Here is a 54,389-nt window from a genome sequence, read left to right as displayed (position 1 = left end):
TGACCGCGCGCCAGCGGGCTACCATTGGCGCCATGCGAAAACTCATAGTCCAGCAGTGGGTTACCGTCGACAACATTGCCGCGGAGGAGGACAGCGGGCTCAGCTTCGTGTCAGGGGGCCCTTTTCCGAGACGGACACCAGTGCGTTCAAGGCAAGCGTGATGGGGTTCATCGACTCGGTCGACACGATGATTCTCGGCGCGAATACCTACGCCCAGGCCAAGGACTACTGGCCGCACGCCGACGAACAGGGCGAGTACGGCGAGAAGCTCAACAGCCTCACCAAGTTCGTCGCGTCGTCGAAGCTGGATGACGGACCTTGGGGCGACTTTCCCGCCGCCACCGTGACGCGCGACCCGGTCGCCATCATCCGGGAGCTCAAGGAGCAGGGCGGCAAGGACATCTGGCTGTGGGGGAGCTTGAAACTCATGCACTCCCTGCTGGACGCCGGCGTGGTCGACGAAGTCCGGATGCTGGTTTGCCCGGTTTCACGCGGCAAGGGAACGCGCATTTTCGAGGATTGGCAGGACCTGTTGCTGCTCGAGGCCACCTCGTTCGAAAACGGCGTGGCAATTCTGCGCTACGAGATCAATAGATAGGCGGAGGGCCCGCACTTTCGAAGAATCGAACGACGGCGATGCTGCTCATTCCAGGGATTCGCACATCGCACCAACCGCCACCCCGAACCGTCCGGGCAGCATTCAGCTCTGGGTGAGGCACTTGCGGTAGATGGATGTGGTTTCCGTGGCGTATTGCGTTTCGCCGTGGGCGCCGATGTAGTTGTAGTTGGTAGTTTCGACGTCGCCATTGGGGATGTAGCCAAGGCTCTCATAGAGGCCGACCGCTGCACGGTTGTCGGGGTCGACCCCCAGTCGAATCGCGCGATGCCCGGCTTGCCGGGCTTGACCTTCGATCCACTCGCACAGGGCTCGTCCGACGCCCTGCCCGCGATAGGCCGGGTAGACGAAGAGATGTTTCAGCTCCGGGTCTGGATCTGTCTGGAAATCCAAGACGGCACCGCCTCTCGGTTCGTCTCCGATCCAAGCGGTGGCATAGATGATGTCGCCGGCATCTTGCCGGTTGAGGAAGACCAGAGCAATATTGGCGTTCGGAGGCTCATGAGTCTGTAGTCTGCGCAAATCGCTGGCCAGGCATACCCGGATCTTGATGTTCTCCGCCATGTCGCCCATGCCAGGGACCTCGCCCGGCTCCGGGCCAGCTCGGTTTCGGTGACCGATGATCCCGGATCGGCGGAAGCAAGCTGGTTGCTGATGTCTTCTGGCATGCTGGTTCGGCTCATCTTTCTGCTCCCTCTGATGCGGTTTGCGTCTCTAATAGTTGACTCAGTTGTTTGCGGGCCCGATGCAGACGCATCCTTACGGCCGTGGCGCTGGTATTGAGCAGATCGGAAACTTCCGCGGAACTGAAGCCATCCCAATACGTCAGGAGCAACACTTCGCGATCGTCGGGGCGGAGCTGACTCAGCGCCTCTTGGACCGGGGACTCAGCCGGGTGGCGCCCCTCTGAACGTTCGCGGTGCAGCGCACCGAAGAGGCTCGCGGACCGGACAGCGGACCGGCCATGATTTCGGAGCACATTCTTCGCTATCCCGAAAAGAATCATGACCGAAAGAGCGCACTCTTCTCCGGACTTTTCCCAGGCAATCCTGAAAACCTCGGCACACAGATCTTCAGCGGTTGCGGCGTTATCTGTGCGACGGCGGAAATAGCGATAAATACGGTCATGGCCGGCCGCATGCGCGGCCAAAAACCGCCTCTCACGCTCCAATTCCCCACGTTCCTTCCGGACTGTTTGCAAGCTCATACCCCGTTAATGTCCGGCAACTCCGAAAGTGTAACCGCGTTGCAAAAAATAATCCGCCTGACTGTTTACCGCTGAGAAATTGTGACCGGCATCCAATTCGGCCCGATTCACGACTGAGCGATGACGGATCTGGCCGCTGGATACGAATCATGCATAGCACCCGCCCAATTGCAGGCCATCCCAGTGGGGGGACGTCCGGGCCCGACCTACGATGCTGGGCGTGCCGCAGCATCGCGGGCGACAATGGGGACCCATCGGAGTCCCAGCGTTACGGTTGGGCATGATTGATAAGAGAAAGACCTGGCACGAAACCCACAAGGAATCCTAAACGGCGGGCCAACGGGCTGCCGACGTCATGCGGAATGGGATGGGCAGCTGGCCGTTCGTCGGCGGTTTCATCGGCTTCATGATTGTGTGGGCGATAATCAACAGCTGGGCACTGGCGAACAATGCCTGGGATCCGTATCCGTATATTCTGTTGAATCTCTTCCTCTCGATGCTGGCGGGGCTGCAGGGGGCGATTCTTCTGATCGCGGCCAAGCGGCAGGACGCGATTGCCGCAGCGATGGCCCAGCACGATCACGACACCAACCTGAAGTCCAAGGAGGAGATCGACCTGCTCATGGCAATCAACAGTCAACAGCTGGAGATCCTTCGGGAGCTGCAGATCTTTGCGGCCGCCGCGAACGTCAGGATTGATGCCGGCGCCGGCGCCTAGGATTCGCAGAGACGCCCGCGCTGAGGGCTCGTCGATCCGTGGTCATGACTTTTGGGACGCCGCCGCGGACGGTTCAAGATCGGAGAGGCTGAGCGGATGCGCAGGGGAGTCCGGGAGGGGGAAGGTGGCGGTCACCCCCAATATTGGGCCAACGTACACCAGTTCTTCGGAGGCCATGGCCGCCAGCCAGGGTTGTGATCCATCGGTTCGGTAGCGAAGAGGACGTGCTGGGAACGGGCAAGATCCCTGCTGTGGGCGACTCGGATCGGTCAGTGGCGGCGCAGCAGGTAATCAGCCACGCCATCGGGGTTTGCTAGGGCGAGGAGATGGCCGCCGGGCACGACGTCGGGCTCCACACCGAGGCGTTCGCGGGCGACCCGCCGCTGGAAATCCAGTGGAAAGAACCGGTCTGCCCCTCCGGTAATCACGCGGGTTGGGATCCTGGGCCAGTCCGTGAAGTTGCATACCGACTCGAAGACCGCGTTTGCTTCAGGGCGCTGATGCGGTTCCCCTTCCGCCGCTACTTCCGATGGAACGTCGTGCAGGAAGTAGGTGTCGGTGTCGAACTCGCTACTGTACCCGTGGGCCTTCGCCGCGCTTTGCTGCGCTGCGGCCCAGCCGGTGTTGTCCCACCATGCGCCGGGAGTTTCGCCCGGTACCGGGATCATCGCATTCACCAGGACAAGCTCTCGGACGGTAGCCCGTTCACAAACGAGCGGGGCGGTGAAGCCACCCAGCGACTGCGCAACGAGCACGACGTCGTGGCGCCCACCGATAGCTTCGAGAACCAGACCCGCGTACTCGGGCAGCCCGGCATTTTCGTCGTCGCCGGGCAACTCGACCGCCATGGCGTCGTGGCCGGCCCCCTGAAGCAAAGGAACGACTCGGCTCCAGTACCAGGCTGCGCCGCCCGCTCCCGGTATCAGCACGAACGTACTCACCGAAGCACCAGCCCAACGCCGACGGCGGGACCCCGGTTCCGTACCAGCAAGTGGTCGCCGTTGGCCCGATCTTGTTTCAACGCGGATCTCATCTCCCCATTTTCACCCCGTCCGCAAGGAAAACGGCACCCCGGCAACCGCTAACGGACCATTCGTATCTCGGGCAGTCCGTCCCAGTCAGGTGGAAGCAGTTTACGTTCCCCATCGGGATGAAACCCTTGCTTGGCATAAAAAGCTCGAGCTCGGGGGTTGGCCTCAATCACCCAAAGGTAGGCGGATGAGGCTCCGATGGCGGCCTTCAGCAGGGCGGCGCCGAGCCCCGTGCCATAGGTGCGGTTCAGCGTGTAGATGGAGTACAGCTCCAATTCCTGGGGAGGATACTCGTCACGCCCCGGACCCGCGTCGGCGAATCCCACGATTTCGTTGCTTGCGTCCAAGGCGATGATTCGCGGTTGAGTACTGTCCAGATATGGTCCGCGTCTTTCCACCCGCGCGGGGATGCTGGCGCGACGGGCAGCGAAGAACCCTGAGGGCAAGAGCGGCCCATAGCACTCCTCATGGGCCAGGGTGTGCATTCGAACCACGGCATCAGCATCGTCGGCAGAGGCCTGGCGGATCTGGTACTCCATAAGTCCAGCCTAACTTCGTGAGATGCGCCTAGGCTGACTTTCAGCGTCCGTAGTGCGGCGAACGGTATGGCGGAAGCGCCAATTTGGGTTTGACTCCGCGGCCATTTTTCGCCCTTTCCGGCGGGGGAGTGGGCGGAGAGTATAAGACGCGCCGCTAGATCCACGCCTGCGCCACCACGGCCACTGGCGTGGCATAAGCTTCCAGTATGGGACTAATAATCACACTACTTATCATTTGGCTTGTTCTTTCGATCCTTGGCTTCGCCGTGAAGGGCCTGCTTTGGTTGGCCATCATCGGCCTGGTGCTGCTGGTGGCTACGGCTGTTTGGGGCTGGATGAAGCGAAAGGCCAAGGCCTAACGCTCAACCTGAACTTCCTTAGGCGGCGGCCGGTCCCACCCAGGACCGGCCGCCGCTTTCGTGCGCCGAAGTTTTTCAGAATACGCATCCTGCCCCGTATTTACGGGTTCGCGCCGCGGTTGCCACCCGGATCTCTTCGAAGTGGTAGCTGAGTCGATCGGCGCGGACCCCTTGAATTTTCCGGTGACATTTTCGCTTGTATGACTCTTGGCCTCGTGTTTAGGTGGAATAACCGCCGCGGCACCAGCGGCCATTCAATGGGGGATGAAAGTGGATAATTCGGAGATACCGTCGATGTACAGGCGAACGCTGCGGGCCGGTTTGATATTGGGGATGATCGGAGTTGTCACGATTATCTCCGCGAACCAGCTGCAGTTGATCGCCATGGATTCAGGGGCGAGTCAGGTGCTTTTGCCCATCTTTTCGGCCATTTATCAACTCGCGGGAGTCGGTTGTCTGCCTTTTTCAGCGGCCCTAGTTTCAGCCTCGCTGGTAATGCGCCACGTGGACGCCACGAGGGCAAGCTGCCCGGGGTCCAACGAACAGCAGCCGATCAACGGCGCCGGCAGTTAGGGGGTCCCAAGCTAGTCGGCCGTGGACGCTTGTTGTCCGGGGTTAGCGTCCGCGGTCAGGTGCCGATTGCGTGTTTCGATGAGCGTCTGGAGATAGCGGGCCAGGACCAGTCTCTCGACCACTCGCCCGACCGGGCCGAATGGGGCCGCGAACTCGATCCGGTCAACCATGGTGGTTCCATGGGAATCTTCGCTGAACTCGTGAACGTGCCGGAACCGCCGGAACGGGCCCGTGACCTGCTCATCCACGAAATAGTCCGGTGCCTCCATCTGGGTGATCCGGCTCGTCATCCGGATCGGGACCCCGAAGTGCCAGGCGCGCCAGGTAACCTGTTCTCCCAATGAGATCAGGCCGGACCTGACGCCGGCGACGGCATCCTCCCGTGACCGCGTCATCGAGTCTTTGTGGGCGTCGATACTGCGTGCAAGATCAAATAACTCGGGCTTGGGCATGCTTGTCCGCGTTGTGCATTCGAAGTAGACGGCCATAGTCAGAGTATGACAGCCCGCCGATCGTGTTCCATCAACGCCATGACACCTGGGTGTGCGGTGCGATCAGATGGCGTCTGAACCCATCCCTCTGACGGGCCCGTCCCAGGACCACCGCTGGATGGGCAGGCCGTCTGGAACATCATCTGCGGAGCGGTAGTACCGGGACAGCGTGGTGGTGGTCGCCCAAGCGAAGTAGTCGTGCAGCACCTTGCGGAGACGGTTGTCGTCGGCGAGTCCGACGTCGGCCAGCGCCTGATCGAAGCAGCCGATCGCTCTACGGTCCATATCCTCGTGCGGCCCGTTGCCGCTGTGCATTCGCACCACTGATGTCTCGTCGCCGTAGGAGTCTGAGTAGGTCGGCGGACCACCTAAAGCCTCCGCCTCTACGCGGCGAGCCGCCGAGTATAGTCGGGCTGGAACCCGGGGTCACACGACCGGCTAAACGACCGCCGCCGCCCGGCTCACACTGATGCGGCCTCCCACGCGAACCCGTCCGGGTCGGTGAACGGGCCGGCGTCGCTGCCGATCGTGAGCCGGTGCGAGCCCGTGCCGTCGGGAGAGACGCCGGCGTCCTTGGCGAGGGCGCGGCGCCCGTAGAGCCCCAGCTTGACGGGACTGGACGGCATGGCGAACTCGACGTACTTGCCGAAACTCTTCCCTACGGTGAGGCCGTGGTCGACGTAGAACCGTTTGGTCGCAGCCACGTCGGTGGCCGCCACCAGGAGCACGATCTGGTCGATCTGCCGGGTGGCCGGACCGGTGTCCTTCCTCGCCGACGTCGCCACCTTCCAGATCGCTCCATCCGGAGCCTGTACGACGCCGCCGTAGCCCCACAGTGACTTTTGGACCGGCTTCAGTGTTGAGGCGCCAGCCGCCAGAGCGGTGTCGATCAGGCTGCTGACGGTGGAGGGCTGCGACACTATGAGCGACATCGTGAACCCACGGAACCCGGCCGTCGGAGCCTCCGAGGCTCGCACGCGGACTTGCGCGCCCAATCCGAAGGCGGCGGCGTAGAAGGCAGTGGCGGCTGTCGGGTCGGCTACTTCGAGGGTGACTGATTCGATGGAGGTCATGGCAGGTCCTTCCGTGAGGTGGGCAGGTCGTGTTGTTGACTTTATGCTGTGGCCCAGCGGATCGCTTCTCCGATCCTGATCGATCCGTTCCGCATGCGCCTAAACATCCGCCTCGGCCGGCGGCTACCTTCGGCCTGGATGGCCGGCGCGGGCTACGAGTTCGTGCTGGATGCCAGCACGCCCAGGCCGAGTGCAGCGATGATGCCGCTGCTGCCGCGTTCGAGCCAGCTGCTCACTCGCGGCCGCTGCAGCCAGGCCATTGCCTTCGCTGCGGCGATGGATACGGCCGCCAGATAAAGGAAACCGATAGCGCTTTCGATGGCACCAAGCACCATGGCGGTGTCCAGCGTGTTGCCGCCATGCGGAATGAATTGCGGCACGACGGCGAGGTAAAACAGGCCGACTTTGGGGTTGAGCAGTGTGGAGAGCGCACCGGCGCCGAAGCCGGTCCTTCGGCTGTAGCTCCGGCGGGGAGAGTGTCCGGTTGTTGCGGATGTAGTTGTTGTGCGGCGGGCCCGGATCAGCGACGAGATTCCCAAATACAGCAGGTACAACCCGCCTGCGATCTTTAGCCAGCGGAACACTTCGGCGGAGTCCTCCAGTACTGCGGCGAGTCCGACACCCACCAGCGCTGCCCAGACCAGGGATGCCAGCGCCGAGCCGAGTGCCGCTGCAAGGCCGGCCACTGCATTCTGCAGGGAGATCCGCAGCACCAGGAACGTATCCGGGCCCGGGGTGACGGAGAGCAGCAGGCACAGGCCCGCAAAAGCCATCAGGGTTACAGCGGTCATGCGCACCATTGTCCGGGTGCTGGCTGCCTCGTTGCAATTGCAGCGATACGCGGCCCGGTTGGCCACCGAGGCATCAGCAGGTCTCGTCACGCCTACCGAGTCGACTGATTTCGAGAGCGTCAGCGCCAGAATTCGCTGAGCTGCTCGGCAAGGGCACTGCCTTGGTTGTAACCAGCCCGAGCGGCGGGCGGACGCAGCGACAGATCCATCGCATTGGCGCCGAACATGTGGTCGGAGTTGCTATCCGGGAAGATCGTTTCGACTCTGCTGCCCCGAGCGCGTAGCTCGTCGACCTGTGCTGCAAGATGCATGCCCCATTCCAACGGCGTCCGTGTTCTGCCGCCGAATGGCGAAAGCACCAGCACCCGCCTGTATCCGGCTGCCAGATCGGCATTCTCGTTGCGTCGGTAGCCGCCGTCGATATATCGGTTGTCCCCGATCCTGTAGGCGAAGCCACTGGCACAGCTGGCGGCGACGGCATCCACGAGGTCGACTCCGCTATGGCGGTCGAAAACGACCGGTTCACCGGTATGGGCATCGACCGCCGTGACGAGCACCGTTCGTTGCGGCCAACGCTGACTGAGCAGCCGCGCGGCGACGGTCGCGCGCCACCGCGCTTGCCCGGAACCGTCCGACGCCGCATCCAAGTCGAGTGCCGCCGCGCCCATTCTGCGGCGCATGTCAGCCGCATCCTCAGCGGCGGCGATGATCTTGCTCGTTCTCTCCATGTGGTCCGCCACCGGCGTGACCGCAACGCGTCCACCGTCGGATCCGACCGGACCGGTCCGTTGCTGGGGCGCCGCGGCAAGGATGGCGGCAAGCAGTTCGGTCGGGGTCGCGCCAGCTATCTGGGCCGCGGCCGTCGATCCGGCCGACGTCCCGATGACCAGATCAGCCTCGGTCACATCCAGCCCGGCATCGAACAGGCCGGCGATGACGCCTATCAGCCACGCGTTGCCTGTCGATCCGCCGCCACCGAGGACCAACGCTCGCTCGCCCGTGGCGCGCACCCGCTTTGTGGCGTCGACCTGCGGCTGATCCTGGTCGGACCTCGGCCGGTCGGAGGCCGTCGTCGAGGTGACGTGCAGAGCTGAAGAAGGTGTTGTGTTCATGGGAGTCGCCTTTCGCGAATTGCCTGGCGGGCGCTCCCGGTTGCGACTACTTCAGTCGCGCGATCGTGGACTGCAGGGGAGCACCCATTGCGGATACTGCGTTCATGGGTCTCACCTCCTGCCGATGGATCACGATCACGGGTATGATCGCACAGTAGCGACACGGTGCGCAATCGGCATCAAGCCGGTTGCCGTGCGCCTGTCGAACGCGCCGCCGACCGCTACGCCCTCAGGGCCCCGGTGTCGTTGGTGGCCGGTGGTCAGTGGTGGGCGGATCCAACGAAGTTCAGGGCCTCACGGGCCAGGGCCAGCCAGGACTCCTCATCGTCGCCCGTGACGGTGAGCCACTCCTTCATCGGGCGGCCCTTTCCGGGATCGAAGGGCGTGCCGGCTCCGGCCCTGATCAGCGTTTCGACCCGGTCGCGTGGCAGCTTCAGGACCAGCTTGCCGCCGGAGATCATTGCGAAAATCGAGTCGTTGACCTTCAGTGCGGAAGACCCGAACCCGCGCCGTCCCGGTTCCCCCGGTATGCTCACGCCCGGGCTGGCGGCGAGTTCCTCCACCAGCGCTTTGAAACGCTCCTCGGGCAGCATGGGATCATCCTCCCTCCCCGGGGGTGACGGAACAACCCCTCAATGCAGAGGGGGCAGCCGCACCAGGCCAGGCTGTCAAATGTCCGTCCGGGCGAGCTTCAGTCAAGCAGACATCCAATATCCACCAGCTATACGTTCGTTTAGGTGACAAAAGACCGTCAAGCCTTTGGGGCGGACATCTGTGAATCGCAACGATATATGGGGCTTTTTTGGCAGTGCTATCTGTCGGTTTATGGACGAGAACGACGAAATAGGCCGGAATTGTCAAGAAACGCCGACTCGATGTCAGACGCAGCGGTATTGGTAGGCTGAGGCCAATATTGTCTTCGGCGCAAACACGGCCACGTCCTGGAGCGGGGGAGTGCCTGCTCGAAGAATTTCGTTGACTGGCCGACAGGGACTATTGATGTTTGGGTTGCGTCGGTGACGGGCTTGGTCCGGTGGGGTCGAGCCTATTTCGCCATGCAGGCGATTGCCGGCTTCTGCTGGTGGGCTGCGGTTTTCGTGTCGCCCGCGGTGTGCGAAGCGACCCTCGGCAATCTCGACCCGGTCGCGGTCGCTGGCTTCGACATTCCACTGTTCGTCATGGCCTCGGCCGTGGCGGCATTTGGTGTTAGAGCTGCCGCGGTAGTGAGTGCCGGCTGGACCGGCGTCGTCGCCGTCGCACTGGCGGTGTACGCCACGATCACAACCGAAGCGGGCTGGGGCGTGCTCAGCATGGGTGCTGCTACAGCCGGTTCGTTGATTGCGCTCTGCTTCGTCTTGCTAGGGCGCGTTCCGACGGCGTGGATCACCCGCGGTCCGTTCGCATTCCGTCCGGCCATCAACCGCCCGACCCCTGCAACTCACGTGGCTTCAACATTCGGGCAAATTGTCTTCTTCTGGGGGTTCTTCCTGGTGGTAATTCCTTTTGCCATAACAGTTGTCGAACAGCGCTGGGCGGTAGCGCTCCCGTTTCCATCGTGTGCAGGTCCTGTCGGAGTCGTGGTTCTCGTACTCGCCAGCGGTCTTGGCATCTGGTCGGCAGTGGTGATGTCGACTCTGGGAGACGGCACGCCGTTACCAGCGGCGATGCCCAACCGCCTGGTCATCGCAGGTCCGTATCGCTGGATTCGTAATCCGATGGCCCTCGCGGGCATTGTCCAGGGCGCCGCGGTCGGCCTCATCGTGCAGTCATGGCTTGTGATCGCTTACGCGGTTGTGGGCTCGCTGGTGTGGAACTACGCCGTCAGGCCGCACGAGGAATCTGACCTCGAGGTGCCGTTCGGTGAAAAGTTTCAGCAATATCGCGACACAGTGCGCTGCTGGATCCCTCAAATAGCGAAGCCGCAGCGCTCTCGGAGATGATGACTGTTTCGTTTTCAGGAGACCGCGGTTCAAGCTCGCCCGGACTCTCGTCATTGGGAGAGTCACCCGCAGAATCTTCGACTAACGAAATTGCGCAAAGACGCGGATGGGTTCCGGGCTGAAGTTGGACCCCTCGGTGAAACCCATCGCTTCATAGAAAGCGCGTTGCCCTGGTTCATCGTCAGTTATGAGCACGGTCTGTCGGACATGCTGGTATCTCTCAAGGACATGTGTCAGTAGAGCCCGGCCTACTCCTTCTTTCTGGAATGCCGGCTTCACCAGAATGTCCTGCAAGAAGCAGATAGTCGCATCGTCGGAGACTACCCGTGCGATACCAATAAGCTCGCCATCGTTCCGAGCCGTGACGACGAACGAGGAGCTTCGGATCGCTCTGATGAGCAGCTCCGGGTCACGGGTATAGGCGGACCAGCTCACAGACTCGTACAAGGACAGAACTTCGGCATCGGAAAACTCGCTGGAAGTGAAGATGCTGAACCCGGACATCGGTCTAGTGTCGCATGGCTGCACATCAATACCGCGCACACTGCGCCTGCCGGGACGATCGATGCTCCGGGCGGCCTCGATAGGCGGCCATGGGCGCGCCTTTCGCCAAGTCGCAGGAGGCAAGATCAGTACGACGACTAGGCTTGGAGGCTGGGTTCCCCGCCCCGATAGCGGTGGCGCAACCGGAACGCGACCGCGAAAATCCAGGCCATGACCGTGACCAGGATGACGCGTTGCACCAGGCCCTTCCACTCGAAGAGCCCGCTCCCGGGCTGCTGGCTGAGCTTGAGCAGGCCAACCCCGAGAGTCAGGACAACGCCGGCGGCCAGTGTCCAGCCCGCCATCGGGCGCCAGGCCCGGTCGCTGCGGAAGCGCCGGTAGAAAACGAAACAACTGACGGGCGCTAGCGTGAAGAAGAGCGCCCCGAAGATTCCATGCACGAGACCATGCGCACTGGCCTGGTCGAACATCGCCGACGGGTCGGTGGCGAACACCCCGGACACCATCAGGCTGACCCCCATGCACTGCACAAGCACCGGCCCGGCCCGGGAAGCCGCCCCGGTGCTGAAGTGAGCCGCGAGGCCGCGACCGAACACCAGCACCAAGGCACCGGTCAGCACGAAGTTCAGCATCTGTACCCAACCGTAGGGGCCAAGGGACAGCTCGCTGACGAACATGCGCGTCGGGGAGTAACCAGGGCACAGCCACCCGTAAACGGTGAAAACGGAGACAAAAAGGACCGACCCCACCATCCCCGCCACAGCGGCCAGTCCGACGCGCCGACGTACGGCCGCTGCGTGGCCGGGGACAGAACTCGAGATCACAAGCTGAAGCTTAGTGCGTCAACGCCTCATTGCCCTGCCGGCCATGACGGTCCGTCTAGTCGCCGGCGGCGTCGCGGCCGCGACGCACGATCAGCCGGTCGGGGCCGTGGACCACTGACGTGTCCTTGTCCTCGTAGTCGAACTGATTGAGGAAGTAGCGCATGGCGTTGATCCGTCCCCGCTTCTTGTCGTTAAATTTGATGGTGATCCACGGCGCATGGTCCGTGTCCGTCCGCAGGAACGTCTCCTCCTTGGCTGCTGTGTACTCCTCCCACCGGTCCAGGGAGGCGAGATCTATGGGTGAGAGCTTCCAGCGCCGCACCGGGTCTATCTGCCGGATCGCAAAGCGGGTTCGCTGCTCGTGGCGCGTCACCGAGAACCAGAACTTGGTCAGGTGGATCCCGGAGTCCACCAGCATCCTCTCGAAGAGCGGCGCCTGAACCATGAACGTGTCGAACTCCTGTTCCGTGCAGAAGCCCATGACCCGCTCCACATTCGCCCGGTTATACCAGGAGCGGTCGAACATCACGATCTCCCCGGCCGTGGGCAGATGCTGGATGTAGCGCTGGAAATACCACTGGCCAAGTTCACGGTCGGAGGGTTTGCTCAATGCCACGGCCCGGGCCGAGCGCGGATTCAGGTGCTCAGTGAACCGCTTGATCGTCCCGCCCTTGCCAGCCGCGTCCCGGCCCTCGAACACGATCACGTGCCTCAGCTCCTGGTCCTGGCCCCAGTACTGGAACTTCAGCAGTTCAACTTGCAGCTGGTATTTCTCCAGCTCGTACTCCTCACGGGACATCCGCTCGTCGTAGGGGTAGCCTTCCCGCCACGTCTGCACGGCCGAACCGCCGGGGTGGATCAGTTCCGGATCCTCGCCTTGCCCCCCGCGCACCGTGTACCCCATCTCCACCAGATGGTCGATGGCCTCCCGGAGGTTTTCCCGGAGCCACCCCTGATCCTCGGGTGTCCACGTTCTGTCAGCCTGCGTCATCCCCGGCCTCCTTCGGGCCACGCTGAACCGTCGCCGGCCTTCCATAGCGCTGGCCGCGTTCGATGCTCAACTGAGTTCATAGAATGCGACCAGCCTAAGCCGACAGGTGGAACTCACGATAGGGATTGGCTGAGGATCCGGTCAGAGTGATCCTCCTGCAGCTTCCGGCGTGCCGGAGTCGTGGTTCCCTCCGGCCTGACCGGTGTGATGCCCGCCGGGTCCGCGGTGCCCGCCGACACCTCCTTGTTCTCCGACGCGCTCACGGGCCAGGAAGTTTTCGATGTCGAAGAGGTTGTCCGCCCGCCGGGCAATGTTCACCAGGGTAGTCATCGAAGCGACCTCTTCGACCTGCTCCTTGAGGAACCACAGCATGAATTGCTCGCCCAGAGCGTCGTTTTCAGCCCTGGCTGCGGCGAAGATTGCCTTGATGTTCTCGGTGACTTCCTGTTCCTGCGCGAGGGCAAGGGCGAGGGGTTCCTCGACGTTCGCGAAGTCGTTGCGGACCGGATCAATGCCGGGGATGGTGATCTTGAGTCCGCGGTCCAGGATGTAGCGGACCATCATCATGGCGTGGTTGCGTTCTTCCAGTGACTGGCGGTAGAAGTGTTTGGCCAGTTGGGGAAGGTCCTGCCCGTCGAACCACGCGGCCACGGCGACATATTGGTGGGAGGCGGCGAATTCGTTGCCAACCTGGCGGGTCAGCAGCTCGGTAAATTTCGCGGATTCCATCGGGATCTCCTTACGTGGTTTGGTGTGGGCAACTGCGGGCAGGGCCGGCCAGGGAGGGCCGGTTCTCGATTAGCAGGCTCTTGCTTCGAGCGTCCCCGATGCGTGCTGGCCGGTCAATACCCGGCCATTCCTGTTCGCGGCGGCTAGTCCACAAACAAGAACGACGGCGCCCGCCACCTCTTGCTAGGTGGCGGGCGCCGTCGTCTGGAAGCCGAGGCAAGTCCTAGCTTCGTTCGTGGATCCAAGCGAGAATAACTGTCCGGAGAGCCGATTTTTTGGCCTCAAAATCGGCGCCGTCGACGAACCGGGCGACACGGGACACTTCGCCGTCGCCTTCCAGAAGCCCGTCCTCATCCTGGATGGACGCCCCTTGGTGGAACATCAAGGTGACGTTTTTCTTGGCCTTGGGGAAGAAGGACGCGATGTTCCCCTTGTACATGAAGGTTGGCGCTTGCCATTTGATGGCTTCCTTCACTGCCGGGTCACAGTCAAGAATGAACGCCCTGATTTTCGCGACCAGCTCGCGTTGCGGGTTGTCATAGTTCTCTAGCCACAGATCCACATCGGGATTCCGGTTTTCCATAGCTGCCAACCTACGCGGCCGCCTTCCCTATGCGGATTCGAGGACGTTTTTGAGCTTGGTCAGTTGCGCGACTTCGGCATTCATGGTGCGGACAATCACCGGACCCACGAGTTTCATGAGCCCCTTGGGCTGCAGATCCAAGGTGAACAGAACAGTCGTTCCGCCCGGGGCTTCACTGAGCCGGTAGGCACCGGCCGGGCGGGCAGGGCCGGCCACGACCTGGAAGCCCAGATGCTTTCCGGGGTCCGCGGCCGTGATTTCGTAGTCCCCGACGATGGGCCGGCCGCCGGGACCCGTGAGAGTCTGGCTGTACACGGCACCGAGGTCACCGGGCTTTCCACTTTTCAGTGTGATGTCCTGAACGCCCGAGCGCCATGCCGGGTTGTTCAGCCCATCGGCGAGGAACGCGTAGACGTCCTCCGGTGAACGGTTAATCGTGGTCTCGTTCTCGGCGTGAGCCATGTATACCCCTACTGGTTCTTCGTCAGGCGGATTCCCGGCCGGTCGATCGATGTTGTCCATACTGTACGTCGTGCGGTCCGCCGTGCCGGCACCTAGCGGATTGCCTCTTCCCGTTCCTCAGGCATGGGGCTCAGGGTCAAACTGGTGGTGTGGAGGAGGGTGCCGAGTAGAGATCGGGCGGCCGCGAGCAGAACGCTCACCTCAGGGCTGGCCAGTTCATAGAACAGCCGCCCTTCGCGTCGTGAGGGGACAATCAGGCGCTGGCGGCGGAGCAGGCTCAAATGCTGGGAGAGGTTCGAAGGCTCCAGGCCGGTGATGTCGCGCAGTCTGCTCACGGCAACTGGCCCGTCTGCGAGCATTTCCAGCAGTTGGATTCGCGCAGGGTGGCCCATGGACTTGAAAAGTTCGGCCTTCACGTCGGTCAGGACCAGGCTTGCGGGAAGATCATCCGGCATCGGGACCTCCCTCCTTCACATTCAAATATTCTGAGCCGCGCGTCTGTGCAGAACCCGCCGACAGGAAAACTAACACGTGCGAGACAGAAAAGTCTGTCTCGCAGTTTCCCGCGATTGGTCAGCGTGCACATACATCGTAGCCCCGGACCGCTGCCGTGTCCCGCCGCCGAAAGACAAAGTGGTACCTCTTGTGCAGATGACAGCCGTAGTTCAGACTTTCATGAATTCATCAATTCGATCCGGTCCTTTATGAGTTGGCTGGCATCGCTCGGGTGGATTCAGACTGTTCCCGGTGACAACGGCGTCACCGGGAACAATTGGGTCCCGGCTTCCAGGAGGGTTCTATGACAGGCATGTTCGAACTGTTTACCGATTCCGACGCTTCCTACCGATTTCGACTGACTGCCCCCGACGGGACTGTCATTGCCCTCTCGAGGCACTTCCCGGACCTGCCATCGGCGGTGGAGGGGATCGCCGCAGTACGGGAGTACGCCGGCATGGGGTTGGTGACCGAAATTGAGGCACCGCAGGGTGACGCCCTGCTGCGCCAGTCAAGGGCAGAGAACATTCCGGTGGGGGCCAGCACGCAGAACCGTCGAGCCCACGAGGCGCACGCTCATGAGACGCACCCACAGGCGAGATCTGGCCGTGACGGAGCGTCCGGATCCCGGGTCCGGCCGCCGCGCCTCCGCATCCCGTCCGCCGCGCGCTTCCTGGGCGGAAGGGCCGTCGCCCGGAACCGACAGTTGATCGTACGGTGGCGGCAGACGCTGGAACCGCGAACCGCTCAGGCCGGGCTCAGCTCGTGCTGACCGTCGTCGGGTGCCATGTTAGCCGCCCGGCGCGCTTTCGGGCCGGGCGTGGCGGGGCGCCTGCCGGCAAGCCGGGCAGGCAGGCGTGGCCATGACGCAGTTGAAGGCGTTGCAGGCCTACTCCAGTGCACTGATCGCCGAGGACTGTCTCGCTGGAACCTTTCGCTACGATGTGATCTCCGGGGATCTGGAGTGGTCAGAGCAGATCTACCAGATCCACGGCTATCACCGGGGCGAGGTGGTGCCCACCGTGGGCGTCCTGATGTCGCACCTGCATCCTGAGGACCGGAGGCGGTGCAGGGAAATCTTTGAGGGCGTGTGCCATGGCGGAGGTTTTTTTGCTAACTATCACCGTCTCTTCGACGCGCGCCGGCGGGAACGCCGCGTCCTGACAGCGGGGGAGGGCGTGCCGGATGGTGACGGGAAACTGCTGTTCATCGACGGCTTCATGCTCGATCTCACCAGGACAGTGCAGTTGGAAGGCGACCGGTCCGCCCGCGAGGCCATTGCCGGGGCCATCGGCACACGAGGCCTCATTGAACAGGCCAAGGGCATCCTGATGGGAATTCTTCACATCGGGTCCGACGCCGCCTTCGAACGGCTTTCCGTCTACAGTCAGCACCACAACATCAAGCTAGCCCACACGGCCTCGGCAATCGTCCGGCTGGCCAATAACACGCACGAATCCGCCACCCTCCGCAGCTTCGTCCATGCACTGGACAGCCGCTTCTCTGCGCGCTGTGGTGAGGACCGGGCTCTTCATCCCTAGGGGACCTAAGGCGCCGAGCGGGTCCTTGGCCGGCCGGCCTGCATAGAGCCTGCCGAGTGCCCACGGCGGAATCCAGCGGAGACTACTAGCACACTCCGAGGCAGACCGGTCTGTACGCCCCGGCCCGGTGTAAAGTTTTTTTATCATGACTGTCGACGATGCCGCGGGCCCTACGCTGTTGCCCCCCACAGCCATGGCTGGACGCGATGAGCCGGTGGATCGTATTCTCGCCACCTCCTACGAGTTGTTCTCCAGCCGCGGCATCCGCGGAGTTGGGATCAATGAGCTGATCAGCAGTTCAGGGGTCTCCAAAGCAACCTTCTACCGGCACTTTCCGTCGAAGGACGCCTTGGTGCTGGCCTTTCTGGAACTCCGCGACCAAGTGTGGACCGTAGAGCTCATCGTGGCCGAGGCCAGGCGGAGGGGCAACACCCCCGAGGAACAGCTGCTCGCCGTTTTCGACGTCTTCGGGGACTGGTTCCAGCGTGACGATTTCGAGGCGTGCTCGTTCATCAACGTCCTGCTGGAGATGGGGCCCGGGCACCCGCTGGGGAAGGCAAGCATCGATTACCTCAGCCGCATCCGGGGCCACATCCAGGCCCTGGCCGAGGAAGCCGGGCTGGACCGCCCCGAGGAATTTGCGCGGTCCTGGCACATCCTGATGAAGGGCTCCATCATCTCGGCCACCGAAGGGGACACGCTGGCGTCCAAGCGCGCCCAGCAGATGGCGCGCTGGCTCATCGAACACCACCGGGGCTTATAGCCGCTTTACCGGGTGAGTGTTCCGCGTTCGGTCGCGGCTCCTCCCTGACCCTGCGCAACGCCGCAGCTTCCTAAACGCAAACCGATACCTCTAACGGCCCGGGCGCGCCGTCGTTGCCATAGCGCCGTGCCCCCGGCGCCGGCGCCGACCCACAGACCTACCGCACTCCCATCACCTGACCCTCTGACCGCTTTGCACTTGCAGAATACGTTAGTGGCCACTAACGTATTCTTTGTGTTGGATGCCTTGGAGATTGCTGCGGAGCCGAACCGGCGACGCCTGCTGCATCTTCTCGCGAGCCGCGAGCAGGCGGTCGGGGAACTGGCCGCCCACTTCACGGTGAGCCGCTCCGCAGTATCCCAGCACCTGCTGCTACTGGAGCAGGCCGGCCTGGTGTCTGCCCGCAAAGACGGGCGGAACAGGTATTACCGGCTCGACCCGAGGGGAATGGGCCGGCTCCGTGAACTTGTTGAGCAGTTCTGGACCTACGAACTGGATCTGCTGGCATCAGATGCGGCCGCACTTGCCGCACAGCGTCACGGGCCTCCGCAACATCACACGACCAATTCAGATACTTCGCCTCAAGACAAAGGACCACTCTCATGACGTTCGATAAGACCATTCACCTGCCCGTCGGCGCCGACGAGGCCTTTGCACTCATCACCGAGCCGGAACGTCTGCGCCGCTGGCAGACGGTGGCGGCCCGGGTTGACCTTCGGATTGGCGGCGAATACCGCTGGACCGTCACTCCGGGCCACCACGCCGCCGGCACTTTCCAGGAGATCGAGCCGGGCAAGCGCATCGTCTTCACCTGGGGCTGGGAATCTGGAATGGACCTGGCGCCGGGCGCTTCCACCGTGTCGATCACGCTGGAGCCCGACTCCGAAGGCACCACGCTCCGTTTGGTCCACGATGGCCTCACCACCGAACAGGCCGCAGCACATGCCGAGGGCTGGAACCACTACCTGGACCGCCTCATCGCCGAAACTTCCTCCCCGGCCGGCGCCGGTCCTGACGAGTGGTCAGCAGCCCCGGACTCGATCGATCACATCAGCTCTGCCGAGGCATCGCTTGCCGTACTCCTTGGCGTGCTGCGAAAGCTCACTCCGGAAGACCGGGAGAAGGCCACCCCCTGCGAAGACTTCACGGCACACGAGCTGCTGGAGCACCTGGCCGGTTCGCTGAAGCATGTCGGCGGCGCCCTCGGCGCTGACGTGACAGACGACGCCGGGGCAGGCCCGGAGGTGCGCATCGCCGGACTCGCGCAGGCCACCCTGGAGGCATTCAGCCGCCGCGGTGTCGAAGGCACCATCGACATGGGCTTCGCCGAACTGCCCGCCACCGTCGTCGCCGGAATCATCAACCTCGAGCTGCTCGTCCACGCCTGGGACTTCGCGAAGGCCACAGGCCAGGAACTTGTCGTCTCCGACGTCGTCACGGATCACGTCGAGGCCCTGGCCCTGGTGACCATCTCGGACCAGGTCCGCGCCAGCGGCAGCTTTGCCGCGGCCCAGCCGGTCGCGGAGACCGCGAGCAGCCTGGAGCGCCTGATCGCGTTCACCGGCAGGACCGTCACCGTCTGAAATTTTTCCAACCCGATATCCGTCAAAGACACCCCAGGAAAGCAGGAACAATATGTCCAAGTTCGTCTTTATCTACCACGCCCCCATGACCCCCGCCGAGGCCGCGCCGCCCGCACCGGAGGACATGGCAGCCGTCATGGAACAGTGGAACGCGTGGGCCGGTAAGGTCGGCAGCGGCCTGATCGACTTCGGAACGCCCCTGACCAACGGGGTCCGCGTCTCCGCCGGCGGAGCCACGGCACCGAGCCAGCGCGAGGTCGCCGGATACAGCATCATCGAGGCCGAAAACCTTGAGGCAGCCGTGGAACTCGCCAAGCAGCACCCGCACCTGAACATGCCGGGCGGCTGCGAAATCGAGGTTCACGAGGCCCAGCAGATCCCCGGAATGTAGCAGCGGCTCGACCCGATGCTCAAGGCGTGTTCGCCGCTGCTCCAAGGCAGCGGCGAACACGCTTTTGTGCGTCCTGGCTGTTCCGTCCGGCCGGCCTGGGGCCGAACCGGCAGCACCGCGCCGGGAACGCAACATTCGGCCATATCCTTGAGGATTCTTTCGTCCCGTGCCGTGCCGTGCACGGCGGCGGCGCGGCGCCGGCCCCGTCACGCGCGAGGCGGCCCCGCGACTCCGCTCGGCCTGAAGGACTTCGTTCACATGACGCAGGGAAGCGTGCAATGGTGTACGTTGGCTTCCCGTCAGAACTAAACATAGGAATGAGAGTTACCCCCGTGGCAACCGATTACGACGAAGTCCGATCCGACGTCAAGGAGTCGCAGGATATTTCCCTGCAGGCGCTGCAATCCGCGAACGCCCCGGATGCCCGCAGCGTTGTCCGTGAGCTGGATGAGACGGACGCTTTCGATGATGCGATCAGCCCGGGCGGGGAATTCGTCGCCGAGGAGCTCGTCGTACAGGTCATCCCGCAGGCGCAGGACGAATTCACCTGCTACTCCTGTTTCCTGGTCCGGCACCGGTCCCAAATGGCACGCGAAAAGAACGGCCACGCCTACTGCGTCGACTGTGAAGGGTAGGACGATGGCCCCTTGTGGGTGCGGCACCGGGGCGATTCTCCGGGCCGTTCCGGATCAGCGGATCGGCATCGGCCACGGCAGGTCCAGCTAGTCCATGCTCCGACTGAAACGCCTGGCAGTCCTCGGCCTGTTCGCATTTTGCGTCATCACCGGATTTTTGTTTTGGGCACTCCGGTTCTCCGGCGCGGAGACCCGCGCGGCTTTGCCCCCACCGCCCCGGGCGGCGGCGAAACTCGAAACGCTGTCCTCCGGCATCACCTCCGCCGTTAACATTACCCGGAGCGCGGACGCCCAGTGGCTCATGCATGCCGCCGCGCAAACGGACATTCCTGCACGCGCGCTCCGGGCCTATGTGGCTGCGGCCGGTGCGGCCAACGAATCCGCTCCGGCGTGCGGGATCGGCTGGAATACGGTGGCGGCGGTCGGCTTCGTCGAATCCGGCCATGGAACCTACGGCGGCGGAAGCCTGACCAATGCCGGGCAGGCGGGCAGGCCAATTGTCGGTCCGAGCCTCGACGGCGACGGCTTCGCCGCGATCCATGATACGGACGCCGGCGCCCTGGACGGCGACGCCCGGTGGGACCACGCCGTCGGACCCATGCAGTTCATTCCCTCGACCTGGCAGTTGGCAGGGCGGGACGGGAACGGTGACGGGAAAGCGGACCCGTTCAATATCGACGACGCCGCGCTAAGTGCCGCCTCGTACCTGTGCGCCCACGGCGGTGACCTTACGACCGCCACGGGCTGGACGGACGCCATCTACTCCTACAACCAGTCTGATTCCTACGTGGACCACGTTCGCGACCGGGCCGCCGCCTACGCCGCGCAGTCGGGCACTGCCGGATAGCACCACGGTGCGGTCAGGAAATCTGCAGTCCTCCGTTGATGTCATACGTCGCGGCCGTGATGAAGCCGGCGTCCTCGCCCATCAGGAACACCAGCAGCGCGGCGATGTCGCGCACGGTTCCCACCCGGCCCACCAGGATGTCAGCTGACATTGCGGCCTTGCGCTCTTCCGTCAGTGTTCCGCCCATGATGTCAGTGTCCACGGGACCTGGAGCCACACAGTTGACCGTGATTCCGTGCTGGCCCATTTCCCGGGCCAGAGCCCTGGTGAAGCCGATGATGGCTGCCTTCGAAGCACTGTAGGCCACCTTGGAGTAGGTGCCGCCTCCACGCTGGGCGGAGATGGACGAGACGCTCACGATCCTGCCCAGCTTCCGCTCGATCATTCCCCTAAGCACCCGCTGCGTAACTAAGAACGTGCCAGTCATGTTGATCCTGAACACCCGCTCCCAGGCCTCGAGGGTCTCGTCCATGAACTCCGTGGGTGAGCTGATGCCGGCCAGGTTGGCCAGGCCAATGATCGGCGGCAGCGTTGATTCGACCTCGTCGATGGCAGCGTTGACGGCTGCCGGATCGGACACGTCCGCGCCCACCCCGACCGCCTGAACGCCATAGATGTCGGTGATTTCCGCCGCCGCCTTCCGCGCCGCGTCGCCGTCGATATCCAGAATCGCAACCGCCCAGCCTCCGCTGGCGAGCAATTCCGCCGTCGCCCGTCCGATGCCGCGGGGAGAGGCGGCGCCAGTAAGCACCGCCGACCGCCCGGACGGAAACGCTCCTTGCTGAGTCATGTCCCTCAGCCCCTCGTCGCCTGATGGTCAATTCTTGGTGTCGAAGTCGTCGGAAGCTACAGCTTCCTCAGCGACCGTGGACGGCGTACCCGGCCTCACATGTCCCTCCGGGCGCTTGCGTGCGTAGAGATAGGTGGCGACGGCCGTGATGCCGAGGCAGGCCGACAGGAACACAAGGCCGGAACGGTTGTCTCCCGTGGCGTCATTGAACAGCCCCACGGCGTAGGGAGCCACGAACCCGCCCAGATTACCGAGCGAATTCACCATAGCCAGCCCGGCTGCTGCCGCAGCGCCGACCAGGGCCGTCGAGGGCATGGCCAGGAACGGAGCAATAGCGGAGTAAATACCCATGGCCGCGAGCGTCAGGGCCACCAGAGCCAGGATCGCGTTCACCTCGACCAGGTAGCCGGCAGCCAAGAGGCCAATAGCCGCCATGACCATGCTGACGGTCGCATGAAGGACCCGGTTACCTGTACGGTCCGAGCGCTTGCCCCAGAAGTACACGAAAACCGCCGCAATCGTGTAGGGAATGGCAACGATGAAACCGACCTGCGAGGTGCTGAAGTCGCCCAGTGCGGCAACGATCGTCGGCATCCACAGCCCGAGGCCGTAGATACCGCAGACCAGCCCGAAGTACAGCGCTGAGTAGGCAATGGTCCGCGGGTCCTTGAGGCCGGCCAGGAAGTGATGCGACCGGCCCTTCTGGTGCCGGGCAAGCTCGTCGTCCATGGTCCTAGTCAGCCATTCGCGCTCGTCGTCAGCCAGCCAATGCGCCTGGCTGGGGCGGTCGGTCATCAGGAACGGGGTCAGAATGCCGAGAATAATAGCGGGGACGCCCTCAATGATGTAAAGCCACTGCCAGCCCTGCAGGCCCCAGATGCCGTCCATCTGCAGCAGCAGGCCCGACACCGGTGCGCCGAGGGCGTTGGAGACGGGCTGCGCCAGGATGAAGATGCCCAGCACCGTGACGCGCTGGGCAGACGGGAACCAGAGCGTCAAGTAGAACAAGATGGCCGGGAAAAACCCTGCCTCGGCCGCACCCAGCAGGAACCGGACGATGTAAAAGCTGGTCGCGCCGTTCACCAGGCACATCGCCGTGGCGAAAATGCCCCATGAGATAAGGATCCGGGCGATCCATTTGCGGGCGCCGAACCTGTACATGCCGGCGTTGCTCGGGATTTCCAACAGCGCGTAGCCGAGGAAGAAGATGCCTGCGCCGAGGCCATAGGCCGATGCGCTCAGGCCAATGTCCTCGCTCATGGTCAGCTTCGCGAAGCCGACATTGTTCCGGTCCAGATATGCAATGAAGTAGAGCAGGACGACCAGCGGCATGATGCGGCGGCGTGCCCTGCGCAGAGTGCGCTGGCCCAGCTCGTCGAGATGGTTAGCGGGATTCATGGAAGTCATGGTGCACCTCGATGTCTGAAACGAGCCCGCCGGGTTCCTCAGCGGAACAATTCCTGTGTACCACTCTGTGACGCAGTAGTCACCAGACTGAGTACTCCCAACGTAGGCCCTGTTCCGGTAGGCGATCAGTTCCGGGGTGCGCTCGGCCGGCCCTGTGCAACCTGGCTCTTTCCGAGGGCGTAGCGGTCGGTCTTGGGTAGGACCTGGCGGCGGAGGTAGTCCTGGTTGCGGGCGGTGACGGACAGGCCGTCGCCGCCGTAGTGTTCGGTGCAGAGGATGCCCTGGAAGCCCACGGACAGGGCCACCTTGAACGCCTCGCGGTAGTTAATGAGGCCGCTTTCCATCGGGGCCGGCATCGCGACGTAGGTGTCCCGGGCCACGTCCTCGTCGCGGATGTAGTTCTTCATGTGCAAGTAGTTGGAGTAGGGGTCAGCGTCGGTAAAGCCGGTGTCCTTGACCTCGGTGAAGACCTCGGCCCAGACGGCGGCATCGGCGTCGTTGACGTGGTTGCCCTGCGCGTCGGTTCCCGGGAACTGCAGGAGGGCGGCGGTGATGGGCCAGTTCTCAGCGGTGTAAACCATTGTGTTCACTCCTTCGAGAATCCCAGCTGCCTATAGGAACTGCGCAGGACAGGATGATGTCAACGGCGCACTGACTGTCGTGGGCACAGTCAAAAACCTATCGGGAGTGCACCACCGGAATGTCCGCGGTTGATCATTTGCCGCCGGTGCTCTCCGTTGTAAGTTCGGCAGCGGGCGTCTTTGCGAAGTCGCTCGTCCCCAGCTTGTAAGCGTGCTGTTCGAGGATAAGTGCCTGCTCGTTGATTTTCTTCAAGCCAGCGTCGGACAGCTGTTCCGCCTTCACCAGGTTCAAGGTTTCCTGGTCCGCGCCGCCCACGGCCTTCACCTGAACCAGCCCCGTGCCGGCCGAATGGAACTTCCGCTGGTGGCCATCGGCCGGTTCCAGCGGGTTGTGTTCATCAATCACCAGAACGTCCTCGTAGCACGCGGTGGGAACACACACTCGCTGATTCTCCTTAAGAACGGCCCCGCAGTCCAGGAAACCCACTGCCGGCGCGTGCGCCTGCGGATAGGCCGGCGTGCCAATCCGCGGCTCGGCTGGCATCGCGATACCTGCCTCGGCTCCGGCTATGCCGCTGATAAAAGCCTTCGACGCGCCAATGAATTTGCCGCCTTCGAACTCCTCCGGATACTCACCGAAGAGCCAGACCGCTCCACTGTTCGACTGGGCAAACATGGCCAATTCGGATTCCACCAGCTCACCGTCAGAGATGTCTTGGTCCCACATCACCCGGGTTTTGACGCCGTTGATGACTTTGGTCAGCCCGGTAACGGAGTGGACAACCGTGCGCTTGGTGGAACCTTCGGCGTTCGTGACTGTTCCCGTCGTCGTGTACTGCATGCCCGGCGTCAACGGGAACCACTTGTTGTCGATGTTCGGTGATTCGGGGAAGGCGGTCGGGTCGAAGGTAATGGCCGTCCCTGGTCCGCAGAGTGCGGGGCCTGTCGGAGTCGGGGACGAAGTCGCCGACGCTGCCGTCGGCGAGGTTGAGTCGGTGGTCCCTGGGGACGTGAACGGCGCAGGAGCCGCGTTCTGCCCGGAACACGACACGACTGTGGAGGCTGCGACAAACAGAATGAGAGCGGAACCCAGCAGTGTTCGACGCTCGTGTGGCTGGAACATTTCGGTGGCCTTCGCTGTCGGAATTCCATGGCTTCCAGCGGCCTGTCTACGCCACCATCCCCCGACTGGAGGTGCGTTCAGGCTCAAGCTGACGGACTGCGCTCAAGAAGCGGGACAAAGTTGCCCGAAAGGCGCGGATTAGGTCTCTCGGTGCGATCCACCGAGGGAAGATTGCCCCCTCTCCATCGCTTGAGACCACTGCCGATTCCGAACTTGCTTAGCAGGAATGATGGCCCTGATCCGGCTATTTGAGAAGGGCCCAGCAGCCTGACCAGTAATGAAATTCTTGCCGCCAGCGAAAGCGGCGGGTCAACAAGGCCGGCCCGAGGGCCGGCCTTGCGGGGCCGAGCGCCAGCCCCGACCGGCATGATCCTGCGCCCAAACGCTGAAGGGCCCGGCCCGGTCAGGGCAGCCGGACGGGCTTCAACTCGTCGAAACGGTCGCCGGGTCCCGGCTTCTCCGGACGGTGTGGGGCTCGCTGCCGGCACCCTGCGGACGCTTGCCGCGCGGCAGGGCGCGCGGCTCGACGTCAAGACCGCGGAGCAGCCGGGGAAGATCCTGCACGAGGTGCGCCGCGGCGAACTGCGGTTTCCCGAGGGCAGCGATTACGAGGGGCTGGCCCTGCCGCCGGTTTACTTCGGCACCGTCGATGCCACGCTGCTGTGGGTTTCCCTGCTCCACGACGCCTGGAAATGGGGCATGCCCGCCGCTGAAGTCGAAGGCCTGCTCGGTAACCTGGACCGGGCGCTCGAGTGGCTCAAGGACTGGGCGGACGCCGACGGTGACGGGTTCCTGGAGTACATCGATGAGACCGGCCACGGTCTGGCCAACCAGGGCTGGAAGGACTCCGGCGACTCCATCCGGTGGAACGACGGCTCACTGGCCACCGGACCCATCGCTCTGGCCGAGGTGCAGGGCTATGCCTATGAGGCCGCCGTCAACGCCGCCGATCTGCTCGACGCCTTCGGCCGTCCGGGCGGCGCCGAATGGAGGGACTATGCCGAAGGCTTGGCCGGCAAATTCCGGGCATCCTTCTGGTGAGCCGACCACCTCGGCCCGTACCCGGCCATTGCGCTGGATGTGGACAAGCGCGCCGTGGACGGCGTGGCCAGCAACATGGGCCACCTGCTCGGCACGGGAATCCTCAACGCCGAGGAGACCGCCGTGGTGGTGCAGCGCCTGATGCACCCGTCCATATTCTCGGGCTTCGGGATCCGCACCCTGGACACGGGCAACGCGGGGTACTGGCCGTTGCGGTACCACGCAGGAGCCGTCTGGTCCCACGACACTGCAGTGATCCTGCAGGGCATGGCCAAGGCGGGCCACCCGGGCGAGGCCGCGCAGCTTGCGACAGCACTCCTGGACGCGGCCGAGGGTTTCGACTACCGCTTGTCGGAACTCTTCTCCGGCGATACCGCGGAGGAGGGCGGCCCGCTGCCGTACCCGGCGTCGTGCCGTCCGCAAGCTTGGGCAGCGGCGTCGGCAGTTCCCATGGTGCTGGCCACGCTGGGTCTGACGCCGCAGGGAGGCGGAGCCTTGCCGGCAAGCTCCGCCACCAGTCCGACGCCGTTCGGCGCCTTGCGCGTGGACGGCCTCCAGGCGGCCGGGGCGGGGTTCAGCGTGGCCGTTGAAGCAAGCGGCCAGGTGACAGTGCTTCCAGCCTGACTGGATCTCAGGGATATTCGGGTATCGCGCCCGGGTTCTATCCCTCCGGCCCGGTCGGTAGGCCGGCGTGTGCCGGGGTTGGCTGGGGAAGCTTGAGTTTCGACGTCGCGATGGCGCTGTCCATGACTACGCGGGTCAGGACACCAAGGTCAAATTGGTCCTTTGCCATCGCGAACAGGTTCTGGACGGCAAGGCCATAGGCCACCGGCCACTGCTCCGGCCGGGGCGCAGCCTGCCGGACGGGTGCTTGCAGGGGTTCCCACATGGTCAGGTAGCTCCGAGGCGTGCCACCGGCATTCGTTCCCGGAGCGAAACGCGGCAGACCGAACTCCGCTCCGCCCAGGGTGCTCGCGCTGTGGTGGAACAGCTCGTTGAGGTCCGGCACCTGGGCGCCGTAGTGCTGGGCTGCCCCAGCCACCAGACTCCAGACGGAGTAGTTGGACTCGGCGAGCGGACGGTTGATGGCATCGCCAACGAAGTATTCGTCGCCGTTGGCGCCACCGACTGTCAGCAGTGACAATCCCCGATACTCTGCCTCGCCTGAGTGGAGCCCTTCCAGTGCTGCGATCTGGCACGCCCGCCCGGCCAGCGCACCAAGGGCGGTCGCCAAGGACTCGACATGGACGCCCCGCTCGTCGCGCATTACTCCGAGCAGCCGTTCCAAGATGATCCGGCCAGCCAGTTGCGCTCCCGGAATGGGATCGGATGCCGGGGATGGCGCTGCGCCGTCGCGGGGCGGGTCGTTTTTGCGGTTGGACCTACCGAACATGTTGTCCCCCAAGGTGATGTCGTGCCGGGCAGTTTCTAGTAGACGCCCGGCAAAGAACCGTGAATCGGGACAGCATATGCGCCCTGGAGGACATCTCCTAGGCCTTTGCGCACATCGCACGCCAACGGCGGCGGTTGAGGGCCCGGATCACTTCAACGCCTGGTTAGTTGGGGGAGTGGGGGAGCGCGGCTTCCGGGCCGCGGACGGCCAACTGTCTGCGCGCGGGCAATGGCTGCTCCGGGATACGGCTAAGGAAGTTTCCGCAGGTCCAGCGGCCATGGCCTTGGACCAGTTACCGGGCTGCCAGAAGCCGCGTGTTACTCCTTGGCAAGCGGGGAATACGGGCGCCCTGACGTGTGTTGCACTTCCGTCAGACAAGATCGTCCGACACGATCGTCAGAGAAGAGAGAATCACCGAAGTGGCAACCGATTACGACGAAGTCCGTTCCGACGTCAAGGAATCACAGGACAGGTCGCTGGAGGCGCTGCAATCCGCGAACGCTCCTGATGCCCAAAGCGTCGTCCGTGACCTGGACGAATCCGACGCGCTGGATGACGCCATCACCCCCGGCGGAGAGTTCGTCGCCGAGGAACTTATCGTTCAGGTCATTCCGCAGGCCGAGGACGAGTTCACCTGCTACTCCTGCTTTCTGGTCCGGCACCGGTCCCAGCTGGCGCGCGAAAGCAATGGCCGCTCCTACTGCATCGAGTGCGAAGGCTAAGGCGCTGCTCATCCAGGTGTGCACACGCACCGCAGCCGATAGGGAGCAACCATGTGGAGTGAGGTAAAGGAAGCCGAGCCCTCAGCTTCCTGGGTGGAGCTGTCCGAGAATGGCTGGGGCGCGCTCATGGGGTGGGCAGCCGGCCGGGAAAACCTGCGCCGCCACCCGTCCTCGGACGCGGACAGGGTCGTTACCGGCTACATCGAGCATGCTGGTGTTCGGCACCCTTTCGAGGGTCCGTTCACAGCCACTGACCGGCAGGGAGTCGATGACGACATCGATTCCTACCTCCGGGACGCCGGCGTCCCGCCGCGGCCCAGGGGATATGTCTGGTTGATCCGTGTTCCGAGTGGGCACACGTCACCCGAGGCCTTTCTGGCTGACGTTGACAGTGCAATCCTTCGAGCTGCGGGCACCCTCACACATCCAAAGCGGCTGCGGCCGATATTCGCTGCCGTTCTCCGCGACTTCTACGCCCAAGGTCGCTGAGCGGCGCGGAGTTCTGGCGCCTTCGTCCCGCCGTCCGGTAGCGCGGCGGGGGAGTGTCCGGGGGATCGGCGCTGTGTAATATCGCACCGTATTCTGAGCCAGCGCGAGCCCCAGAACGGGCCGTAGCCGAAGAAATGACCTAGCAAGGGCCCCGCGATCAGGCGCCCGATTCTTCGGCGCTCAGCTTTCCAATAGCGCTGCGCTCAAGGTTCTCCAACAGGTGCCGCGGATTGTCGTACACCTCCGCGGCGCCGGCATCCCGGAGTTCGGCTTCACTGATTCCGCCGCAGGTCAGGGCAATGGCGGGAACTCCGATTGCCGCGGCGGCCTTCATGTCCCAGACGGCATCGCCAACAAAGACGACGTCCGCCGGGCTGAGTTCAAGCTTTTCCAAGCACGCAAGGAGAATGTCGGGGGCGGGCTTGCTCTCGACGGCGTCGTTGGAACTGGTCCAGGCATCGATGGACGTGGCGGCGTCCAGGAGGCGCCGGGTGACGTTCAGGTCGCGCGCCTGCGCTGATGATGCCAAGCCCACGGCCAGCCCGGCGTCGGAGCACGCGGCCAGAAGGTCCCGGGCAGAGTCGAATGGCCGCAGGGAAGGCCAGAACGTGGAGAACACGGCGCCGTGCGCGGATTTCAGGTCTTCCTGCATGTCCTGGGTGCACTCGGGGACCAAGTGTTCGATGAGCTTGTCGCCGCCCATGCCGACGCAGCGGTGGATGGCGGAGATCTGGACGTCCAGCCCCTCCCGGCGGAACGCCTGCCACCACGCAAGGGCGTGGAAATAGCTGGAGTCGATTAGGGTCCCATCGACATCGAAGAGGACACCGCGTTTCTTTTCTGATTTTGAGCCTGATGCCATTGCTACCCACCTTAGGTTGAGGGCGGCCGCAAGCGCCGTTCCCGGCAGGGGCTCGACCCATTACATGCATAGTAAGACTACTTAGTATAGGTCTCGGGCGTCGCATACGCTGCCGAGTGTGGAGTTGGGCGCGTAGCCCGGAACGGCCACGGGAGCGGACCCCAATGACTCATCAGGTCAGATACGCATTCTGCTGCTGGCACCTCTGCGTATTTGATCTGGTCGTATTAGGTTGCCAGGCACGAGGACGAGAAGTTGCAGGCCGCGCGTCGCTCGCGTTTAGCCTTCCAGTGTCGATTCGCGTGAAAGGCTTGGGTCATGGGCGCCACCGAACAGCATAGGTACGTGCGCTACCAGGCCGTCTTTCCAAATAGCCGAGGCATTTACCCGGGCATCTTTGGCCTCGCCAACGGTCTGGCGGCCAGCGGCAGGCTCGGCGCTGAGGATTGGGCTGCGTGGCGCAGTGCAAATGATCGAGCTGACTGTGCGTATGTGGACCCCGCAACCGTGGATGCATCGGTTTACGATCGCGAGATCAACCCGACGGCCCAAGCATGGTTCAAGACCACGGCGACGCACCTGTTACTCCACATCAACATGGACTTTTACGAGGATCTTCTACGCCGCTACCGAGTTGATTACGAGGTGGTGACTTCGGATGATCCGGGATCGTTGCTGTATGAAGACGATGTGCAGATCGTCGTTGCGCCTCGACTGTTGGAGCCCGCCCGATCGTAAACCCGGCAGCCAAATGGCAGCGGTGCGCACAGCTCAAGACTGTCTCCTAGTTGAACCCTTACCGCCAAAAGCGCAGAACTAGTGAAACGAACTCTATTTTCCCCGAAAGTTCGTTGTTTCTTGATTTGTTGCATGGAAATGGGTGGGCTCAAGAAGCGGGTTTCCCTGGGGGCGGTCGGCATCGTTCAAAAAAGGTTTTTACTCGGCTTTGAAGCTGAGCGTGTCTGTCCCGCTCGACCAGGTCAAAGTGTCTTGTGTATAGGTCATCGCAATGGGACGTTTCAGGAATTCATGAATCCAAGCTTGATGCTCACCGCCAGTACCGATGCAGCCGCTGGCGCCAGTGGCGATCTTCCCGATGGTCATGATGTTTCCAGCGATCGTGACTGGCCCGCCAATGGGGGAGCAGTCCGTTTTCATGACCAACTGCAGGGTACCTTCGACGGAGGTCAGTCGCACCTTGGTGGTCCCGACGGCGGCCCAGGGCAGAGCCTTACCCTTCGATGTTGCGGCGACGCCACCATAGGTGGCGCAAGGCGCTGTTGGCAGGAACGCTGCGCACGATTCCTGCGGCGGGCCGGAGGTGGCCGGGACGCGAATGTTGCTCCCGGAACTGGTCAGGGCACCCGGTGGGGTTGCAGCGATACCGGGAGTGGTGAGGGTGGTGGATGCTGATCCCGGCACGTCTGATGAGGTGGCTGCGCATGATGTCACGAGCAATGCCGCCGCTAGAACTGAAATTCTGATTGACAAGCGCCAGATTCGATCCATTGTTCCCCCTTGAGAATGAACGCTGAACCCGAACATAATCTTCCAGACCCGTTTTGTCATTAGCTTCTGCCGATGAATTTGACGCCCCCAATTCACGCCAATAAACCTTTTAGGGGATAAGAAACAAAAAAGCCTGCAGACGCCTACGTCCTGCAGACACTTTCGATCTCGGGGGAGCGACCTACGCTCGGGGCTACTGTTCCGGAGCGACCATCGTTGCTGGCTCTACCTGCGGCGTTCGCCGGGCTGATTGTCGGGCTGGTGGCCGGGCGCCCCAGGAGACGCGTAGAGAGGGCCACATGGTCGCAGTCCTGAGCAGGATGAGCGGGCTGCTTGATCGGTTCCGAAGCTGCTCAATGGTATGGATCGTCCAGCATGACGAGTCTCCGCACAACACGATCCTTGGCGTGTTTGGTGATCAGCAAAGCGCTGCCGACTTCGCCGACGAGATAGGTTGAGGGGAGCGCTATCAGAGCCCCTTCCGTAGTGCCCTGCAAAGCGAAGTTGACATAATGTTGATTATCGGCGTTACGAATAGGAGGGCTGTAGTGGATGCTAAAACTCCTGTTCAGCCGAGAACCCGGGGCTTCCGCAGGTCAATGACACTGGCGTGCACAGAGGCTCGCACGCGGCCGACAACGGGAAGGATTGAGAACCGCTGCCAGGTGTTTGAGCGGTTCCAGGCGTTCACGAGCGAGTTTCCGCTGAGCCGAGGACGAGCTCTACAGCGGTAGATGTTGCTGGTCAGACTCGCCAAACCAGGACGGGACGAAGCACTCAAACGAGTTATCCGCGCCGACGGCCTCAAAGCACGTGACAGGGCTGCCGCGATACCCATCCTCGTCGTCGGACAACAGGCTGAAAACATCGCACGACTAACTTGGAACGATGTGACCATCGCCGAAGAACTGGTCACCATCCAGCTCGGACAATACACATCGTGCTGCTGGCCCCACTGGCCCAGTCATGGCGGAAACTCACCGCCAACCCGGACCATGATGTGGTGGCTTTGCATCCAAACAGCAGCTGGGTCTTCCGCGGGTTCTCCCCCGGGCGACACATCCACCCCGGACACCTCACAACACGCCTCAGCAAGCTGTTTAGCACGCGGGCCGCGCGATTCGGAACCCTCCACGAACTCACCAAACTCGCACCCGTGCCCATGCCCATGATCGCCGAAACGCTCGGCTACTCACCCACCACCATCGAACGCCACGCCATAGCTTCCGCCTCTGCCTACGCCCAATACGTCGCCACCGCGCTCGAACTGCGCGGCCGAACGGGCTGACCCGGCAAAAGGCTTAGTTCAGTGAGATTCCGCTAATCGGTGTTCCCGGTGGAAGGTCTTTGATCTGGTGGTGAATTTGGGCGGCAAGGTTGACGGCAACGATAAAGTCGCACAACTCAACATTGCTCACCTCAACCGCGCCCCCGAGCGCCGGAAGAACCCGGAAGTTGTAGACCTCATCTTCGCTCGGGCGCATGCCGGTTCTTTCGGCTTCGCTGGCCAAACCGATCATGAGGTACTCATCCTGACCGTTTGGGGAGTTCAGGGAATTGCTGAACTCGCTCTCGGTCTGCCAATGCCGACTCAGCTCGCCGGCAAGCAGGTCCAGAAACCAAAAACCGTCCTCACTTTGAAAGAACAGATCACCAAAAGGCGAGGTGAACAGCGGCTGCTTGCCGGAAAGATCAAGGAACGACCAAGACTCTAGCGCTGCCGCGTAGTTCCCAGGTGAAAAACGTCTGATTGGCTCCATACGCAGACCCTACCGGAGCGCGCACTCAATAGGCCCGAAAGCAACAAGGTAGCGCCGCCTAGGAAAACTGGTCATACTTGCAGGCCTGCTCTTGGGCATGGGGGTCGTCCTTCTCCTGCCGCTAAGAGTGGCCCATGTCCTTCCAACAAATTTGATCTGATTGTCGGGGAAGGAATATTCCTCCTCAGGCAGTTTTTAGATGCTTCTTTGGTCAGCCCTTGCAGGGACAACGATTCACGAACTCCATTTAGATGGACGTCGACAATTATTTCCTCGACGTGCGCGGCAGCCGGGCCATCGGGTGCGTTGACTTCACCGGTGTGCCAGCCGTATGTCAACCAACCAACGAGTGACCACGGGCTTCGTCTCGATTCAAGCTTTTTGCAAGGCGCTTCGGGCAGGATGCGTTCCGACGTATACCGATTGAAAGTGGGGTGGTTGTTATGTATGAAAACTCGCGGCCGAAACTCTCCGCCCGATTTTGGGTTGTTTCAATTGTCATTCTGGGGGTCCTTGGGGCTTTGGGCTGGTACTCGGTGAGTGTCCTTGCCAGCCTGTTCCCTTCCTGAGACAAAATTAGGGGTTTGGTCTCCGCGACGCTCCTGACAACAAATTTGATAGCGTTTCGGATTGCCAGATCATTTCTCGAGGCCGTGGGCTCCCGACCCTATGCGGAGTCCGTAGGCGAATTCGTCGAGGACTCCCCCGCGGCCGATAAGGTCCGGCGGCGTTGCTCCCGCTGTGGGACGGAACGGGTTCTCCACACCATTTCCTGTGAATCCTTGTGTAGCTTGTGAATCTCAATCACACCGGTGGGTCCTCGCGCGCGGTGATCATCGCAGGTGCTGTTTTGTTGGCGAGGCGCTTGCTGATCACCTGGTGGAGCGTGCACTCCCAGTAGGCTGAACCTCAAACGTGATGGACAGGAGGCTGGGATGGCCGAGACGATGGTGGCCGAGGTGATGGCCGAGCTGGACGCGCTCGAGGACCCGAGGGCGCGCGAGGTGAACGAGAAACACGGTGACGATCACGGTGTGAACCTCGGCAAACTGCGCGCACTCGCGAAGCGGCTGAAGACGCAGCAGGAACTCGCGCGCCAGCTCTGGGAGACGGATGACACCGCGGCGAGACTGCTGGCGATCCTGATCTGCCGACCAAAGGCGTTCGAGCGTGACGAGTTGGACGTCATGATGCGCCAGGCGCGCACCCCCAAGGTGCACGACTGGCTCGTGAACTACGTGGTGAAGAAGAACCCGCACTCCGAGGAACTGCGCCTGGCGTGGTCCGCCGATCCGGATTCAGTGGTCGCTAGTGCCGGCTGGGCGCTGACGACGGAACGTGTGGCGAAGAATCCCGAGGGCCTCGACCTCGCAGGACTGCTCGACGCTATCGAAGCCGAGATGAAAAACGCCCCGGATCGCCTGCAGTGGGCGATGAACCACTGCCTGGCTCAGATCGGGATCGAACACGCAGAGCACCGCGCGCGTGCGATCGACGTCGGTGAGCGCCTGGAGGTGCTCAAGGACTACCCGACTCCCCCGAACTGCACGTCTCCGTTCGCGCCTATCTGGATCACCGAGATGGTTCGCCGACAGCAGGATAAGTAGGAAGGTCCGCGCTCACGCTCGTGCCGCTGCTTCCCCGGTACGCGGCACCCGATACGAACCGGCGGCGAGGGGCCTCGCCGCCTACGAAACCCAGTCGGCGTCGTTGTAGGGGCGGCCGCGGAAATGGGCGCGGAGGTACTCCCCCACAACGGCAGCCCCCAGATCCCCAGCCTCGGGTGCGACCATCCGGCCGCCGATTCGGCGGACCATTCGCTGGACAAACCGCTCGAGCCCCGGGTCGTCGCCAAGCCGGAAAAACGTGGCCTGCGTGCCGGCGCGCCCGAGGCGGTCGAGCTCGGCGACCGTGACGCGGATGGTCTCCGTGTCGGGCGGCCAGGCGAACCACGACTCGCCGGCGGCCAGCAAGTGCGCGGTGGGCTCGCCGTCGGTCACCACGAGGAGGACAGGCTGCATCGACGGGTGCTGGCGGAAGAATCGACTCGCCAGCAGCAAGCCATGATGCAGATTGGTTCCCTGTTCCCGCAGAGCCGGCAGGGCCGTGAGCTCGCCGATGTCCATGGACTGCGCGTAGCGGCCGAATGTGATCAGCTGCAGTCGGTCCCCGCGGAACCGGGTTGAAACGAGGTGGTGCAAGGCGAGTGCGGTGCGTTTCATCGGCACCCACCGGCCCTCGGCGGCCATCGAGAACGACACATCGACGAGCAGGGCGACGGCGGCCTGGGTGCGGGCCTCCGTCTCCGTCACCTCGATGTCGCCCACACCGAGGCGGACTCCGCGGCTCGGATCACCGCCGTCGGCGATCGTCCGGCGGATCGCGTTTGTCATGGTGCGGGTGACGTCCCACGGTTCGGCGTCGCCGAACTCCCACTGACGGCTGGAGCCGGTCTGCTCGCCGGCCGCCCCAGCGACGCGCGTGTCGCGGCGTCCTTGCCGGCCGGCCAGTTGCTTGGCGGTGTCGCGCAACAATGACCTGCCGAGCCGTCGCATGGCCTGCGGGGACAACCTGAGGTCGTTGTCGGCACCGCGCTGCAGGTAGCCGCCGTCCTGCATGGCCCGCTCGATCTCCCCGAGGGTGCGGGCCGTCACGGCGGCGCTCTGCCCGAGTTGGCGCGCGAGGGCATCCAGATCCAGGTCGTCGAGGCGTGACCCGTTGTAGGACTGGGAGAGCTGTTCAGCCAGCTCGTCGAGTTCGGCGAGGTCCTGGAGCATGCCGGTGCCGTCGCCTAGTCCGAGTCCTTCGCGGCCCTCGAAGCGTTCGGAGCCCGTCCAGTCCTCGCCGGGGCGCAAGGCGCGGAGGCTGGAGTCGAGTTGATCGAGCTGGGCCATGAGCTCGGGCGATCCGAAGGCCTGGGCGGACAGGCGCATCAGCTCATCGCGTTGCTCCTGGGACATGGACTGCAGGAGCCGCTGGGCTGCCGCGGCGCGCTGGGCGAGGGCGTCGACCAGTTCCTCGACTGATTGCGGATTCTCTGGAAAGAAGTGGCCGTGCCGGGCCATGAACTCCTGAAAGTCCGCGTCGGTGTCTTCGCCGCGTCGGTGTTTTCCGAGGAGCTCGTTGAGATCGCGCAGCATCTCGTTCACTGCCGCGCGGTCCTCCTCGGTGGCGCTCTCGAGCGCCTGTTTCATACCGGCGAACCTCTGGTCGAGGACCTCACGGCCCAGCAGATCCCTGATCCGCTCATAGGCTTCCCGTGCGCTGCTTGACTGCCAGTCATAGGAGGCGAGTTCGTTGACCGCCGCCGCTGTGGACGAGGGCAGGTTCTGCAGCTGCATTTCCCGGAATGCGCGGTCGGTGTTGTCCATCGTCACGTCGCGGGCGAGCTGTTTGCGCTCCTCCAGCACGGCAGTATCGAGCAGCTTCCGGACCTCGGTGAGGGTGCCGTCCAGCCGGTGCCGGCTCAGCAGTTCACTCCGGCGCTGTTGAACGCGCGCGGCGAGGTCGTCGAGCCCTTCATTGTTGCGGCCGCCGCCCCGCAGGAACTCCTGCAGGGCGTGCCGCGGCGAGTAGCCGGCCATGACGTCCTCGGCGATCGCGTCGAGCGCCTCCCCCAGGTCCACCGGCGGGGCGAGCGGATCGGGTCCTCCCCGGTACCGGCCGTACCTGGAGGAGCGGTTGTGAACGCCCATGATGCCGCCTATCCCTGTCCCTATTTTCCCGCCGAGGTCATTCCTAGCCGTAGATCGTTTCCTCGTCGTCGGACTCCTTGGAGATCCGCCGGGCGAGGTAGAGACCCTCCAATGCAAGTTCGATTGCGGCGGCGCGCTGCCCGTCATTCTTGGCGGCCAGGCGCCCGCTGATCTCGTCGTAAAGACCGGATCCGTCAAGAGATGGGAGGTTTTCGAGAAACTCCCTCGCGGTGACGTGTTCCCCTGTGGTCACGGTCCGGTGGCCGTCGAGCGCCGCCACGAGTGGACCGAGGTCCAGACCATGGAAGTGCGCCCGCACCGCTTCGGCAGTAGCCATGCGCAGGAGGTGATCGAGGACGGATTGTTCACGCCCTTCCTCGCCCGATTCGAACTCAAGCTTGCCCGTGAGGACTTCGACCGCGGTCTCCAAGTCAACGATGCGCGCGACTGCCTCGTCCTCCCCGCGCATGCTGGCCCGGCGCAGGGCCGCAGCGGCGACGGTTTCGGCGCCTGCGATGGCGAAACGCGCCGAAACTCCGGAGGTCTGGTTGATAGCCGCGGATTGCCGTAGCGCGCGGGTGTAGCGGGCCAGGATCTCAAGGATGACTGGCGGGACGTCGGCGACCAGCCGCCCCTCCTGATGGATGACCGCGACCTCGTCATCCAGCTCTATCGGATAGTGCGTGCGGATCTCGGCGCCGAAACGGTCCTTCAGGGGCGTGATGATCCTGCCGCGGTTCGTGTAGTCCTCCGGGTTGGCGGACGCGACGACGAGCACGTCCAGCGGCAGCCGGAGCACGTAGCCCCGGATCTGGATATCGCGCTCCTCCATCACGTTGAGCATTGAGACCTGGATCCGCTCGGCGAGGTCGGGCAGTTCGTTGATGGCGATGATCCCCCGGTTGGAGCGCGGGACGAGACCGTAGTGGATGGTTTCCGGGTCCCCAAGCCGGCGGCCCTCGGCCACCCGCATGGGGTCGACGTCGCCAATGAGATCGGCAACGGAGGTGTCCGGCGTGGCGAGCTTCTCGACGTAACGCTCCGATCGATGGCGCCATGACACACGCAGCCGGTCACCTTCGGTGAGCACACGTGCGCGGGAGTGCTCCGTGATCGGTTCGTATGGGTGTTCGTTCAGCTCTGATCCCTCGATGACCGGTGACCACTCGTCGAGGAGTCCCGCCAGGGTACGCAGAAGCCGTGTCTTGCCCTGTCCCCGCTCGCCGAGCAGGACAACGTCGTGGCCGGCGATCAAAGCACGCTCGAGCTGGGGTAGGACAGTCCGGCCGAAACCAAACATCCCAGGCCAGGGATCACGGCCGGCAGCGAGGGCGGCGAGCAGGTTGCCGCGGACCTCGTTGCGCAGGTCCTTGTAGACATGGCCGGCTGCACGCAATTCGCCAACAGTGAAGATATCGGGATGATCACTCACCCCTCCACGGTAGTCCTCGAGCGTCCGGCGAATCGAGGGAAATTCACAATATTCCTGCCCATGAGCACATGGAGCGGCTTACGCTGGATGCTGATGACTGCAGCAGCGCCGTCGGCACCCCCGGCACCCCAAGCCACCCTCCTCCTTCTGGTGCGTCACGGGCAGACGCCCACCACCGGCACGGTGCTGCCGGGGCGGGCCCCGGGACTGCATCTGTCCGACCAGGGCCGGGCCCAGGCTAAACGGGTCGCGGAACGGCTCGCGGGCTTGTCTGTCAGCGCCATCTACTCCTCTCCGCTGGAGCGCACCCGCGAGAGTGCAGAGCCCACGGCAGCCTGCACCGGGCTCGAGGTAAAGGAGAACGCCGGTCTCATCGAGTGTGACTTCGGCGAGTGGACCGGAGCCGCGCTCGCCGAACTGGCGGGCCTGCCGCAGTGGCAGACCGTCCAGCACAGCCCGTCGGCCTTCCGTTTCCCGAACGGGGAGAGCTTCGCGCAGATGCAGGCGCGGATCGTCGGAACGCTCGAGGCACTGTGCGCCGCGCATGCCGGGGGCGTCATCGTGTGCTTCTCCCACGCCGACCCGATCAAAGCCGCCGTCGCCCACGCCCTGGGCACCCATCTGGACCACTTCCAGCGGATCGTCATCAGCCCGGGCTCGGTCTCGGTCATCTCGTATGTGGAGGGTCAGGCGCCCGTCGTGCTCATGGTAAACGCGACCCTGGAACCGCTGAGTGGACTGAGGGAGTCGTGAAAAGGGACGGACAGTGTCCGAACGGGAGCTGACACTGCTCGTGGAGGGCCGCCTCGAACTGCTCGGACGCATCCCGCGCGGTAGCAACGCGGCGTTCCTCGTCCAGGTTTCTTGCGGGGACGATTCGGATTACGCGGTCTACAAGCCGGAGACCGGAGAACGGCCGCTGTTCGACTTCGAGCCCGGGCTCCACCGCCGGGAACGCGCGGCGTATCTGCTCAGCGAATATTTGGGATGGGGAATCGTGCCGCCGACGGTGATACGCGAGGACTCGCCCATGGGGATCGGCTCGCTCCAACTCTTTATCGAGTGCGACTTCCGTGAGCACTATTTCACCCTGTATGCGGACGCGCCCGAGACCCACCGCAGGCTGCTACAGATCGCCCTGTTCGACTGCGTCGCCAACAACACCGACCGCAAGAGCGGGCACGTGCTCCGCGGCCATGACGGAACGGTCTGGGGCATCGATCATGGATTGTGCTTCTCGGCAGGCTTCAAACTGCGCACAGTGATCTGGGACTTCGCAGGGGCTGCCATCCCCGGGACCCTCCTCGAAGGCATCGCCCCTCTCGCCGAGACCGTGCCGCAAGACGTGGCGGAGCTTCTCGACGATGCGGAGGTCACCGCCCTGCAGCGCCGGGTGCGGCGCTTGCTGCGCGAGGGGGTGCTGCCGGTTGACCGCACCGGCATGCGTTACCCGTGGCCGCTGGTATAGGTGAGCGGCCAGCTGCGGACCGGCTCCGCAGGGAGCCGGTCCGCAGCACGTCATGTGTTTGCCGATGAGCCGGCCGGGGACCCGTTGCAGGTCAGGCAGAAATTCGGTCCGCAAGACTGGAGTGGGCAGCCGGCACGCCGTCGGCGTCCTGACCGTACAGCCAGTCGTTGTACCGGAAGTCGTTGTCCTTCCGGCTCTTGAAGAGCAGGTTGCGCAGCGTCCGGGCCAGCCCGGAGACGTGCCAGGATTCGCCCCAGATACGGGCGGTGCGCTGGACCCGGGCGGTGCGGCCGGCGCGGACGTTGTTGAATTCCTTGATGGCGTCGTCCCAGGCTTCCGGGTTGACGCCGTCCGCGGCGAACACGGTGGCGTTGCTGACGTCCTGCAGCACGGCGGCGTCTTCGAGCGCCTGGCAGGCGCCCTGGGCGAGGTACTGCAGCATCGGGTGCGCGGCGTCGCCCATCAGCACCATCCGGCCGGCGACCCAGTTTTCGATCGGATCGCGGTCGTACATGGGCCACCGCATGCTGGTGCCCAGGTTCTTCAGGGCATCCTGGACGGCCGGGACGCAATCCTTGTACGCAGCCTCGAGCTCGTCCACTCCCCCGTACTGCTCCTCGCCGCGCTCGAACGAGGCGGACTTGAAAACGGCCACGGTGTTCAGGAGCTCGCCCTTGCGCAGCGGGTACTGCACCAGGTGGCAGTTCGGTCCAAGGTAGACGATAACGTCCTCAAGGTCCGCCTTGGGTGTGTTTTTCGTGATCGGCACGGTGCCCCGGTAGGCGACGTAGGCCGAGGGCACCGGCTCGTCGTTGGCCACCAGCGGACGCAGGGTGGACTTGAGCCCGTCCGCGCCGATCACGACGTCGGCCTCGTAGTCCACGCCGGCAGCCGTGTGGGCTACGCCGCGGCCGTTCACGGTTTCAACACTTTCGACCATGACGTCGTTGACGAGCTTCACGCCCGCGGCCTCACAGCCTTCGAGCAGGACCCGGTGCAGGTCGCTGCGGTGGATCACGACGTACGGCGCAGCGTAGCGTTCCTCGAATTCCCCGCCGAGGCTCTGGCGCGTGAGCTCTTCGCCGGTGACAGCGTCGCGGAAGACCAGGTGCTTGGGTTGGACGCCGATTTCCAGTGCCTTTTCCAGCAGGCCCCAGCGCTTCAGGACGCGGGAGGCGTTGGGGGCCATCTGCAGCCCCGCGCCGACCTCGCCGAATTCGGGGGCCCGCTCCACCAGGGTGACGTTGGCGCCGTTCTCCCGAAGTGCGAGGGCTCCGGCCAGCCCGGCCATTCCCCCTCCGATTACGAGGACATCGGTCGACAGGGCGTCGGTGGACGGGTCGTGCTCAGACATTGCTTGCTCCTGTTGGTGTGTAAGGGATTGCGGATTTTGACTTGAGTTTGAGGCCGACGGCGGCCAGCAGGACCGCGGCGATGGCGGCTGCCCCGGCGAAGGCGAGGAAATTGGAATCGACGCCGAGTCCGGCGGCCAGCAGGAGGCCGCCTATCTGGGGTGCTGCGACGGCGCCGATGCGGCCCGTCCCGAGCGCCCAGCCCAGCGCGGTCCCGCGCAGGTGTCCGGGATAGTGGCTCGCGACGGCGGCGATGATGAGGCACTGCGTGCCGTGGGTGCCGACGCCGGCGAGGACCAGCATGAGGTACACGACGGTGACCGGCGGTCCGGTGACCAGGACCACGAGCGCGACGGCGGCGACGGCGGCCGCGGCGATCGCCGTCGGGATCGGACCGAAGCGGGTCCCGGCCCAGGCGGTGATGACCGAGCCGGCCACCGCACCCAGATTGAGGGCCAGGGCGAAGGTCAGGGCGGAGCCCAGGTTGTAGCCGGCCAGCTGCATGAGGTTGGGCAGCCAGGTGCCCAGCCCGTACCAGGCGAACAGGGTGGCGATGGTCGCCAGGGCGAACAGCAGGCTGACTCCCAGGTACGGGGCGCGGAGCAGGGACTTGAAGCCGATCGGCTCCCCGATGTTTCGCGTTCCGCTGTCCTCGGCACTGACCGGGGCGAGAGTCTCCGGCAGGTATTTCAGTCCGAGCGGCACGACGATCATCAGTGCGAGCACGGCGACGAGGAACATGGACTGCCAGCCGAAGGCAGGGATCAGCTGGATGCCGATGAGGGCGGCGATGGATCCGCCGATCGGGACACCGGACATCATCAGGGTGGCGATGGTGGACCGCCATTTGGTGGGGACCAGTTCGGCGACGAGGGCGTTGGCCGAGGGCACCAGGCCGCCAAGCCCGATGCCTGCGAGGAGCCGAAGTCCCCCGAACACGGCTGCGTTGGGGGCGAAGGCGCAGAGGCTGGTGAATATCGAGAAGACGATGGCACAGCCGAGGATGGTGCGGCGGCGCCCCCAGGAGTCGGCCATCCGGCCGGCGAAGATCGCCCCGATCATCATGCCGACGAAGGCCATGGAACCGATGGTTCCGGCGGTGGCCTTGGTCAGGCCCCAGCCGGTCTCGGAGATCAGGGAGGACTGGACGGTGCCGTAGACGATCAGGTCGTAGCCGTCGAAGACCACCAGAAGCCAGCAGACAAGGACGGCGGCTGCCGAGCCTTTGGAGAACCGTGATGCAGGCCCATCAACGGTGGAGGGGGCAGCGGCCCCCGGCGAAGACCGTTGCGGCGCTGCAACAGATGGTGTGTGATTCATGCCACTCACTGTCCTAGCCGCCGCAGGTGAACCACAATACAATTCTGATGTGCAGAACAACCCGTCAGCCAAGTCCGCCCGCAAGCCCGTGCAGAAGAGGCCCACCTATTCCATCGAGGCGGTCGACAACGCGCTGCAGCTTCTCCAGCTGCTCCGCGACGGGGGCGCGCTCCGTCTCAAGGACGCGGCCGGGGAGCTGGGGGTGGCGCCGTCCACCGCGCACCGCCTATTGGCGATGCTGGTCTACCGGGGATTCGCCGTGCAGGATGAAACCCGCCGCTATGTCCCCGGCCCGGCGATGGGGGTCGGGCCGGCGGGGCTGAGCTGGACCCGGCTGCTCCGTTCGCTCGCCCAGCCGCACATGGAGCTGCTCTCTGCCCGGCTCAACGAGACGGTGAACCTCATGGTGCGGGTGGGCACGAAGGTGCGCTTCCTGGCGACGGTGGAAGGGGACAATGTGTTGCGGGTTGGTGACCGGCAGGGGACGGTGATGCCCGCCAACAAGACTTCCGGGGGCAAGGCCATGCTTGCCGAACTGGAGCCGCCGATGATCGACCAGCTCTTCCGCAGCAATAATGCCGAGATTGGCGGGGACACCATCCCGGGTGACGAGTACCCGGCGTTCCTCCGCGAACTGGAGTCCATCCGCAGCAACGGCTTCGCGGCCAATTTCGAAGGCACGGAGGAGGGTGTGAGCGCGCTCGGGATGGCCCTGCACAACCGGCGCGGGCACGTGGTCGGCGCGCTCACCGTCGCCACTCCGGCGACCCGCTTCCGCCGCGTGTTTGACGCCGGACTCGTACCCGCCCTGCGGGAAACCTGCCGGCAGCTGGAGATCGATATCGCGGCAAACCCGGTCGAGCCGGACTGAACACCCTGGCGGCCCGGACGAGCAATTCTGGCCAGCAGAATATGTTGGGGGTCACACACCGGCATCCGTAGAGTCGAACTACGCCAAGAAACTGTTCTGACCTACCGAGGAGGCCCACGTGTCCATCAGCGCCGAGAACACGACTCACGAATCAGTGGCTGCGGGGCACACTGCTCCGGAGCCGACGGCCGAAGAAGCTGCCCAGCTCAAAGAGCTGTACCGGGATTTTGACCGCGAAAACCTGATCCCGCTGTGGACCGAGATCGCGGACCTCATGCCGATGGTCCCGACCCCCAAAGCGGTCCCCCACGTCTGGCGGTGGAGCGACCTCTACCCGCTGGCCGCACGTGCCGGCGATCTGGTCCCGGTGGGCCGGGGCGGGGAACGCCGGGCCATTGCCCTGGCCAACCCGGGCCTGCCCGGCACCCCGTACGCCACCCCCACGCTCTGGGCGGCCATCCAGTACCTGGGCGCCCGGGAGACCGCGCCGGAACACCGGCACTCCCAAAACGCCTTCCGCTTCGTCGTCGAGGGTGAAGGCGTCTGGACTGTCGTGAACGGAGACCCGGTGCGGATGTCGCGCGGCGACTTCCTGCTGACCCCGGGCTGGAACTTCCACGGCCACCACAACGACACCGATGAGCCCATGGCCTGGATCGACGGCCTGGACATCCCGTTCGTGCATTACGCCGACGCCGGGTTCTTCGAGTTCGGCACCGAGCGCGTTACCGACGAGGCCACCCCGGACATCTCCCGCTCCGAGCGGCTGTGGGCGCACCCGGGCCTGCGCCCGCTCTCCGGCCTGGACGACACCACCAGTTCCCCCATCGCGGCGTACCGCTGGGAATACACGGAACGCGCACTGGCCGAGCAGCTGCTGCTCGAGGACGAGGGCCACCCGGCCACCGTGTCCCAGGGCCACGCCGCCGTCCGCTACACCAACCCCACCACGGGCGGGGACGTCATGCCGACCATCCGGGCCGAGTTCCACCGCCTCCGCGCCGGCGCCGCCACCGAGGCCCTCCGCGAGGTCGGTTCCAGCGTCTGGCAGGTCTTCGAAGGCTCCGGCTCCGTGGTCCTGAACGGCGAAACCAGGAACCTGGCGAAGGGCGACCTCTTCGTCGTCCCGTCGTGGGCAGCCTGGTCATTGCAAGCGGAGACCGAGTTCGATCTCTTCCGCTTCAGTGACGCCCCCATTTTCGAACGACTGAACTTCAACCGCACCTACATCGAAGGACGCAAGAACGCATGAGACTCCTCACCCTCCGCACTGACAACGGAACCAAGGCTGTCCGCCAGGACGGCGACACCCTGACCGAGATCGACGGCTTTGCCGACGTCGGAGAGCTGCTCCGCTCAAGCGACTGGGAAGCGACCGCGAAGGCGGCCAAGGGCGCCACGCACCAGGCCGAGGGCGCGGACCTCGACGCCGTCGTCCCCTCCCCCGGCAAGATCATCTGCGTGGGCCACAACTACCGCAACCACATCAAGGAAATGGGCCGGAAAGTCCCCGCGTTCCCCACCCTGTTCGCGAAATACCAGGAATCCCTGATCGGCCCGAACGATGATCTGGCCCTGCCGCAGGAATCCGACGCCGTGGACTGGGAAGCCGAACTCGCCGTCGTGATCGGCAAAAAGGGCCGCAGGATCAGCGAGGCCGACGCCGCGGACCACATCGCCGGCTACGCCGTGCTGAACGATGTCAGCATGCGCGACTACCAGTTCCGCACCATCCAGTGGCTGCAGGGCAAAACCTGGGAGAAGTCCACCCCGTTCGGGCCTGCCCTGGTCACGAACGACGAATTCAGCGCAGGTCCGCTGATGACTTCCGAGGTGGACGGCGAAATCCAGCAGCAGACCCCCACCGGCGACCTCGTCTTCACGCCCGAGTTCCTGGTCTCCTACATCTCCACCATCATCACCCTGAACCCGGGCGACGTGATCGCCACCGGCACCCCCGGCGGGGTGGGCCACGCCCAGGACCCCAAGCGCTACCTGCAGGAGGGCCAGATCCTGGTCACCACCATCGAGGGACTGGGCCAGCTGAAGAACCGCGTGGTCAAGGAAGCCTGATGGTTGCCCGCCAGGACCAGACCACGGACCCGGAGCTGCTCGCGGCACTGCTGCAGGCCCGGCGCGGCACGGCGTTCTTCGCCCGCAAGCTCAACGAGCTCTCCGACGCCGAGCTCGACGGGGCCTCGCTGCTGCCGGGCTGGACCCGCCGCCACATCACCGCGCACATCGGCTACAACGCCCGTGCCATCGCCCGCCTGGTCGAGTGGGCGGCCACCGGAGTGGAAACCCCGATGTATGCCTCCACCGCGGTCCGGGACCACGAGATCGACTTCGGCGCCACGCTGAGCCCGATCGCGTTGCGGCACCTGTTTGACCACTCCGCCGTGCACCTGAACGTCGAATGGCGGGACCTGCCCGAGGACGCCTGGCACCACACAGTCCGCACCATCCAGGGCCGGGAAGTCCCTGCCACCGAAACGGTGTGGATGCGCACCCGGGAAGTCTGGATGCACGCCGTGGACCTGGCCAACGGCGCCAGCTTCGCCGATATCCCGGCCCCCGTGCTGGAACGGCTCCTGGCGGACATCACCGGCGCCTGGAAGACCCGCGGCACCGACGCCGGCCTGGTGATCGAGGTAACGGACCGCGGTATCACATTCGGTGACGCGACGCCGGACTCCGCAACGGTGGTCTCCGGACCGTTGGCGGCCGTCGTCGAATGGGCAGCAGGACGCGGAAGCGGCGGCGTCACCGCCACCGGGCCCGGCGCTGCCGCCACCAACGATACGGCTCCGGCCGCACCGAAGTGGATCTGAGCCTGTCACAGCTCACTGGCAACTTAGGTACAACAATCGACGGCGGCACGCACCTTTTCGGTGCGTGCCGCCGTCGTACCTCCCTGGATGAACCGGTGAGCCAGCCGCCCGCACCCCAAGGTGACTGCGCCTAAACCGTTTCGCGCCAGTGCGGGCACTGGCATGCTTGTTGGGTGACATCGGTCTCGACGGAAAGTCAACGTACCGCGCTCAGTTGGAAGCTGCTGCCAGCGGTGCTGGTCTCGCTGTCCGGAGTGGTGCTATTCGGCGGCGGGAATGACCCGCTTGGCTATGGCGGGCTTGCCATGGGCCTGGCCACTGCGGCTTTCATCGACCGCGAGTTGACGCGGCACCTCGCGCTGATCGCGGCGGGAATGGTCATCATCAGCATGGTGGCACTTAACGCTGACTTGAGCATCCAACACATGGTCCTCATGGGCAGTGCCCTCGCCTTGGCCGTGCTGGTTCCGTGGCTTGTGTCGCGGTTCGTCTACGGCGAGAAGATCATCAAATTTCCGGTGAACACCGGCCGTAAATGGCCGTTGATCGCGAGGTTGTACCTGATCGGCGTGGTCCTGCTCGGATACTTCATCCTGCCCGTCTACCTGATCAGCACTGGGGTGTACCAAAACTGGCCGGACCCATCTGACCCAACGACCTTCTGGCGGCTCTTTCTCGGAGTGAACGCCGTTGGCATCTGGGACGAGCTGTTCTTCATCTGCACCACGTTCGCACTGCTGCGGCGGCATTTTCCAGACTGGCTGGCCAACATCCTTCAAGCCGTGATCTTCTCGTCCTTTCTATGGGAGATCGGCTACCAGGCGTGGGGGCCGCTTCTGACGTATCCGTTCGCGTTGCTGCAGGGCTACACCTTCAAGCTGACGAAGTCCCTCACCTACGTCGTGACCGTGCACCTAACCTTCGACTTCGTGCTGTTCCTCGCGCTGGTGCACGCCCACAACCGCGACTGGCTGCCGATTTTCCTGTACTGAGTCCGTGATGGCCGGGAAGGTCGGCGAAAGGTACCCCCATGTCAGCGATGGGGAGCGCGGCCCCTTCTTCATCCGCGGCCGGCTCAGCCTTCAGCGCACAGCAGGTGGTACCAGTTGTCGGCAAGCACCTCGAGGGCGTGCTCGCGGTTGGGTTCAAACTTGCGGCGTGTCCAGAGCGTGGCAACGTAGTCCAGTGAGGTGAAGGCGAGGGTTCCGCGGATGTGGCGCGTCTCCTCCGAGAAGCGCCCGGCCAGCTTCATCCCGCGGACCAGGTCGGAAATGACCTCCTCATGCCATCTCTCGACCATGGCGCGCACCTCACGATCGACGGCGGCGGCCTCGTCGAGCACGTCGAGGTAGGGACGGAAGACCGGCCAGAGCGCCGCCCGTGACTCCAGCCACGCCAGGATGCCCGGCAGCTCGCCCGCGCGCACCACATCAACGAGGTCCGGCGCGGTGGAGCCGCTCCCCGGGGCGTCGGCGCGGTCCAGCACCGCGTTGACCCGCGCCATGAAGTCCCTCATCAGATCAACGCGTGAGGGGTAGTAGGCGTAGAAGGTGGCCCTGGTGGTGCCGGCCGCCGCAGCGATCTCGTCGATGGTGGTCGGGGCATAACCCTTCTCGGTAAAGAGCTCAAGCGCGCGCTCCACAATCATGTCGCGGGTGAGTTTCTTCTGGGCTTCTCGCAACGACGACATAGATCAATCCTAGCGGTGGCGTGGCGTCAAACCCGGGCGGGCGCGGCCGGACGCAGCGCGGCCGGACCGGCGTCGGCCAGCCGGCGAAGTTTGGGGATCGGGATCCGGTAGTTGACCGCGGCTGCGGTCCCGGAACCGTCCGGGCTGTCCCAGCGCAGGAGCACTGACCCGCTATCCCCGCCCGGCTCGCAATGGTCGGGGGCACCCAGCACCGGCGTGAAGCCGACCGCCTTGAGCGACAACCCGAATCCCTCCGTCCAAAAATAGGGCTGGAAGTTGAACTCGGGTGCGGCATCGCCATTGAGCAGGCCGACGGCCGCGACCTTGGCCTGGTCGATGGCGCTCGTCCACAGGGGAACCCGTTGCACGCCGCGACGGGTCGGGAAGAACGCCACGTCGCCGGCCGCCACGATGTCCGGCCGGACCCTGCCGCGCGAGTCGACGCGCAGCGACCCATCGGTGAGCAATTTTGAGCCGGACAGCCAGTCGATGTTCGGCTCATCGCCGACGGCGGTGACCACGAGATCCGCCTCGAGTTCGGTGCCGTCGGCCAGGACAACCTTGGCCCCGGCACCGTGATCGGCCAGACGGGCCTTCCCGCCGCGAACCACCCGCAGTCCGCGCCCGATGGCGGCGGCAGTAAAGAGGTCGGCCAGATGGTCGCCAAGCTGGCGCGACAGTGGCTTGGCGTCGGAGACGAGCGTGACGTCGCAGCCCACCTGCAGGCACCCGGACGCGACCTCCATGCCCAGCGGACCCCCGCCGACCACGATGACCGAGGGCCGCGACGCAACGCGCTCCTTGAGAAGGATCGCATCCTCGATGGTGCGCAGGGTGAACTCCCGGGGGAAGCCGTCCTGGTGCGGTCCTCCCGGTCCTTGCCAGACTGCTCCTTTTCCGGGGGCGAGGCGCTTCGCCCGGGAACCGGAGGCGATGACGAGGCCGTCGTACGCCAGCTCACCGCCCCCGTCCAGGTGTACCAGCCGGGCGTCGACGTCCAGGCCCGTGGCGCTCACGCCGAGCAGCTCCGTTGCCTCGTGGGTCGGTTTGGGGAGCGCGTGCGCCTGTAGGGCATCGCCGTTGTTCCCATCGACACTGCTTTCCTCGATATTGTGCAGCAGCGCCTTGGACAGGGCGGGCCGGCTGTAGGGATGGTGCCGCTCGGAACCCACAACAGTGAGCTCACCGTCGAAGCCGGCCGAGCGCAGCGAGTCGCAGGCCGTGAGTCCGGCGATGCCGTTGCCGATCACCACTATTCTGCGCATGCTCATGCCGCCTCCAGCCGCAGCGCGGCGACAGGGCAGACCCGGACCGCCGCTTTGGCGGCGTCGAGCTCGGACCCGTCCACGTCAGGGACGTCGATGACGAGTTCCCCGTCGTCGTCCAAATGCATCAGCCTCGGTGCGGCTTCCTCGCAGAGGCCGTGACCCTCGCAGCGCGGCCGGTCCAGTTCAATTCTCATGCTGCCACCACCTTGCCGACCTGGAGCACCTCGAAGCTCCGTGTGATGTTGCCCGGCTCCCGGACCTCGTCGGAGATCGTCAGCGTTTTCACCCTGCGGGCAAGGGCCTCGATGATCGCATGCGCTTCGAGTTTCGCCAGGCCCTGGCCGGCGCAGCCGTGCGGTCCGTAGCCGAAGGACAGGTGGTCCACGGGGTTGCGCATGATGTCAAAGGTGTCGGGGTTCTCGTAGTGGCGCGGGTCCCGGTTTCCGGCCCCAAAGAGGATGCCCACCTGGGCGCCGGCAGGAATGGTAGCTCCGTCGATTTCCACGTCGCGGGTGGCTTTGCGGCCCCAGATGTGGACCGGTGCCCAGTAGCGCAGCACCTCGGCGAAAGCCGCGGGGACGAGTTCCGGGTTCTTCCGGACCAGCTCGAACTGCTCCGGGTGGTGGCCGAACAGCGCAACAATGTTCCCGATGGAGGCGATGGTCGTGTCGACACCCGCCCCCAGGTACTGGTGGATGATGTGCCCGGCAGTTCCCTGGGGAATGTCCCCGCGCGCCTCGGCGTCAAAGATTCCGCGTCCGATGGAGCCGGGCGCCAGGTCTTCTGCGGTGACCGATGAGCACCAGCCGTAAAGCTCGCCGGCGATCGGGAAGTTCTCCTGCGTGCGCTGGTTCAGCGGGCCGAGGACCTGCATCGCGGCTTGGCCCCAGCGCAGCATGTTGTCCTTGACGTGTCCCTGGAAGCCAATGAGGTCGGCAACGATCTCGATCGGGAAGGCGCGGGCCAGTGAATCGATGGCCTCGAAGCTGCCGCTGGCGGCGAGTTCGGCGACGAGCTTGTCCGCTTTGTCGTCGATGACCACTTTCAGACCGCGGAGTGCGCGGGGGGTGAGGTTCTGTGACAGCGTGGCGCGGAGCTGCGTGTGCAGGGGTGGGTCGGAGGCGAGTGAGGTGCCCTGCAGTGCCTCGTTCACCATGGGGTTGAATCCGATGCTGGTGGACGAGAACGTTTCCGGATCACCGAGTGCGTCGCGGATGGCGTCGTAGCGTGTCAGGACGTACAGGTCGTTCTTGGGCAGGTGGACTACGGCAGCCTGCTCGCGGAGCGCGGCATAGGTGGGGTACGGGTCGACAAGGATATCGTCATCCCAGATATCGATGTCTGATTCGATGGGTGCAGTCACGGTGTTCTCCTTGCGGAATAGATGATGGATCGTTGAACGGTTGCCGGGCCGCCAGTACTAAACGGCAGCTTCGGCGTTGGCCGCAGTGGTCTTCGAGGTTTCCGCGGTGGCATCGGACGTGGGCGCCGAGGACCGTGCAGAGATGAAGAGGGTAAGAATGGCGGAGAGGATCGCCGCGATACCCGCCGTGAGGTACACAGCCTGGAACCCCTGGCCCAGCGAGGTCCCTGCCACGCCCTGGATTTTCGACTGTGCGGCGTTGAGGGCCTGGACCATGCCGTCGACGGCAGGGGCGGGTGCGCCGCCGGCCACTGCCTGGCCGGAGAACTGGGCGACGACCCCGTCCCAGCCGGCGAGGAAGCCCAGCGGCGGCACGTTCGCCAGTCCGCTGACCGCCTCTGCGGGCAGTCCCGCCCCGCCGAGAATCCCGGCAAGGGGACCCGCGAAGGCCGTGGCTCCGATACCGAACGCGATGGCTGAGCCGATAACGGGGCCAAGGGCGAACCCGAGGTCGCGCAGGAGGTTCGTCGTCGCCGAAGCCATGCCGATCTGTTGGGGCGGGACGGTGTTGATGGCAACCGCGGTGACGGAACCGACGGTGAGGGCAAATCCGATACCCAGCACCAGAAGCGGCGGAATGAAGGCCGTCCATGGAGTGCCGCCGAAGGCCTCCTGAGTGCCGAGGGCGAATGTCGAGAGCCAGAAACCGGAGACTGCCATGAGGGCGAAGCCAGCGGTGAGCACCCAGCGCGGGGCCACGTGGTGAATGAGCCACCCCACAACCGGGATGAAGGCGAACGCGGGACCCTGGATGAAGACGAAGAGCACACCGACCTTCCAGGTCTCAGCCAGGGCGAGCCCGCTGACGGCGACGCTCGTGCTGAAGCAGATCGCGAGGAAGGCGAACATGCCCGTGACCGCCACAATGCCGGTGATCGAGTAGGCGCTGTTCTTGAACAGCGACAGGTGGATCAGTGGCTGCGCGGTGCGTGATTCGATGACGACGAAGGCGACCAGGAGGATTCCGCCGGCGACGTAGCTTGCAATCACTTGGGCGCTGCCGAAGCCGGCATCTACCGCTGTCACCGTGGCGTAGAGGACGGCGATAAGGCCGAGTGCGAGCGTAATCTGGCCGGGCAGGTCCAGCTTGCGTCCCTCCGCCGCCGCCGAGTCCTTCGCCCGGAGCGCAACGATGAGAACGAGCACGGCAATGGCGGCCGCAACCAAGTAGGCCGCCCGCCAGCCGCTGAACGCGTTCGGTGCGCCCGGAGCAACACTGGGCACCGTGAAGAACTGCGCCGTGAAGCCGGCGAGCACCGGGGAGATCACCGCGCCGAGGGACAGGAACCCTGCCCACGTGGCGATGACCTTCGCCCGTGCGCGGTGGTCTGGGGTGATCGCCGCGATCATTGACAGCGAGATGGGGAACAGGATGCCCGCCCCGATGCCGCCGACCGCCTGCGCGAAGATCATCATTTCGGTGGTCTGCGCCAGCGCGGCCAGGACGGAGCCGACAATGCTGACCACGGCGCCGACGTAGAGCAGCTTCTTGCGTCCGAACATGTCACCCAGGAGGCCCCAGCTGAGCTCAAACACCACGATGCCCATCAGGAACATGCCCGCAATCCATGTCAGGCCAGCACCCGAGGTGTGGAATTCCACGGCAAACGTGCCGCTGAGGGCACCTGGCAGGGCGTTGGTGATCTGGGCCAAGGTGACCGCGCTGTAGGCGGCCACGAACGTGGCTCGTACCGAGCCGCGGCTCGGCACCGAAATGGTCTGACTCATCAATGAAACTCCTTTGTTTCCGGTCGACTCTCCGGTGACGCGCCAGAACTGGTGCCCTACGGGGCAAGAGCCGGTAGGCCGGAGATAGATGTGGGGTTCCCCACAGTTTGGTGTCTAGGTTTACACGCTGTCAAGAGTTTTTGCGGAATGTTGGTTTCATGAACACTTCGAAAGATACGTTCTGACTATTTCTTTGACACCATGTAAAGAAATATGTGATGCTGGCTACACCGCAACGGAGCGACGGCATGGCCAGGCTCCGCGACGCTCCTGCATTCAGACCCCCGAACTTCAAGGGAGAACCCACGTGAGTCACCCCACACCCGCCGAGACCGGCGACGCAGTCCACGCCCCGGCCGGGCAAACCGTCAATACGGTCCTGGGTCCGGTCCCTGCTTCCGAACTGGGGGTTGTCGCGGTCCATGAAGCCTTGCTGTCGGTGCTCCCCGGTGCCCAGTACGCCCCGGACATCTCCATGGACAGGGCGGAGATCTTCGAGGCCCTGGCCGCGAAGCTTGCGGACTTCCGCGAGCACGGCGGACAGACGATTGTCGACAGCACCGGCATGTTCCACGGGCGGGACCTCAAGCTCTACGAGGCGCTGTCACGCTCCACAGGTGTCCACATCGTCGCCTCTACGGGTCTGGGTCCGGAGGAAGAACTCGGCGGATACTTCCTGACGCCGCAGACCAACCCGCCCAACCCTTGGCCGGCCGAAAAGTTCGGCGATCTCTTCGGCAAGGAGGTCACTGAGGGGATGGTGGTTCCCCGGGTCGAGCGCCGCGCCGCCGCTGGCATCGTCGCCATCATCGCCGACCGCGCCGGCATGACCCCGACCGAGGAAAGCCTGTTCCGCGGCTCCGCCCGCGCCGCCAAGAACACCGGCGTCCCTGTTTCCATCCGCTTCGGCGCCGATGCCCTGCACGATCTGGACATCGTTCTGGATGAGCAGCTTGAGGCCGACCGGGTGCTCGTCGGCGATCTGGACCGCAAGGATGCCGCCGGCTCCGCCTTCGAGGTGGCGGCCCGCGGAGTCTTCGTCGGCATCGACCACGTGGGCCTCAACGACCACTCGGACTACCTCACCGACCACGATCGCGCCGAACTGGTGCTCGAGCTTGTCAGGGCCGGCCATGCCGACAAGATCATCCTTTCGGGCAACTCGATCGGCGTGGCCAAGGGCCTGCCGGAGTACAACCTGCCTTACAGCCACGTCCTGACTACGTTCGTGCCTTTCCTCAAGGCCAACGGCCTGAGCGAAGAAGACTCCCGGCGCATCCTCGTGGACAACCCGCGCAACCTGCTGACCGTGCGCTAAGCACGCGTCCGCCCTCACACAACAAGCTTTCGAACCCCTGAGGTGAACGAAATGACCAAGGTCAACACAGTGCTGGGAACCATCCCGGCCGAAGAACTGGAAATCGTAGCGGTCCACGAACACATCGGCTACGGCATGCCCGGGTCAGAACTGGACACCAGATGGTGGAAGTCCCCGGAGCAGGCCTACGAGGAGACCGTGCCGAAGCTGCGGCAATTCCGCGAATACGGCGGCGGTACCTTTGTGGACGCCACGGGCATCTGCAACGGCCGCGACGTCGACTACTACAAGTCCCTGTCCCAGAAGACGGGCGTGCACATCGTGGCCTGCACCGGCTTCGTCGGCGGCGACACCGCCCTGCCGCACTTCTCCCGCGCGACCGTGGACTACCTCGCCAAGGTGTTCATCCACGAGATCACGGTCGGCATCGGCAACACGGGCGCCAAGGCCGGCGTCATCAAGGTCGGCGTGAGCCGCGGCGGACGAATGACTGACCTGGACAAGCGCATCTACCGGGCCGCGGCCCGCGCCGCCGTCGTCACCGGCGCGCCGATCCTGACCCACCTGGCCATCGACCCCGAACCGGCGGTGAAGATCTTCAACGAAGAGGGCCTCCCGCTGGACCGCGTGCTGTTCGGCCACGCCGACGACGGCCTGAACGCTCCGGTCACCCCGCACGATTGGATCTACGAACAGGGCGGCCGCATCGGGTTCGACACCTTCGGCTACGACCTCGAACTGACGGATCCGCCTTTCTGGGGCCGCAAGCGCGCCGAACGCATGGAGCACTTCGTCAACCTCGTTAACAAGGGCTATGCGGACAAGCTCCTCGTCTCGGCCGACGCGAACTGCAGCCCACTGGGCTGGCCGGGCGTGAAGGGCCACACCATCAACTACATCTTCGAGGACATGATCCCCGACATGCGGGCGGCCGGCATCGACGACGCCACGCTCAAACTCCTCCTGGAGGACAACCCGGCCGACTTCCTAGCGCTTAGCGACTGACCCCGCGCAGACCACCCCCAACTTAACCGCCCCCCTTTCCTGGCCCGGGCCAGGAAAGAGTCAAGAAAGAGACACATCCAATGAAGGCTGAAGACATCAAAAACCTCAAGATCGCCATCATCGGCGCGGGCTACGGCGGCGCCGCGGCGGCCAAGGCCCTGAGCCTGCTCGGCGCAGACGTCAAGGTCTACGAGCAGGCTCCCCAGATGGGCGAGGTCGGCGCCGGGATCGGCCTGCGCCCCGCCACCATGGCCCGGTTCCGCGAGTGGGGCATTTTCGATGCGGTCGCGAAGGTCAGCTCGCCGAGCGACTACTTCGAGATCCTCACGGCCGCGGGTGAGCCGATCATGAAGGACACCTGGCCGGAGTTCGGCGAGGAGAAACAGACGTACCTCATCCATCGCGGCGACTTCATCGAGGCTCTCCTTGGCGTTCTCCCCGAGGGCATGGTGCAGCTTGGCCACAGGCTGGAGACCATCGAGGACAAGGGCGGCCGCTCCGTCCTGACCTTCA

At 64.3% G+C, this 54,389-nt stretch carries 64 protein-coding genes (1 of these 64 only partly in view); 30 read left to right on the top strand and 34 right to left on the bottom strand.

Annotated elements, in window-relative coordinates; all coding sequences use genetic code 11:
* Nucleotides 1-160: 160 nt before the first annotated feature.
* Nucleotides 161-598 (top strand): dihydrofolate reductase family protein, encoded by a 438-nt coding sequence (locus BLS42_RS10785; RefSeq protein ID WP_256336403.1) that lies wholly within the window; start codon nt 161-163, stop codon nt 596-598.
* A 102-nt stretch (nt 599-700) separates the two neighbouring features.
* Here BLS42_RS10785 and BLS42_RS10780 read toward each other — a convergent pair whose 3' ends face one another.
* The gene (locus BLS42_RS10780; protein WP_176803352.1) at nt 701-1,180 is read right to left on the bottom strand and encodes a GNAT family N-acetyltransferase; all 480 of its coding nucleotides are present in this window, start codon (nt 1,178-1,180) and stop codon (nt 701-703) included.
* A gap of 115 nt (nt 1,181-1,295) precedes the next feature.
* Entirely contained in the window at nt 1,296-1,823 is a 528-nt protein-coding gene (locus BLS42_RS10775; RefSeq protein ID WP_090580746.1) for an RNA polymerase sigma factor, read from the bottom strand.
* Between the two features lie 367 nt (nt 1,824-2,190).
* Between BLS42_RS10775 and BLS42_RS10770 the strand changes: the two genes are divergently transcribed.
* Entirely contained in the window at nt 2,191-2,541 is a 351-nt protein-coding gene (locus tag BLS42_RS10770; protein WP_176803350.1) for a DUF1003 domain-containing protein, read from the top strand.
* Between the two features lie 269 nt (nt 2,542-2,810).
* Here the strand turns inward: BLS42_RS10770 and BLS42_RS10760 are convergent, their stop codons facing one another.
* Both BLS42_RS10760 and BLS42_RS10755 read right to left on the bottom strand, forming a co-directional pair.
* The gene (locus BLS42_RS10760; protein WP_090580743.1) at nt 2,811-3,482 is read right to left on the bottom strand and encodes an alpha/beta fold hydrolase; all 672 of its coding nucleotides are present in this window, start codon (nt 3,480-3,482) and stop codon (nt 2,811-2,813) included.
* A gap of 140 nt (nt 3,483-3,622) precedes the next feature.
* Nucleotides 3,623-4,111, bottom strand: coding sequence for a GNAT family N-acetyltransferase (locus tag BLS42_RS10755; RefSeq protein ID WP_090580740.1), 489 nt, complete (start codon nt 4,109-4,111; stop codon nt 3,623-3,625).
* A gap of 206 nt (nt 4,112-4,317) precedes the next feature.
* Here BLS42_RS10755 and BLS42_RS19980 point away from each other — a divergent pair, with 206 nt between their 5' ends.
* Together BLS42_RS19980 and BLS42_RS10750 are read left to right on the top strand one after the other, a co-directional pair.
* Nucleotides 4,318-4,470 (top strand): LPXTG cell wall anchor domain-containing protein, encoded by a 153-nt coding sequence (locus tag BLS42_RS19980; protein WP_143019181.1) that lies wholly within the window; start codon nt 4,318-4,320, stop codon nt 4,468-4,470.
* 270 nt (nt 4,471-4,740) lie between these two features.
* Nucleotides 4,741-5,043 carry a hypothetical protein gene (locus BLS42_RS10750; RefSeq protein WP_143019180.1) on the top strand — a complete coding sequence of 101 codons (303 nt, stop codon included), beginning with the start codon at nt 4,741-4,743 and terminating at the stop codon, nt 5,041-5,043.
* 11 nt (nt 5,044-5,054) lie between these two features.
* Here the strand turns inward: BLS42_RS10750 and BLS42_RS10745 are convergent, their stop codons facing one another.
* The 6 genes from BLS42_RS10745 to BLS42_RS10720 form a co-directional block, all read right to left on the bottom strand.
* Entirely contained in the window at nt 5,055-5,438 is a 384-nt protein-coding gene (locus tag BLS42_RS10745; protein ID WP_371129554.1) for an SRPBCC family protein, read from the bottom strand.
* Between the two features lie 159 nt (nt 5,439-5,597).
* The gene (locus BLS42_RS10740; protein ID WP_218122099.1) at nt 5,598-5,855 is read right to left on the bottom strand and encodes a globin family protein; all 258 of its coding nucleotides are present in this window, start codon (nt 5,853-5,855) and stop codon (nt 5,598-5,600) included.
* 140 nt (nt 5,856-5,995) lie between these two features.
* Nucleotides 5,996-6,607: a VOC family protein gene (locus tag BLS42_RS10735; protein ID WP_090580727.1), complete on the bottom strand. Its 612-nt coding sequence runs from the start codon at nt 6,605-6,607 to the stop codon at nt 5,996-5,998.
* A 152-nt stretch (nt 6,608-6,759) separates the two neighbouring features.
* The gene (locus tag BLS42_RS10730) at nt 6,760-7,398 is read right to left on the bottom strand and encodes a LysE family translocator (RefSeq protein ID WP_090580724.1); all 639 of its coding nucleotides are present in this window, start codon (nt 7,396-7,398) and stop codon (nt 6,760-6,762) included.
* Between the two features lie 119 nt (nt 7,399-7,517).
* A complete protein-coding gene (locus BLS42_RS10725; protein WP_090580721.1) occupies nt 7,518-8,510 on the bottom strand; it encodes a patatin-like phospholipase family protein in 993 nt (330 codons plus the stop codon).
* Between the two features lie 260 nt (nt 8,511-8,770).
* The gene (locus BLS42_RS10720) at nt 8,771-9,103 is read right to left on the bottom strand and encodes a TfoX/Sxy family protein (RefSeq protein WP_090580718.1); all 333 of its coding nucleotides are present in this window, start codon (nt 9,101-9,103) and stop codon (nt 8,771-8,773) included.
* Between the two features lie 462 nt (nt 9,104-9,565).
* Between BLS42_RS10720 and BLS42_RS10715 the strand changes: the two genes are divergently transcribed.
* Nucleotides 9,566-10,450: a methyltransferase family protein gene (locus tag BLS42_RS10715; RefSeq protein ID WP_090581172.1), complete on the top strand. Its 885-nt coding sequence runs from the start codon at nt 9,566-9,568 to the stop codon at nt 10,448-10,450.
* 81 nt (nt 10,451-10,531) lie between these two features.
* On the opposite strand, the gene BLS42_RS10710 is transcribed toward BLS42_RS10715, so the two are convergent.
* The 7 genes from BLS42_RS10710 to BLS42_RS10680 form a co-directional block, all read right to left on the bottom strand.
* The gene (locus BLS42_RS10710; protein WP_090580715.1) at nt 10,532-10,954 is read right to left on the bottom strand and encodes a GNAT family N-acetyltransferase; all 423 of its coding nucleotides are present in this window, start codon (nt 10,952-10,954) and stop codon (nt 10,532-10,534) included.
* A 137-nt stretch (nt 10,955-11,091) separates the two neighbouring features.
* Nucleotides 11,092-11,778, bottom strand: coding sequence for a DUF998 domain-containing protein (locus tag BLS42_RS10705; RefSeq protein ID WP_143019179.1), 687 nt, complete (start codon nt 11,776-11,778; stop codon nt 11,092-11,094).
* Between the two features lie 55 nt (nt 11,779-11,833).
* Nucleotides 11,834-12,769, bottom strand: a complete 936-nt coding sequence (gene ppk2, locus BLS42_RS10700; protein WP_090580710.1) for a polyphosphate kinase 2 — start codon at nt 12,767-12,769, stop codon at nt 11,834-11,836.
* Between the two features lie 141 nt (nt 12,770-12,910).
* On the bottom strand, nt 12,911-13,498 hold the full coding sequence (locus BLS42_RS10695) for a ferritin (RefSeq protein ID WP_090580707.1): 588 nt from the start codon (nt 13,496-13,498) through the stop codon (nt 12,911-12,913).
* Between the two features lie 223 nt (nt 13,499-13,721).
* On the bottom strand, nt 13,722-14,081 hold the full coding sequence (locus tag BLS42_RS10690; protein WP_090580704.1) for a DUF1801 domain-containing protein: 360 nt from the start codon (nt 14,079-14,081) through the stop codon (nt 13,722-13,724).
* Nucleotides 14,082-14,108: 27 nt separating this feature from the next.
* Nucleotides 14,109-14,543, bottom strand: coding sequence for an SRPBCC family protein (locus tag BLS42_RS10685; RefSeq protein ID WP_090580700.1), 435 nt, complete (start codon nt 14,541-14,543; stop codon nt 14,109-14,111).
* Between the two features lie 92 nt (nt 14,544-14,635).
* On the bottom strand, nt 14,636-14,998 hold the full coding sequence (locus BLS42_RS10680; protein WP_090580697.1) for an ArsR/SmtB family transcription factor: 363 nt from the start codon (nt 14,996-14,998) through the stop codon (nt 14,636-14,638).
* Nucleotides 14,999-15,342: 344 nt separating this feature from the next.
* On the opposite strand from BLS42_RS10680, the gene BLS42_RS10675 reads away from it, so the two are divergent.
* From BLS42_RS10675 to BLS42_RS10640, 8 genes are all read left to right on the top strand, one after another.
* Nucleotides 15,343-15,810 (top strand): YegP family protein, encoded by a 468-nt coding sequence (locus BLS42_RS10675; RefSeq protein ID WP_090580694.1) that lies wholly within the window; start codon nt 15,343-15,345, stop codon nt 15,808-15,810.
* A 91-nt stretch (nt 15,811-15,901) separates the two neighbouring features.
* Nucleotides 15,902-16,579, top strand: a complete 678-nt coding sequence (locus BLS42_RS10670) for a PAS and ANTAR domain-containing protein (RefSeq protein WP_090580691.1) — start codon at nt 15,902-15,904, stop codon at nt 16,577-16,579.
* A 145-nt stretch (nt 16,580-16,724) separates the two neighbouring features.
* On the top strand, nt 16,725-17,342 hold the full coding sequence (locus tag BLS42_RS10665; protein ID WP_090580688.1) for a TetR/AcrR family transcriptional regulator: 618 nt from the start codon (nt 16,725-16,727) through the stop codon (nt 17,340-17,342).
* A gap of 213 nt (nt 17,343-17,555) precedes the next feature.
* A complete protein-coding gene (locus BLS42_RS10660; protein ID WP_256336399.1) occupies nt 17,556-17,948 on the top strand; it encodes an ArsR/SmtB family transcription factor in 393 nt (130 codons plus the stop codon).
* Nucleotides 17,945-18,925 carry a TIGR03086 family metal-binding protein gene (locus tag BLS42_RS10655; protein ID WP_090580686.1) on the top strand — a complete coding sequence of 327 codons (981 nt, stop codon included), beginning with the start codon at nt 17,945-17,947 and terminating at the stop codon, nt 18,923-18,925. Before BLS42_RS10660 ends, BLS42_RS10655 begins: the two co-directional genes overlap by 4 nt.
* A gap of 52 nt (nt 18,926-18,977) precedes the next feature.
* Nucleotides 18,978-19,316 carry a YciI family protein gene (locus tag BLS42_RS10650; protein WP_090580684.1) on the top strand — a complete coding sequence of 113 codons (339 nt, stop codon included), beginning with the start codon at nt 18,978-18,980 and terminating at the stop codon, nt 19,314-19,316.
* Nucleotides 19,317-19,648: 332 nt separating this feature from the next.
* Entirely contained in the window at nt 19,649-19,951 is a 303-nt protein-coding gene (locus tag BLS42_RS10645) for a DUF4193 domain-containing protein (RefSeq protein ID WP_090580681.1), read from the top strand.
* A gap of 94 nt (nt 19,952-20,045) precedes the next feature.
* On the top strand, nt 20,046-20,798 hold the full coding sequence (locus BLS42_RS10640) for a lytic transglycosylase domain-containing protein (RefSeq protein WP_090580677.1): 753 nt from the start codon (nt 20,046-20,048) through the stop codon (nt 20,796-20,798).
* A 13-nt stretch (nt 20,799-20,811) separates the two neighbouring features.
* Here BLS42_RS10640 and BLS42_RS10635 read toward each other — a convergent pair whose 3' ends face one another.
* The 4 genes from BLS42_RS10635 to BLS42_RS10620 form a co-directional block, all read right to left on the bottom strand.
* Nucleotides 20,812-21,588, bottom strand: a complete 777-nt coding sequence (locus tag BLS42_RS10635) for an SDR family NAD(P)-dependent oxidoreductase (protein WP_090580674.1) — start codon at nt 21,586-21,588, stop codon at nt 20,812-20,814.
* A gap of 27 nt (nt 21,589-21,615) precedes the next feature.
* Complete coding sequence (locus BLS42_RS10630; protein WP_090580671.1) at nt 21,616-22,995, bottom strand: MFS transporter; 1,380 nt, start codon at nt 22,993-22,995, stop codon at nt 21,616-21,618.
* Between the two features lie 125 nt (nt 22,996-23,120).
* Nucleotides 23,121-23,576: a hypothetical protein gene (locus BLS42_RS10625; protein ID WP_090580667.1), complete on the bottom strand. Its 456-nt coding sequence runs from the start codon at nt 23,574-23,576 to the stop codon at nt 23,121-23,123.
* A gap of 133 nt (nt 23,577-23,709) precedes the next feature.
* Entirely contained in the window at nt 23,710-24,429 is a 720-nt protein-coding gene (locus tag BLS42_RS10620; protein WP_256336398.1) for a hypothetical protein, read from the bottom strand.
* 738 nt (nt 24,430-25,167) lie between these two features.
* Here BLS42_RS10620 and BLS42_RS10615 point away from each other — a divergent pair.
* Entirely contained in the window at nt 25,168-25,740 is a 573-nt protein-coding gene (locus BLS42_RS10615; RefSeq protein ID WP_090580664.1) for an amylo-alpha-1,6-glucosidase, read from the top strand.
* A 39-nt stretch (nt 25,741-25,779) separates the two neighbouring features.
* Nucleotides 25,780-26,364 (top strand): amylo-alpha-1,6-glucosidase, encoded by a 585-nt coding sequence (locus tag BLS42_RS10610; RefSeq protein WP_090580663.1) that lies wholly within the window; start codon nt 25,780-25,782, stop codon nt 26,362-26,364.
* 37 nt (nt 26,365-26,401) lie between these two features.
* Here the strand turns inward: BLS42_RS10610 and BLS42_RS10605 are convergent, their stop codons facing one another.
* Nucleotides 26,402-27,133, bottom strand: a complete 732-nt coding sequence (locus BLS42_RS10605) for a hypothetical protein (protein ID WP_090580660.1) — start codon at nt 27,131-27,133, stop codon at nt 26,402-26,404.
* A gap of 419 nt (nt 27,134-27,552) precedes the next feature.
* On the opposite strand from BLS42_RS10605, the gene BLS42_RS10600 reads away from it, so the two are divergent.
* On the top strand, nt 27,553-27,855 hold the full coding sequence (locus tag BLS42_RS10600; protein ID WP_090580657.1) for a DUF4193 domain-containing protein: 303 nt from the start codon (nt 27,553-27,555) through the stop codon (nt 27,853-27,855).
* A 51-nt stretch (nt 27,856-27,906) separates the two neighbouring features.
* Complete coding sequence (locus BLS42_RS10595; RefSeq protein WP_143019178.1) at nt 27,907-28,344, top strand: DUF5956 family protein; 438 nt, start codon at nt 27,907-27,909, stop codon at nt 28,342-28,344.
* A gap of 157 nt (nt 28,345-28,501) precedes the next feature.
* On the opposite strand, the gene BLS42_RS10590 is transcribed toward BLS42_RS10595, so the two are convergent.
* A complete protein-coding gene (locus BLS42_RS10590) occupies nt 28,502-29,206 on the bottom strand; it encodes an HAD family hydrolase (RefSeq protein WP_090580651.1) in 705 nt (234 codons plus the stop codon).
* Between the two features lie 318 nt (nt 29,207-29,524).
* On the opposite strand from BLS42_RS10590, the gene BLS42_RS10585 reads away from it, so the two are divergent.
* Nucleotides 29,525-29,944, top strand: a complete 420-nt coding sequence (locus BLS42_RS10585) for a hypothetical protein (RefSeq protein WP_090580648.1) — start codon at nt 29,525-29,527, stop codon at nt 29,942-29,944.
* A gap of 198 nt (nt 29,945-30,142) precedes the next feature.
* Here the strand turns inward: BLS42_RS10585 and BLS42_RS20585 are convergent, their stop codons facing one another.
* Nucleotides 30,143-30,811: a RodZ family helix-turn-helix domain-containing protein gene (locus tag BLS42_RS20585; RefSeq protein ID WP_256336397.1), complete on the bottom strand. Its 669-nt coding sequence runs from the start codon at nt 30,809-30,811 to the stop codon at nt 30,143-30,145.
* 844 nt (nt 30,812-31,655) lie between these two features.
* Between BLS42_RS20585 and BLS42_RS20220 the strand changes: the two genes are divergently transcribed.
* Nucleotides 31,656-32,003: a hypothetical protein gene (locus BLS42_RS20220; protein WP_176803349.1), complete on the top strand. Its 348-nt coding sequence runs from the start codon at nt 31,656-31,658 to the stop codon at nt 32,001-32,003.
* A gap of 13 nt (nt 32,004-32,016) precedes the next feature.
* On the opposite strand, the gene BLS42_RS10570 is transcribed toward BLS42_RS20220, so the two are convergent.
* A complete protein-coding gene (locus tag BLS42_RS10570; RefSeq protein ID WP_090580644.1) occupies nt 32,017-32,475 on the bottom strand; it encodes a T6SS immunity protein Tdi1 domain-containing protein in 459 nt (152 codons plus the stop codon).
* A 935-nt stretch (nt 32,476-33,410) separates the two neighbouring features.
* Between BLS42_RS10570 and BLS42_RS10565 the strand changes: the two genes are divergently transcribed.
* Nucleotides 33,411-34,082: a DNA alkylation repair protein gene (locus BLS42_RS10565; RefSeq protein ID WP_090580641.1), complete on the top strand. Its 672-nt coding sequence runs from the start codon at nt 33,411-33,413 to the stop codon at nt 34,080-34,082.
* A gap of 81 nt (nt 34,083-34,163) precedes the next feature.
* Here BLS42_RS10565 and BLS42_RS10560 read toward each other — a convergent pair whose 3' ends face one another.
* Together BLS42_RS10560 and BLS42_RS10555 are read right to left on the bottom strand one after the other, a co-directional pair.
* Nucleotides 34,164-36,170 carry a vWA domain-containing protein gene (locus BLS42_RS10560; protein WP_090580638.1) on the bottom strand — a complete coding sequence of 669 codons (2,007 nt, stop codon included), beginning with the start codon at nt 36,168-36,170 and terminating at the stop codon, nt 34,164-34,166.
* Nucleotides 36,171-36,213: 43 nt separating this feature from the next.
* A complete protein-coding gene (locus BLS42_RS10555; protein WP_090580635.1) occupies nt 36,214-37,602 on the bottom strand; it encodes a sigma 54-interacting transcriptional regulator in 1,389 nt (462 codons plus the stop codon).
* A gap of 87 nt (nt 37,603-37,689) precedes the next feature.
* Here BLS42_RS10555 and BLS42_RS10550 point away from each other — a divergent pair, with 87 nt between their 5' ends.
* Together BLS42_RS10550 and BLS42_RS10545 are read left to right on the top strand one after the other, a co-directional pair.
* Nucleotides 37,690-38,355, top strand: a complete 666-nt coding sequence (locus BLS42_RS10550) for an MSMEG_4193 family putative phosphomutase (RefSeq protein WP_090580633.1) — start codon at nt 37,690-37,692, stop codon at nt 38,353-38,355.
* Between the two features lie 13 nt (nt 38,356-38,368).
* Complete coding sequence (locus BLS42_RS10545) at nt 38,369-39,070, top strand: SCO1664 family protein (RefSeq protein WP_090580630.1); 702 nt, start codon at nt 38,369-38,371, stop codon at nt 39,068-39,070.
* 91 nt (nt 39,071-39,161) lie between these two features.
* Here BLS42_RS10545 and BLS42_RS10540 read toward each other — a convergent pair whose 3' ends face one another.
* Entirely contained in the window at nt 39,162-40,424 is a 1,263-nt protein-coding gene (locus BLS42_RS10540; protein WP_090580627.1) for an FAD-dependent oxidoreductase, read from the bottom strand.
* Complete coding sequence (locus BLS42_RS10535; RefSeq protein WP_090580623.1) at nt 40,417-41,742, bottom strand: MFS transporter; 1,326 nt, start codon at nt 41,740-41,742, stop codon at nt 40,417-40,419. Before BLS42_RS10535 ends, BLS42_RS10540 begins: the two co-directional genes overlap by 8 nt.
* Before the next feature lie 49 nt (nt 41,743-41,791).
* On the opposite strand from BLS42_RS10535, the gene BLS42_RS10530 reads away from it, so the two are divergent.
* The 5 genes from BLS42_RS10530 to BLS42_RS10510 all read left to right on the top strand — a co-directional run bounded on the left by BLS42_RS10530 (nt 41,792) and on the right by BLS42_RS10510 (nt 46,436).
* Entirely contained in the window at nt 41,792-42,613 is an 822-nt protein-coding gene (locus BLS42_RS10530) for an IclR family transcriptional regulator (RefSeq protein WP_090580619.1), read from the top strand.
* 118 nt (nt 42,614-42,731) lie between these two features.
* Complete coding sequence (locus tag BLS42_RS10525; RefSeq protein ID WP_090580616.1) at nt 42,732-43,865, top strand: cupin domain-containing protein; 1,134 nt, start codon at nt 42,732-42,734, stop codon at nt 43,863-43,865.
* Complete coding sequence (locus BLS42_RS10520) at nt 43,862-44,686, top strand: fumarylacetoacetate hydrolase family protein (protein WP_090580614.1); 825 nt, start codon at nt 43,862-43,864, stop codon at nt 44,684-44,686. Before BLS42_RS10525 ends, BLS42_RS10520 begins: the two co-directional genes overlap by 4 nt.
* Nucleotides 44,686-45,444: a maleylpyruvate isomerase family mycothiol-dependent enzyme gene (locus BLS42_RS10515; protein WP_090580611.1), complete on the top strand. Its 759-nt coding sequence runs from the start codon at nt 44,686-44,688 to the stop codon at nt 45,442-45,444. Before BLS42_RS10520 ends, BLS42_RS10515 begins: the two co-directional genes overlap by 1 nt.
* Nucleotides 45,445-45,617: 173 nt before the next feature.
* Nucleotides 45,618-46,436, top strand: coding sequence for a CPBP family intramembrane glutamic endopeptidase (locus BLS42_RS10510; RefSeq protein WP_090580608.1), 819 nt, complete (start codon nt 45,618-45,620; stop codon nt 46,434-46,436).
* An 83-nt stretch (nt 46,437-46,519) separates the two neighbouring features.
* Here the strand turns inward: BLS42_RS10510 and BLS42_RS10505 are convergent, their stop codons facing one another.
* The 5 genes from BLS42_RS10505 to BLS42_RS10485 are packed head-to-tail and all read right to left on the bottom strand — an operon-like array spanning nt 46,520 to nt 51,553.
* Complete coding sequence (locus BLS42_RS10505) at nt 46,520-47,134, bottom strand: TetR/AcrR family transcriptional regulator (protein ID WP_090580605.1); 615 nt, start codon at nt 47,132-47,134, stop codon at nt 46,520-46,522.
* A gap of 26 nt (nt 47,135-47,160) precedes the next feature.
* Nucleotides 47,161-48,405, bottom strand: coding sequence for an NAD(P)/FAD-dependent oxidoreductase (locus BLS42_RS10500; RefSeq protein ID WP_090580602.1), 1,245 nt, complete (start codon nt 48,403-48,405; stop codon nt 47,161-47,163).
* The gene (locus BLS42_RS10495; RefSeq protein WP_090580598.1) at nt 48,402-48,596 is read right to left on the bottom strand and encodes a ferredoxin; all 195 of its coding nucleotides are present in this window, start codon (nt 48,594-48,596) and stop codon (nt 48,402-48,404) included. Before BLS42_RS10495 ends, BLS42_RS10500 begins: the two co-directional genes overlap by 4 nt.
* Nucleotides 48,593-49,765, bottom strand: coding sequence for a cytochrome P450 (locus BLS42_RS10490; protein WP_090580595.1), 1,173 nt, complete (start codon nt 49,763-49,765; stop codon nt 48,593-48,595). The genes BLS42_RS10495 and BLS42_RS10490 overlap by 4 nt, the downstream gene beginning before the upstream one ends.
* Nucleotides 49,766-49,822: 57 nt before the next feature.
* The gene (locus BLS42_RS10485) at nt 49,823-51,553 is read right to left on the bottom strand and encodes an MFS transporter (RefSeq protein ID WP_090580592.1); all 1,731 of its coding nucleotides are present in this window, start codon (nt 51,551-51,553) and stop codon (nt 49,823-49,825) included.
* Nucleotides 51,554-51,860: 307 nt separating this feature from the next.
* Here BLS42_RS10485 and BLS42_RS10480 point away from each other — a divergent pair, with 307 nt between their 5' ends.
* The 3 genes from BLS42_RS10480 to BLS42_RS10470 form a co-directional block, all read left to right on the top strand.
* On the top strand, nt 51,861-52,871 hold the full coding sequence (locus BLS42_RS10480; RefSeq protein ID WP_090580590.1) for a phosphotriesterase family protein: 1,011 nt from the start codon (nt 51,861-51,863) through the stop codon (nt 52,869-52,871).
* Between the two features lie 51 nt (nt 52,872-52,922).
* Nucleotides 52,923-53,876 (top strand): phosphotriesterase family protein, encoded by a 954-nt coding sequence (locus BLS42_RS10475; RefSeq protein WP_090581163.1) that lies wholly within the window; start codon nt 52,923-52,925, stop codon nt 53,874-53,876.
* Nucleotides 53,877-53,956: 80 nt separating this feature from the next.
* A protein-coding gene (locus BLS42_RS10470) for an FAD-dependent oxidoreductase (RefSeq protein WP_090580588.1) crosses the window boundary here: on the top strand, nt 53,957-54,389 show its 5' portion. Its footprint extends 725 nt past the window's final position; the window shows 433 of its 1,158 coding nt (coding positions 1-433); its start codon is at nt 53,957-53,959; its stop codon lies off the right edge, out of view.

Source organism: Arthrobacter sp. ov407, from assembly GCF_900102895.1.
Classification (GTDB): domain Bacteria; phylum Actinomycetota; class Actinomycetes; order Actinomycetales; family Micrococcaceae; genus Arthrobacter.
Note: the sequence above shows the minus strand (reverse complement) of the source record. Positions and strands in the feature narration are given on the sequence as shown.

Bases quoted from the DNA above. Each gene is read 5' to 3' on its own strand.
- BLS42_RS10725 (WP_090580721.1), bottom strand. From the start codon at position 8,510: ATGAACACAACACCTTCTTCAGCTCTGCACGTCACCTCGACGACGGCC.
- BLS42_RS10715 (WP_090581172.1), top strand. From the start codon at position 9,566: ATGCAGGCGATTGCCGGCTTCTGCTGGTGGGCTGCGGTTTTCGTGTCG.
- BLS42_RS10590 (WP_090580651.1), bottom strand. From the start codon at position 29,206: ATGGCATCAGGCTCAAAATCAGAAAAGAAACGCGGTGTCCTCTTCGAT.
- BLS42_RS10605 (WP_090580660.1), bottom strand. From the start codon at position 27,133: ATGTTCGGTAGGTCCAACCGCAAAAACGACCCGCCCCGCGACGGCGCA.
- BLS42_RS10745 (WP_371129554.1), bottom strand. From the start codon at position 5,438: ATGACGCGGTCACGGGAGGATGCCGTCGCCGGCGTCAGGTCCGGCCTG.
- BLS42_RS10515 (WP_090580611.1), top strand. From the start codon at position 44,686: ATGGTTGCCCGCCAGGACCAGACCACGGACCCGGAGCTGCTCGCGGCA.
- BLS42_RS10475 (WP_090581163.1), top strand. From the start codon at position 52,923: ATGACCAAGGTCAACACAGTGCTGGGAACCATCCCGGCCGAAGAACTG.
- BLS42_RS10540 (WP_090580627.1), bottom strand. From the start codon at position 40,424: ATGTCTGAGCACGACCCGTCCACCGACGCCCTGTCGACCGATGTCCTC.
- BLS42_RS10505 (WP_090580605.1), bottom strand. From the start codon at position 47,134: ATGTCGTCGTTGCGAGAAGCCCAGAAGAAACTCACCCGCGACATGATT.
- BLS42_RS10735 (WP_090580727.1), bottom strand. From the start codon at position 6,607: ATGACCTCCATCGAATCAGTCACCCTCGAAGTAGCCGACCCGACAGCC.
- ppk2 (WP_090580710.1), bottom strand. From the start codon at position 12,769: ATGACGCAGGCTGACAGAACGTGGACACCCGAGGATCAGGGGTGGCTC.
- BLS42_RS10770 (WP_176803350.1), top strand. From the start codon at position 2,191: ATGGGCAGCTGGCCGTTCGTCGGCGGTTTCATCGGCTTCATGATTGTG.
- BLS42_RS10670 (WP_090580691.1), top strand. From the start codon at position 15,902: ATGACGCAGTTGAAGGCGTTGCAGGCCTACTCCAGTGCACTGATCGCC.
- BLS42_RS10495 (WP_090580598.1), bottom strand. From the start codon at position 48,596: ATGAGAATTGAACTGGACCGGCCGCGCTGCGAGGGTCACGGCCTCTGC.
- BLS42_RS10625 (WP_090580667.1), bottom strand. From the start codon at position 23,576: ATGGTTTACACCGCTGAGAACTGGCCCATCACCGCCGCCCTCCTGCAG.
- BLS42_RS10520 (WP_090580614.1), top strand. From the start codon at position 43,862: ATGAGACTCCTCACCCTCCGCACTGACAACGGAACCAAGGCTGTCCGC.
- BLS42_RS10485 (WP_090580592.1), bottom strand. From the start codon at position 51,553: ATGAGTCAGACCATTTCGGTGCCGAGCCGCGGCTCGGTACGAGCCACG.
- BLS42_RS10690 (WP_090580704.1), bottom strand. From the start codon at position 14,081: ATGGAAAACCGGAATCCCGATGTGGATCTGTGGCTAGAGAACTATGAC.
- BLS42_RS10755 (WP_090580740.1), bottom strand. From the start codon at position 4,111: ATGGAGTACCAGATCCGCCAGGCCTCTGCCGACGATGCTGATGCCGTG.
- BLS42_RS10695 (WP_090580707.1), bottom strand. From the start codon at position 13,498: ATGGAATCCGCGAAATTTACCGAGCTGCTGACCCGCCAGGTTGGCAAC.
- BLS42_RS10640 (WP_090580677.1), top strand. From the start codon at position 20,046: ATGCTCCGACTGAAACGCCTGGCAGTCCTCGGCCTGTTCGCATTTTGC.
- BLS42_RS10775 (WP_090580746.1), bottom strand. From the start codon at position 1,823: ATGAGCTTGCAAACAGTCCGGAAGGAACGTGGGGAATTGGAGCGTGAG.
- BLS42_RS10655 (WP_090580686.1), top strand. From the start codon at position 17,945: ATGACGTTCGATAAGACCATTCACCTGCCCGTCGGCGCCGACGAGGCC.
- BLS42_RS10650 (WP_090580684.1), top strand. From the start codon at position 18,978: ATGTCCAAGTTCGTCTTTATCTACCACGCCCCCATGACCCCCGCCGAG.
- BLS42_RS10680 (WP_090580697.1), bottom strand. From the start codon at position 14,998: ATGCCGGATGATCTTCCCGCAAGCCTGGTCCTGACCGACGTGAAGGCC.
- BLS42_RS10565 (WP_090580641.1), top strand. From the start codon at position 33,411: ATGGCCGAGACGATGGTGGCCGAGGTGATGGCCGAGCTGGACGCGCTC.
- BLS42_RS10780 (WP_176803352.1), bottom strand. From the start codon at position 1,180: ATGGCGGAGAACATCAAGATCCGGGTATGCCTGGCCAGCGATTTGCGC.
- BLS42_RS10595 (WP_143019178.1), top strand. From the start codon at position 27,907: ATGTGGAGTGAGGTAAAGGAAGCCGAGCCCTCAGCTTCCTGGGTGGAG.
- BLS42_RS10785 (WP_256336403.1), top strand. From the start codon at position 161: ATGGGGTTCATCGACTCGGTCGACACGATGATTCTCGGCGCGAATACC.
- BLS42_RS10685 (WP_090580700.1), bottom strand. From the start codon at position 14,543: ATGGCTCACGCCGAGAACGAGACCACGATTAACCGTTCACCGGAGGAC.
- BLS42_RS10720 (WP_090580718.1), bottom strand. From the start codon at position 9,103: ATGCTGCCCGAGGAGCGTTTCAAAGCGCTGGTGGAGGAACTCGCCGCC.
- BLS42_RS10635 (WP_090580674.1), bottom strand. From the start codon at position 21,588: ATGACTCAGCAAGGAGCGTTTCCGTCCGGGCGGTCGGCGGTGCTTACT.
- BLS42_RS10535 (WP_090580623.1), bottom strand. From the start codon at position 41,742: ATGAATCACACACCATCTGTTGCAGCGCCGCAACGGTCTTCGCCGGGG.
- BLS42_RS10630 (WP_090580671.1), bottom strand. From the start codon at position 22,995: ATGACTTCCATGAATCCCGCTAACCATCTCGACGAGCTGGGCCAGCGC.
- BLS42_RS19980 (WP_143019181.1), top strand. From the start codon at position 4,318: ATGGGACTAATAATCACACTACTTATCATTTGGCTTGTTCTTTCGATC.
- BLS42_RS10550 (WP_090580633.1), top strand. From the start codon at position 37,690: ATGCTGATGACTGCAGCAGCGCCGTCGGCACCCCCGGCACCCCAAGCC.
- BLS42_RS10560 (WP_090580638.1), bottom strand. From the start codon at position 36,170: ATGGGCGTTCACAACCGCTCCTCCAGGTACGGCCGGTACCGGGGAGGA.
- BLS42_RS10675 (WP_090580694.1), top strand. From the start codon at position 15,343: ATGACAGGCATGTTCGAACTGTTTACCGATTCCGACGCTTCCTACCGA.
- BLS42_RS10710 (WP_090580715.1), bottom strand. From the start codon at position 10,954: ATGTCCGGGTTCAGCATCTTCACTTCCAGCGAGTTTTCCGATGCCGAA.
- BLS42_RS10585 (WP_090580648.1), top strand. From the start codon at position 29,525: ATGGGCGCCACCGAACAGCATAGGTACGTGCGCTACCAGGCCGTCTTT.
- BLS42_RS10500 (WP_090580602.1), bottom strand. From the start codon at position 48,405: ATGAGCATGCGCAGAATAGTGGTGATCGGCAACGGCATCGCCGGACTC.
- BLS42_RS10730 (WP_090580724.1), bottom strand. From the start codon at position 7,398: ATGACCGCTGTAACCCTGATGGCTTTTGCGGGCCTGTGCCTGCTGCTC.
- BLS42_RS10570 (WP_090580644.1), bottom strand. From the start codon at position 32,475: ATGGAGCCAATCAGACGTTTTTCACCTGGGAACTACGCGGCAGCGCTA.
- BLS42_RS10665 (WP_090580688.1), top strand. From the start codon at position 16,725: ATGACTGTCGACGATGCCGCGGGCCCTACGCTGTTGCCCCCCACAGCC.